Below are 56,531 nucleotides of genomic sequence, written 5' to 3'. Positions count from 1 at the left end.
CGGGAGTCGACCCTGTCGCTCACTCCCGACGCCGCATTCGTGGAGCCCTCCGTGCTCGCCTGCAGCGCCGGTGTCACCAGGCCGTCCGATCAGCTCGCCACGGAGGTCCCCGTCAGGGTCGAACGTCTGGCCGCCGACCGGGCCCGCGAGGTATTCGGCGCGGATTACGCGAACGTGCTCCCGGGCTCCGTCCCCGCAGCGGTGACGGGGGTACTCGACGCGTTCGGCCATGACGTGCGAGCCGCACTGGATCTACGGGAGGCCGTGGGCGCCGGACATGACGCCGGAGTTGCCGGTCACCAGCAGGCGCGTCATCGTGCCGTCGCCGATCTCGTCGATGCGGTTCGTCCTCCCGCGCTACTCTGCGGAGGGCCCTACGCACCCGCGACGATGGACTACGAGCGCCTTCGTGCCATCGCCGACGGTGCGGGCGCGTTGTTGATCGCCGACGTCACCGCCACTGCGGGCGAGATCGCGATCGGTGAGGTGCAGAGTCCCGTCGGCCACGCGCACGTCACGGTGGTCGGAACCGATCGTCGGTTGTTCGGTCCCCGTGGGGCGATCGTGCTCACCTCCTCCCGTGACGGGACGGCCGAGGCATGCGCAGGAACCCTGACGTGGTCGTGGCCGGGATCCGGTGAACTGTCGGCCGTTGCAGGAAAGGCCCGCGCATTGGACCTGGCAACGACGCGGCCGTTCCGGGAGACGACTGTCCGCATCCGTTCGACCGCCGCCGCGTTGTCGGACGAATTGGCGAAGCTGGGTGGCCGAGTGTCTCCTGCGGAATTGGCCGACCACACGATCGTGCTCGAACCACCGGACCGGTTCGAACACGTTGATGCGGTGATCGATGTGTTCGGCAAGGTCGGTGTCTCGGTCGGCGCCGCGCCGAAGGGTGTGGCGGGGAGCGCGGCAGTGGCGCTCGGCAGCACCGCGCTCGCGCAACGAGGGTTCGGGCCGAGCGAGATCCGCGAGATCGCCGAGCTACTCGATGCGGTGATCTCGGCCGCCAGACCCGACGGCAGTCTGGACGAGTCGGTACGCGGGTCCGTTGCTGAGTCCGTGCGCAGACTGCTGTCGCAGTTCCCGATCCCCAGCTATGTGCCTGTGAGTAAATGGGAGGCCTGCTGATGACCGCCGACCGGTTGTCACGACAGCTCGACAGAGTCCGCCGATCGATGCCGGAGACCCCGGTGATGCGGTTGGAGCATGAGAACGTCGATCTGTACGCGAAATTGGAGTTCACCAATCCGAACGGAAGCTCGAAGGATCGTTCCGCGTTCTGGATGCTCAAGCAGGCGGTGGAGCGCGGCGACATCAACGACCGGACCACGGTGGTGGAATCGTCGTCCGGCAACCTCGCCGTCTCGATGGCGTCGCTGTGCCGGTCCCTTGGAGTGCCGTTCGTTCCGGTCATCGATCCGAACTGCAACGCGATCACGGAGGCCTACCTGCGTTCGGTGTGCGATCGTGTCGAGAAGGTCACGGTACGCGACTCGTCCGGTGGCTTCCTCGCGACGAGGCTCGACAAGGTGACCGAGCTCCGCGACGAGATCGCGTCCGTGTACTGGCCGAATCAGTACGCAAACACGGACGCGATCTTCGGTCATTACCGCTTGACCGGGGGCGAACTCGTCCGGGCTTTCCGCAGGATCGACTACGTGTTCGTGGGCACGAGCACCGGCGGAACGATCGGGGGTCTGTCGCTGCGCCTCAAAGAGACGTACCAGGGCATCCGTGTGATCGCGATCGATGCCGAGGGTTCGGCCATCTTCGGCGGTCATCCCAAGAAGCGACGAATTCCCGGGCTCGGTTCGAGTATCACCCCGGAATTGTTCGACCACGCTCTGATCGACGACGTGGTCGTCGTCCCGGAGCGGGACACCGTCGAGGGGTGTCGCCGGTTGCTGCGCGACCACGGAATTTACGCGGGCGGTTCGTCGGGCACGGTGTACACCGCGATCGAGCGCTATTTCGCGGGTTACCGTGGCCGGCGGCCCACTGTCGCATTCCTGTGCGCCGATCGGGGGACCGCGTACGCCGACACCGTCTACAACCCGGCGTGGGCGGCGAGTCTGTCCGAGGACGACACCCCCTCGCTCGAGTTGGAGGTCGTTCACGCATGACATGTCACAGGAACCAGTAGATCGCGGAGGAGCCGGTACTCATGTCTGACCAGTCGTTGCAGGAATCCACGTTCGCGCCGCCGTCCGGTGTGCGCGTGATCGGTGCCGCCGACGTCGTCGAACAGGTCGAAACGCACCGCGAGGGTGCGCTCGATGTGGTACGTGCCGCTTACCTGGCGCATCAGGACGGATCGACGGCGAACCCGCATTCGAGTTTCCTGCGGTTCCCCGACAGGCCGAAGGACCGGATCATCGCGCTGCCGGCTTTTCTCGACGACGCGGGCACACCTCGTTCGGGCATCAAGTGGATCGCCAGCTATCCCGGCAACGTCGACCACGGCTTTCCGCGCGCTTCCGCCGTGATGGTGCTCAACGACTACGACACCGGGTACCCGTACGCGATGCTCGAGGCGTCGGTCATCTCGGCGACACGTACGGCCGCATCGGCTGCGCTCGGTGCGGAGGCCCTGCTCGGCGGCAGGAGCGCGGGCAGGGTCGGATTCGTCGGTACCGGGTTGATCAGCGACCACGTGCGGATGTTCCTGCGTGATCTCGACTGGGCGGTCGACGATTTCGTGCTCTTCGACACCGTGCGGGAGAACGCCGACCGTTTCGCCGCGCAGCTCGTCGAGGACGGGCAGGCCGAACAGGCGACGGTGGCCGACGACGTTGCCGATGTGTTCACCGGCGCCGACCTGGTCGTCGTCGCGACCGTCGCCGGCGAGCCGCACCTGACCGATCCGGCGTTGCTCGCCGACGCACCCGTCGTGTTGCACCTCTCGCTCCGGGACTTCGCCCCGGAACTCGTCCTGGCGGCGACCAACGTGACCGACGACGTCGATCACGCCGTGCGAGAGCAGGCATCGTTGCATCTCGCCGAGCAGCAGGTGGGCCATCGCGACTTCGTCGACGGCACGATCGCCGACGTCGTACGTGGTCGCCTCCGTCGTGAGCAGGGGAAGGCCGTCATCGTCTCGCCGTTCGGTCTCGGTGTCCTCGACCTGGCCGTCGGCGGGTGGGTCTGTGACCGGGTCAGCGCGATCGACGGAGGCCACTTCGTGCCCGACTTCGTCGCGAGTGCACCGGTCGGTCCGGGAAAGGCGGGGAGTTGACGTGGCATCCGAGTCGACATACCTCGTGGTGGTGAACGACGAGGAACAGTATTCCCTGTGGCCGTCCGGCCGGTCGCTTCCCGCGGGCTGGCACTCCTCGGGTCACAGCGGTACGGAAGAGGACTGTCTGGCACACATTGCCGGGGTCTGGACCGAGGTGCTGCCGCGGAGCGCACGACCGGCGTGATCCGGACCGGGTCGGTCCGACGAATCTCTCGCCTGTGAAACCGATTTCACGTCGATTTCATGTGATGCTCCGGATCTGCTTCTGTGGATTTTCTCGGTTGTTCGCCCAGGGCGACAAAACACCTTCACGTCTGTGAACCATGTTCACGTTTTATCCCTGGCGGTCGATACCCTACGTTAGTAGTAATCCACTTGCACGGCGTCCCGTATTCGTTGACTTCTCAATTTGTGGAATGGCGTGACGCCGTCGTTGGCTCGTACTCCCTGGGGCGTGCCCTGACCTGGAGAGATAACATTTCGGATTGCTTACCCTGAACAGATCGCAGAAAGCGGCCTGAGAGTTCCTCAGTCGGTGCTAACGTCGACGTGTCATTCAATCGGGTGACGTCGTCACCGTCGGTCACAACAGGGGGTATTACTCTCGATGAGTCATGCGGTCCAGGGGGTTGATCCGATCGGGGATGGAGTTCAAGGGGATCCGGTCGACCCGAGTGCGGTGATCGAGCGACTGCTCGTCGGTGTGCGAAATGATGTGGTGTTCCTGGTTCCCGAGTACTCGTCGAACGCACTCGAGTTCTCCAGGTCCTTGATCAAGCTCATGCTGCGTAGTGGCGGCAGCGTCCGCTATGTGTTGCAGGACTACCTGTTGGACATTCCCGAAGTGGTCGAGCATGTGGAGTGGCTGGCCGAGCGGAAGGTCGTGACTCGGGTGGCGACGCATGTATCGACTCGCGCGGTGACCATCGACCGCACCGTCGGCATCGTCTTCGACGGGCCGACACATCGACTGATGTACCGGCCGTCGGCGGTCCGGTCACTGTGCCGGTTCGCCGAGTTGTCGTGGCAGCGCGCCAGTCCGGTGGCCGGGACCGGGTCGGGTCGTTCGAAGGCGCGTACGGAACTGATACTCCGCTTGTTGGCGGACGGTATGACCGATGAGGCCGTGGCGCGGAAGATCGGTGTCAGCGTTCGAACCGTACGTAACGACATCGCGGTGGCGATGGGGTCGATCGATGCTCAGAGCAGGTTCCAGGCGGGCGTGCACGCGGCACGGTTCGGCCTGGTCTGAACTGGTCGGGCCGTAACCATGCACCCGGTTCCAGCGGAACCGGCAGGGAGAATTGCTCCCCGGAATCCGGACTGAGTTGTCAGTTCCGGCGTCCGGGGAGCAGTTCAGTGTGGGAGGGGGCTCGTTGCCACTCGGGTTCCTCGGGCCGGTCAGAGCGGGAGCGACCATCGGTGTTCGCTGTCGGGTCGGTCGAGTCGCACCGTGCGCGTACCGTCCGGCTGGGCGGTCAGTCCGTACTCGCGGCGTTCACTGCGGGGGCGTCGATGACCGGCTGTTCGGGGGCGCCATGCTGGCGTTCCGCGTGGCCAACGGGCGCGCAGTGGGGCGAGAGTCCCACCACTGAGCCCACCGGGTAAGCGGGTACGGCGCCGGTCAGTCGAATTCGCCGTCGGTGAAGTCGATGGCGTCGCGCACGGGCGCCTTGTCGTCGGCTGAGGTCATGGGTTTGCCCCCCCCCCTCACGTGTGCTGGAAAGTAAGCGATCCCGGCCCCGCGAAGCACAGGAGCCGGGATCGCGTGAAACTGTGACAGCTTTACTCGGCCGTCTTGACGGCGTTCACGAACGCCGCGAGCGCGTCACGCGAGACGGTGATCGCCCCGCCGTCGACGTTCTTACTGTCGCGAACGCGGCCGAACTCGTCGTTCTGGGCGATCTCGACGCAATCGGGCTGCGTGGAGTTGGAGCGGCTGGACTTCGCCCAGTTTGTCGGCAGCATGTGCTGTACTGTCATTACCGATCCATCTCCTTTAACACTCCGGCGATGAGCCTCTTCGGCTTCTCGGGGATCATCGCCGCCTTCTTTGCAGTGCCCACCATTTGCCATCGTTGCCGATGCTGGCGAATCGGCGTGGTTGTGGCCATGACAGGTCAAGTATTGGCAAAAGTACGGCCTCGACGGGGTGAGCCTGACCGGCGAGCTCGCCAACCTACTCGCTGCTGGAGCCACGCATGAGTGACTGGACATCACGTGCCGCGCGGCTCGTGGATGAGCTGAACGAGGCGGGCAAGGTGCGTTCGCCGCAGTGGCAGGAGGCGTTCCGCGTGGTGCCGCGCCATGTGTTCGTGCCGGAGTATTACCAGCAGGACGGCACCGGCACGTGGGTCACGGTCCGCACCGACAGCCCTGAGGGGCTGGACGCGGTGTATGCCAACCGTGCGCTGTTCACCGCCGTGGACGAGCACGGGCGGGGCGTGTCGTCGTCCTCGATGCCCGGCCTGATGGCGCGGATGCTGGAGCTGCTGGACATCCACCGTGGTGATCGGGTGCTGGAGATCGGCACCGGAACCGGATACAACGCGGCCGTTCTGTGCTCGGTGCTCGGCGACGACAACGTCTACAGCGTCGACATCGATTACGTGGATACCGCTCGGGAACGGCTCGCCTCGCTGGGGTTCGCCCCGACGCTGGCCACGCGCGACGGTGTGCTCGGGCTTCCCGCGGGTGCACCCTACGACCGCATCGAAGCGACGGTGGCCGTGGCGAGCATCCCGTACGCGTGGGTGCAGCAAGTACGCGAGGGCGGGCTGATCCTCGCCGACCTCAAGATCGGTACGGCTGCGGGGAACCTGGTGCTGCTGCAGCGCGACGGCCGCGTCGCCGAGGGTCGGTTCGACGGCGGGTACGCGGCGTTCATGTCGATGCGCCACCCCAGCCGTGTCGAGCCGCCGACGGCCCCGGTGGAGGTGGACACGTCGTCCACGGTCACGGGGGTGACGGGGGTGCCGCCGAAGGCGTGGGAGGAATCGGTGCCGTGGTTCCTCGCCTCGCTGAGCCTGCCGGAGGGAACGACCTACGGATTCGCCCTCGACACGCGGTACACGCCGACGGCGGCGTTGTTCACCGCGCCGGACGGGTCGCGCGCCACGGTGTCGCTGGACGGCGAGGACGGGACTCGGGAATGCGAGCAGTCCGGCCCGCATCGCCTGTGGGACGAGGTGGAGCGGGCGTACGCGCTGTGGGAGGACCTCGGACAGCCGTCCTGGGAACGATTCGGGCTCACCGTGACCGCCGAAGCGCAGACGGTGTGGCTCGACGACCCGGTACGACCGGCATGGTCGTGTCCGCTACCCGAGTAGCAGTGCGGTTCGTTGTCTCCGGCGATCGGCTGATGTTGGTCGACATTTCTCGGCTGAGGTCGTGCTTCCTGACTATCGGCACCTTCCGAATCACGTGAACGTGTCCGGCCGTTTCCGAGAAGAGAGTCGTAGCGGGGAGGTGGAAGCGGGAATCGATCTGTCGTCCGGCTTCTGCGGGCCCCTCCCGGATCGGGACCGGGAGGGGCCCGCAGCGGACGGCCGGACCTGCTCGCGGTCAGGCGTTGTCGGCCTTGAGCATGTCGGAGCACTTCTCGCCGATGGCCATCGTGGTGATGTTCGGGTTCACCGCCACGAGCAGCGGCATGGCCGAGGCGTCCGCCACGCGCAGCCCGTGGACGCCCTTCACCCGCAGCCGCTCGTCCAGCGGCTTGTCGGCCTCGGCGCCCATCGGGACGGACGCCGCGGGGTGGTAGACCGTGTTGTGGGTGCGCCGGATGTAGTCGGCGATCTCGTCGTCGGTGCGTACGTCCGGCCCGGGGAAGAGCTCGGCGCCGGCCCAGTCGCGCATCGCGGGCTGTTCGGCGATCCGGCGCGCCAGCTTGATGCCCTCGGTCATCACGCGCATGTCGTGCGGATGCGTGAAGTACTTCGGGTCGACGGCGGGCTTGTCACGGAAGTCGCGGCTGCGCAGCCGCACCGTGCCGCTCGAACGGGCCCGCGTGACGTTCGGCGTCAGGCAGAACGCGTTCTCCGAGGTCGGGTATCCCTGCCGCACCGTGTGCATGTCGAACGGCACCGAGCCGTAGTGGAACATCAGGTCCGGCCGGTCGAGGTCGTCGGTGGTCCGGGTGAAGATGCCGATCTCCCACCACTGCGTCGAATCCGAGACCATCGGCTGCTTGGCGTCCCAGCTGATCACGCCCTCGGGGTGGTCCTGCAACGTGGCGCCGACGCCGGGGGAGTCGACGAGGACGTCGAGACCGAACTCCCGCAGGTGCTCGGCCGGGCCGATGCCCGACAACATGAGCAGCTTCGGCGTGTCGATCGCACCGGTCGAGAGCACAACCTCGCGGCCTGCGGTGACGGTGCGCGTGTGGATCTGGTCCTCGTCGAGGTACTGCACGCCGGTGGCGCGGGTGCCGTCGAAGATGATCTTCCTGGCCCACGCGCCCGTGCGGATCTGCAGGTTCGGCCGGTTCATGACCGGGTGCAGGTAGGACACAGACGACGAGGACCGCGTCCCGTCCTCACGGGCGTTGATCTGGAACCAGTTCGCCCCGTGGGTCACCGTCGTGCCGGAGTTGAACTCCGTGGTCGGAATGCCCTGCTGCTCGCACGCTTCCAGCATCGCCGCGCCGCACGGGTCGTTCGGCGGGACGCTGCGGATGGTCACCGGACCGCTGCGGCCGTGGTGCTCACCGGGGCCGTCGTTGGTCTCCAGGCGCTGGTACAGCGGGAAGACGTCCTTGGAGCCCCAGCCGGGCAGGCCCATCGACTCCCATTCGTCGAGGTCCTCGGCCGGGGCCCAGAACGCGATGCACGAGTTGTGCGACGAACAGCCGCCCAGCACCCGGGCGCGGGCGTGGCGCATGAAGGAGTTGCCCGATTCCTGCGGCTCGATGAGGTAGTCCCAGTCGTAGCCGGATTCGAGCAGCGCCATCCAGCGCTTGAGCTCGAGGACGTTGCGGTCGCCCACATCGGACGGCCCGGCTTCGAGCAGGCACACCGTGACGTCGGGGTCCTCGGACAGCCGGGACGCGACCGCCGCGCCCGCGCTGCCACCGCCCACCACGACGTAGTCGAACTGATCGGTCATGGGAATTCCCTCCTGGCTCAGGCGAGGCTCGAGGCTTCGCGGTCTGCTGCCGGCTCGGTCGGGTCGTCGTCGGATTCCGGCGTGGCCGAGTCCGACTCGGACGCGTCGGGCGCGGCGTGATCGGCCAGCACGCCGACCTTGTGCCGCTGGACGAACCAGTAGTACGCGAATCCGCCGACGGCCGCGATTCCGACGAACAACAGGGCGCTGTACTGCAGGTACCAGTGGTGCGGCGGTTCGGCGTTGTACACCTCGGTGCGCGGCCACGCCAGGTTGATCGTCATGCCCAGGCCCCACACGACGGCGAGGACGTTGATCGGCAGGCCGAGCTTGCCGAGGCTGAACCGTCCCCCCTCCTTCGTCGGCTTCCACTTCCCGCGCAGGCGCGCGACCAGCATCGGGATCGTGACCAGCAGGTACGAGATGTAGATGAGGATGATCGCCAGTGACGTCACCGCGGTGAAGATCTGCGGCCTGCCGATGTTGACCAGCAGCAGCACCACGGCGAGCACGCCGATGAACACGGCGGGCAGCACCGGCGTCTGGAACCGTGGGCTGACCCGGGCGAGCCGCTTGCCGCCGGGAAGTGCGTTGTCGCGCGCCATCGCGAACATGATGCGGATCGCGGCGGTGTGCACCGCCAGCACGCACACGGTGATCGCCACGAAGATGCCCAGCAGGAACAGCCTGCCGATGAACGGGCCGAGCGCGTCATTGAGCACGAACTGCAGCCCGGAGACGCCGAGTTCGGGGGCGTCGAGGTCGCGGATCGCCATCATGCCGAACAGCAGGATCAGGCCGCCGAGCAGGAACGAGGCGATCAGCGCCCGCAGGATCGCCTTCGGCGCGTTGCGGTGCGGGTCGATCGACTCCTCGCCGAGCGAGGCCGCGGTGTCGAAGCCGTACATCACGTACGACGAGGCGATACCGGCGACGAGGAACGTCGTCAGGTAGCTGCCGCCGTGTGCGGCCTCGGTGCCGCCCGTCTCGAACACGACGGTCGGCGGATTCACCATGACCAGCGCCAGCGCGACGATCAGCGCCACCGCGGCGACCAGTTCGATGAACACGCCCGTGCTGTTGATCCGCGCCATGAGCCGCACGCCGTAGGCGTTGACGAGCGTGGTGAACAGGATCAACGGCATCGCCAGCACGATGCCGTTGACGGCCGCGTCCGTGGAGTTGCTGCCGTCGCCGATGAACTGGAATCCCTCCCAGATCTGCGGCAGCGTGTTCTGGTACGCCAGCGCCGTCGCCGCGATCGACACGATCGAGGCCAGCAGCATCATCCAGCCTGCGAGCCAGCCGACGTGGCGGCCGCCGAGCTTCTTCGCCCAGTTGTAGACCGAACCCGCGATGGGATAGCGCGAGGCCAGCTCGGCGAAACTCAACGCCACCAGCAACTGCCCGACGAACACGATCGGCCAGGACCACCAGTAGGCGGGACCGCCGAGGCCGAGTCCGAAGTAGGACAGTTGGAAGGTGCCGGTGAGCACCGAGATGTAGCTGATCCCGGCGGCGAACGTGTGGAATCCGCCGAGGCTGCGTTTCAGTTTGTTGGTGTAACCGAACTCGTCGAGTCCGGCGTCGTGGTTGGGCGCACTCATGCCCCGAACTCCTTTCCCGGATCATGCGCCCGCCGATGTGCGGGCACACTTCTCCCGGGTGGTCGTTTCCTGCGTAGTGCGAAATGCGCGCGAGAATATCCGCGCCGTGATTCCGGCTTATTCGCCGGAGAACCAGTGCTGCGGGCCGGGCCGCAGATTCTGGTAGACGTGCTTGGCTTCCTGGTACTCGCCCAGGCCGCCGCGGCCGAGCTCGCGGCCGATGCCGGACTGCTTGAACCCGCCCCACTCGGCCTGCGGCAGGTACGGGTGGAAGTCGTTGATCCAGACGGTGCCGTGGCGCAGCCGGTTCGCCACGCGCTGGGCCTTCGCCGCCTCGCCGGTGAACACGGCGCCCGCGAGGCCGTAGTGCGTGTCGTTGGCGATCCGCACGGCGTCGTCCTCGTCGGTGAACCGCTCGACGGTCAGCACCGGCCCGAACGACTCCTCGGTGACGGCATGCGACCCCTGCTGCACCTCGTCGAGCACGGTCGGCAGGTAGAAGTGGCCGGCCGCGTAGCGCTCGCCGTCCGGTCGGGCGCCCCCGGTGCGCAGCACGGCGCCCTCGGCGACCGACGTCGCGACGTACTCCTCGACCTTGTGCAGGTGGCCTGCCGAGATCAGCGGGCCGGTCTCGGCGTCGTCGTCGAACGGACCGCCGATCCGGATCTGCTCGGCCTTGCGCACGATCTCGTCGACGAGCGCGTCGTGCAGTTCGTCCTGCACGATCAGGCGCGCACCCGCGGAGCACACCTGCCCGGAGTGCAGGAAGATGGCGGTCAGTGCGAAATCGACGGCCGTGTCGAAGTTGGCGTCGGCGAACACGACGTTCGGGTTCTTGCCACCGAGTTCGAGCGCGACCTTCTTCACCGTCGGCGCCGCCAGCGCGGAGATCGTGCGGCCCGTGTGGAGCCCGCCGGTGAACGAGACGAGGTCGACGTCCGGGTGCTCGGCCAGCACGCTGCCGACCTCGGCGCCCGTGCCCAGCACCAGGTTTCCGACGCCTGCGGGCAGTCCGGCCTCGGCGAGCGCGCGCATCAGCAGGATCGCCGTGCTCGGCGTCAGTTCGCTGGGCTTGAGCACGAACGTGTCACCGGCGGCGATCGCGGGCGCCACCTTCCACGCCACCTGCAGCAGTGGGAAGTTCCACGGCGTGATCATGCCGCACACCCCGACGGGCTCGTACTGCACGCGGCTGATCGCGTCGGGCGTGCCGGTGTCGACGACGCGTCCGGAATCGGTGCCGGCGAGCTTGCCGAAATACCGGAAGCACGCGGCGATGTCGTCCATGTCGAATTCGCTCTCGACGAGCCGTTTTCCGGTGTCGAGCGATTCCGCGCGGGCGAACTCGGCCTTGTCGCGCACCAGGATGTCGGCGACGCGCAGCAGCAGGTCGCCGCGGTCCCACGCCGAGCTCGACGACCACACGCCGTCGTCGAAGGTGCGGCGTGCGGCGGCAACGGCCTGCTCGGCGTCGGAGCGTCCGGCCTCGGCAACGGTGGTGACCAGCGTCCCGTCGGCGGGGGAGTGGATCTGTCTCGTCTGCCCGCCCGCGGCGGTTCGCCATTCGCCGTCGATGAACAGCGTGGCAGCCGAATTGTCGGCGTGCGGCATGGTCGTCTCGCCCTTTTCTCGTTCGTCGGCGTGTTCGTCGTGGTCTCCGGTTCACGTGTTCCCACGGCCGGTTCCGTGTCTTCTCGCGCGGTTCCTCGGCAGTGTTGCGAGGACCGGCACATCCGGGCTGCGGCGCTGTATTCGTGGCGCAGGTGGCAACCGGAATCGGGTTTCTCGGCGTGTGCGCGGTATCGGAGCGGAGTGTTCCCCGCGTCGACCCGGCGCCGGGAAAGGACACTAACACCAGACCTGTACATCTGTACACTGATGGCGACGGTACGCCGTCGACGGCGGTGGAAAATGTGCCGCCGAGCAGTGCATTCGCGACGTCGGTGAGCTGCGTCGCATCGTGTTCGAGGCTCCGCATGGCAAGGTGAGTGGTCCGAACACGAGACGGCAGTGATGAGGATTCCGAGGCTGTGACCACCCCCGACGCGACCACCCCCGACGCGACCAACCCCGGCGCGGCACCGGCGCGGTCGAACGGTGCGCGCGCGGCCGGGCAGCGCGATCCGGACCGGCGGCAGCGGATCGCTCGCGCCGCCATCGACGTGGTCGCCGAGGTCGGGGTCGAGAAGCTGACGCACCGGCGGGTCGCCGCGGCTGCGGGCGTGCCCCTCGGGTCGACGACCTACTACTTCAAGACACTCGACGACCTGCTGGCCAGCGCGCTCCGGCAGGCCGCGGACGACGACGTCGAGCACCTGCGCACGTGGGCCGCGGGACTGGACGCGGGCGGCGACCTCGCCGAGGCGCTCGCCGAGCTCGTCCTGCACTACCTGGGCCCGGCACGGGCGCAGACGGCCGTCGAACACCAGCTCTACATCGCGGCCCTGCACCGGCCCGCGCTGCAGCACGTCAGCCAGGAATGGGACACCGCGCTGGCCGACCTGTTCGCCGGTTACACCGACGCCGGGACCGGCCGCGCGCTGTCGGTGCTGTTCTGCGGCTGGCAGCTGCAGGGCATCGTGCGCGAACAGCTGCCCGAACGCCGCGAGGTCGAGGCGTCGTTCCGCCGGCAGCTCGGCCGCTGAGACGGCCGGACGTTCACGGCACACCCGGCGGATGTCGGTGGCCGGCGTTAGCGTCGGGCCATGGCGTTATCAGTGGAAGAACGTGAAGAGTTCCTGGCGCAGCCGCACATCGGTGCGCTGTCGGTGGCCGAAACGGCCGAGCGGGGGCCGTTGAACGTGCCGATCTGGTATCAGTACGCCCCCGGCGGCAGTCTGTGGATCCGCACCGGTCCCGACTCGCGCAAGGCGCGTGCGATCCGCGCCGCCGGCCGGTTCAGTCTCATGGTCCAGCGGGTCGAACCGACGATCCGGTACGTCAGCGTCGAAGGCCCCGCCGAGTTCTCCGACGACAACCACGACCTGGCCGTCGAGATGGCCGTTCGGTACCTGTCCGCCGACCGGGCCGAGAAGTTCCTCGAGTTCGAGCGCCAGTACCTCGGGGAGCACACCGTGATCACCATGCGGCCCCAGCACTGGCTGTCGGCCGACATGGGCGCGCTCTGACCCGGCCTGCTCGGCGAGGTGCTCACCCGGCGCGAGCGGTTCGTCCTCGTCGCCAAGTTCACGCTCGGTCGTGACCCCGGCGGCCCCAATGCGGCTGGACAAGGCGACGGGTGAATCCTGCCGCGACAAGTCGGTTGTAGGCGGCATCAACGTCGGCCGGCATTTCTTGTTCAATGGCAAAACCGCGAGCGGCGTACTCAGTAATTCGCTGCGTGTCGCCGACGAGCATATTGATCACACGGTCGACGTCGCCGATAGAAGCGAAGTAGTCGTCCAGAGGCAGAGGGCGCGAGGTGCAGACGACATCGACCTCTGGCCACACCTTTCGGCAGGTTACGTACGCACGCCGCTGCTGATATGGCCGAGAGATCAGCATCACCGAGCCCGGTCGGATGTCGGCTCGTTCCAGGACCTGTCGACTATTCGTCATGTTCTCGCTGGTGTTCGTCGCCTCCGTGTCGACGCTGATCACCTCTGTTGGTACTCCCAGCGCGATGGCGTGTTCCCGGTAGTGGACAGCCTCCCCGCGGGGAAATCGCTCGATCGTTGTCGGCGCGTTCGCGCCCGTGAAGACGATGCGTGGAAACATCCCCTGCTGAAACATCTCGGCTGTGTGGATCGCGACGCCGAGGTCGTGAGACCCGAGGCCGATGCCGACTTCGCAGGGCCTCGGCCGGTGGTGCAGCTCGTGGTAGTTCCACAAGGTCTCGACATCGGCTCGCAGGCTCGAATCGAGTTCATCAGCCCCCATGGGACACCGACTCTACGATTGGCGTGGATCGGTGCCGCGTACGCCCGTCCGGTAGGCGAGTTCGATGGCCTACTCCGGCAGATACACGGTCAGGCGGAGTTCGTCCGTCTCGGGAATCCCCAGCGCCTCGTAGCGCCAGCTGCGCGCGGCGCCGGACGTCGCCCACCGCTCCGTGCCGGTCCAGGAAGGGATCCGCGTCGCTCGTGCGTAACGGGCGGCGAACGTGTCCGGTGCGGCCGCGGCGAGGTCGGCCGCGACTGCCCGCGCAGGCCCGTCGCCCAGGTCGGCCGCGGCGCGCAGCCGCACGCACCATTCGTCGGCGGTCTCGTCCCAGTCGGGAAGAGCCTGGCGGGCACGGGGGTCGGTGAACACGAAGCGCGGCAGGTTGTCGACGTCGGCGGGGCACAGCTCGCCGAACGCCTCGCTGCGCGCGAGGACGTCGCCGGCACGACTGAGCACCACGGCCGGTGTCCCGGCCACGGCGTCCAGCAGGGCGTACACGGCGGGCCGCAGCGTCGGCCGCTGTGCGGTGCACGGGCCGTCGCCGCTCTTGACGAGCCGCAGCAGGTGCACGTGCTCGTCGGCGGCCAGTCCGAGCGCGTCGGCGAGACTCGCGAGCACGTGCGGGGACGGATTGCGGTCGGCGCCGCGTTCGAGGCGCGTGAGGTACTCGACGCTGACCCCGGCCAGCTGGGCCAGTTCGCCGCGGCGCAGTCCCGGGGTGCGGCGGCGGGGACCGTGCGGCAGGCCGAGCGTCTCGGGAGGCACGGACTCGCGACGAGCACGCAGGAACGTTCCCAGCGCGTTGTCGTTCGGCTCGGCATCGTTCGGCTCGGCTCCCGTCACGGATGCAGAGTCTACGGAGGGTGGCCCCGCGGCGGCCTCCCTCCGGCCGGTGCGGCCACGCGAGGGTGGTGCCATGCGATACCGATTGTTCGGACGGACGGGTCTGCGCGTCTCGGAGCTGTTCCTCGGCGCGATGCGGCTGCCCGACGCGCCGGAAGCGCGCCGGATCGTGGACGCCTACGCCGACGCAGGCGGCAACGTGATCGACACCGCGTCGGCCTACGGCGACAGTGAGAGCCTGCTCGGCGAGGTGCTCACCCGGCGCGACCGGTTCGTCCTCGCCACCAAGTTCACGCTCAGTCGTGACCCCGGCGACCCCAACGCGGCCGGGGCGCACCGCAAGAACCTCGTCGCCTCGCTCGACCGCAGTCTTCGGCGTCTGCGCACCGATCATGTCGACATCCTGTGGGTCCACACCTGGGATCCGCACACACCCGTCGAGGAGACCCTGCGCGCGCTCGACGACCTGGTCCGCGCGGGCAAGATCCGCTACGTGGGCATGTCCGACATGCCGGCGTGGACGATCAGCAGGGCCGATGCGATCGCCGAGTGGAAGGGCTGGACCTCTCCCGCGGGCGTGCAGGTTCCGTACAGCCTCGTCAACCGCGACATCGAACGCGAGGTCCTGCCGATGGCCGAGGCGCTCGGACTGACCGTCGCCGCCTGGGGAGTCCTCGACCACGGGGCGCTGACGGGATCGGCCAGCACGGACCGGCTCTCGCCTGCGGGGGAGCGTGCCGCGGCCGCGCTGGCCGACGTCGCGGGAGAGCTCGGAGCGACGCCAGGGCAGGTCGCGATCGCCTGGAGCCGCGCGCAGTCCCCGGCGATCCATCCCCTCGTCGGATTCCGCTCGCACGCGCGGGTGGCCGAGGCCGTGGCGGCACTCGACGTGCGCCTGCCGGACGAGGCGCTGGCGGCACTGGACGCCGCGGCCCCGTTCGACGCGGGACCGTACGCCGACTTCGTGGCCCGCTCCGCCCGCGACCCGCACGTGATGGGGGATGCGGAGATCGTCGGCCGTCGGGCTCCGACGGCGCAGGGCTGACCGGGTCACGCCGGATTCTCGGTCAGGACGGATGCGGTGGGACCGAGGCCTCGGTGTCCTCGGTCGTGTCGGCGGCGGGAGCCGGGCGGACCAGGGCACAGGCGACGCCGATGGCCAGCCAGACGGTGCCCACGAGCGGGATCGCGGCGGGCCCGTAGTTGTCGACGAGGTAGCCGCCGAGTGCGGCGCCGAGTGCGCTGCCGCCGTAGAGGCCGCTGATGCCCAGCGACATGGCGAGCATGGGCTGGTCGTCGGCGACGCTCATGATGCTCGCCTGGATGACCGGGCTCAGCGCCCACGCGAAGACCGACCACACGGCGACGAACAGGAACAGCGTCAGGCCGAAGCCGGCACCGGAGGCGAGATAGGCCGCCAGGGCCCCCAGGGCCAGACAGTGGCCACCGAGCACGATCAGCCGCGCCGGCCGCGGCGACAGCTTGTCGCTGAGTGCGCCGCCGAAGAACACGGCCACGACGCCGACCAGCAGTGCCACCGTGACGTCGCCCGGGCAAGCGGTGTTTCGTGCGGCTACGCAGTGACGAGTTCGAAGACCGGTTCCCCGGCCTGCTGGCCACGACCCTTGCGCTGGCGGCGGACGCAGGCACCGGAGTGGCCGACGTCCGCCTGCACAGCGCAGCTGCCTGAAGCACAGCGCAGCTGCCTGAAGCACAGCGCAGCTCTAGGTACGGCGCAGCGACTTGAGGCACAGCGCAGCGGCAGCGCTGTGCGGATCCGCAGCCGGGCCGTCGCGGCGCGGCTCAGGAGCTGCGGGCGTCCGCGGTCGTCGACTCGCCCGGCAGCACCCGGCCCAGGATGTCGGCGATGGTGATCACTCCCGCGCCGCCGGTGGTGTGCACCACGGCGAGGTGCTGCGCGGTCTCGCGCATCCGGGTCAGCGCCGTGTAGAGGGGCGTGTCCGGCGGCAGTTCGAGCACCGGATGCGCCACCGGCACGACCGGTGCGTCGTCGGCGAGCAGCAAGGTGTCGCGGACGTGGACGACGGATCGCGGGTCGCGCTCGCCCACGAGGATGCGCCGGTGGCCGGACTCGCGGGCGGCGTCGCGGACGTCGGCCGCCCTCGCCCGGGTCGGCACCGTGACCGGAGGCCCTGCCACGACGTCGCGGACCGTCACGCGCTGCAGATCCAGCGCGCCGGACAGCTGCGCCGAGGACAGGTCGTCGAGGGTTCCCGCCTCGACGGAGTGTTTCACCAGCTGTCGCAAGCCTTCCGGGTTCTGCCCCGTCGCGACCTCGTCGGCGGGTGTGACACCGGTCCACCGCACCAGCCGGTTCGCCGCCGTGTTGATGGCCAGCAGCAACGGCCGTGTCGTCGCCACCAGGACGCGCGCGGGCAGGGCGAGCAGGGTCGCGGACCGCTCCGGATGGGCGATCGCCCAGGACTTCGGCGCCATCTCGCCGACCACCAGGTGCAGGAACGTCATCGTGACGAGCGCCAACGTGAACGCCGACGCGTCGGCGACCCAGTACGGCGCGCCGACCGCCTCGATGAGCGGGGTGAGCCAGTGGTGCACGGCGGGTTTGGCGACCGCGCCGAGCGCGAGGGTGGCGCCGGTGATGCCGAGCTGACAGCCGGCCAGCAGCAGGGTCAGTTCGCGGGAACTGCGCAGCGCGGCGCGTGCCGAGCGGCTCGTCGCGGCGGCTTCCTCGAGGCGATGGCGTTTCGCTCCGAGCGTGGCGAACTCGACCGCCACGAAGAACGCGCTGGCCACGATGATCAGTACCGTCGCGGCGATCACGATCCAGGGGTTGCTCATCGTGTCTCCCCGGCAGTCTCGCCGGCCTCGGCAGCGCCGTCGTCGGCGTCGGTCCCGGCGGGTTCCTCCGTATCGGTGGGCTGCAGCGTGAGCCGGAGCCGCGACGGCACGTGACGGTCGACATCGAGCACGTCCACCCGTAGCGCCTGCGGGGCAGGCGGTTGCGGCTCGGCGAGCTCGGCCCCGGACTGCGGCAGGTCGACCAGCACGGTCGCGCCTGTCGGCGGGAGCGCGCCGTGCGCCGCGATGGTCAGGCCCGCGACCGTTTCGACGTCCCCGGACGGGAGGTCGTGGCCGACTGCGCGCTCCACCTCGTCGACGTGCACGTCACCGGTGACCAGCCAGGTGCCGTCGTCCTGCTCCGCCACCGGGGCAGGTTCCGGGCTGTCGTGTTCGTCCTGCAGCTCGCCGACCAGTTCCTCGGCGAGGTCCTCGATCGTGAGGATGCCGGCGAATCCGCCGTACTCGTCGAGGACGCAGGCGAGTTCGTTGCGGGACGCGGTCAACCTGGCGTAGGCGTCCGGCAGGGACATCGTGGTCGGCAGTAACAGGGGCGATCGGCACAGCTGGGACACCGGCGCCTCGTCGTCGGCAGGCCGGGCCAGCACGGCCGCCAACTCGGCCACGCCGAGCACATCGCCCGCCTCGTCGATCACGGGGTAACGCGTGTGGCCGCCGGCCATGAGCTCGCGCACCCGGGAGACCGGAGTGTCGCCGGTCACGACGTCGACCCGCGCCCTCGGGTTCATCGCGTGCTCGACGTCCTGATCGGGGAAGTCCAGCACCCGGTCGAGCAGCATCGACAGCTCTGCGGGCAGGTCACCCGTGGCGCGGGAGTCGGCGACGATGTGCTCGAGGTCGCGCGCCGTCGCCGAATGCTCGACGTCGTGCACCGGTTCGATACGCAGCAGTCGCAACAGGGCGTTCGACGCGGCATCGAAGATCCGGATGAGCCACCCGAACAGCGTCAGGTACAGGGTCGTCGAACCGGCCAGCCACAGCGCGAACCGCTCCGGAGCGGCGATCGCCAGGTTCTTGGGGAACAGTTCGCCGACGAGCATCTGCACCAGCGTCGACAGCACCAGCGTCGCCACGGTGCCGACGGCGATGCCGACCGCCGTCGGGACACCGACACCGCCCAGCGCCGTCCCCAGTGCGTTGCCGACCAGCGGTTCGGCCACGTAACCGACGAGCAGGCCCGTCACGGTGATGCCGAGCTGCGCCCCGGACAGCATGAACGAGGTGCGGCGCGTGATCGCCAGTGCGCGCTTCGCCGACCGGTTCCCGGATTCGGCCAGTGCGGCCAGCCGGGAACGGTCGACGGCCATGTAGGCGAACTCTTGGGCCACGAAGTAGCCGTTCGCGGCGATCACGGCCAGGATGACGACGACGCCGAGCAGGAGGCTGAGGGCCCAGATCATGTGCGGCACCTCGCGGTGCGTTCGCTCACGGTCCGGGTGCCGGTACTACAACTGTCGTCCATTGCCCTTCCTGGCAGGTGCCTGTACTGACCGTCCCGACCAGGAGGTTCCCCGGCCGGAGCATCCCGATTCAGCCGTCGGCACCGCTGCTCGGGCGTGGTTCGCCGACGCCCGAGCGTGCAGCTGACGGGATGATGCCGGAGATCCTACCGGAACGTGCGATCCTCGGCCCCCGTCCACGCAGGCCGGAAGGCGGCCCGGGGCGGTGTTCCGGATCACCGCCCCGGGCCGCTCGTGACGCGGAGCCCGCTCCGGGCCCCGCGCTACCGGTCCGTCACAGCGCGCCCCGCTCCCAGGGCCCGGTGACGGCGTACGTGATGCCCGGCGACTGGACGTTGAAGAACAGCGTCTTCCCGTCCGGGGAGAACGTGGCGCCCGCGAGTTCACTGGTGTTCGACGAGTTCAGCTCGGCGAAATCGAAGATCTCGCCACGGCTCGTCACGCCGCGCAGCAGGTCCTTCCCGCTGCCGTCCTCGCACAGCACCAGCCCGCCCGAGTTGGGCGAGACGCAGATGTTGTCCGGGCTCTCGAGCAGGTCCGGGTCCGTCGACTCGTACACCAGCACGAGCTGGCCGCCCGAGTTTCCACGAGCCCGGTATTCCCACACCTGACCGATGCCTGCGTCGCCACCGCTGGTCGAGTTCAGGTAGATCGACCCGGCGCCGAACCAGGCACCTTCCAGCCGCGCGAACACGGCAGCGCCCTTGTCCCAGCCCTGCCGGGCGACGGCGAGCGTGTCGTCGCTGTCGGGATCCGGGTCGTCGATGTCGACCCACTCGACCGGCAGCGTCCGGTTCGGCTTCTGGCCGATCCGCGTGTCGAAGTTCGGCTTGTCCTTGACGGCCAGCATCTGCAGCTGACCGCCCGCGGCCAGGTCACCCGGCTTGTTCGGCACGAACCGGTAGAAGCCTGCGCTGCCGCGGTCCTCGGTCTGGTAGACGACGCCGGTGGCCTCGTCGATCGCGACGGCCTCGTGCACGAACCGGCCCATTTCCTTGTACGGCACCGGGTCCACCGGACCGTCGGCGCCGGCCGGAACCTCGAACACGTACCCGTGCGGGGTGTCGACGTCGAGGCCGGTGAACGTCTCCTCGCAGGAGAGCCACGAGCCCCACGGCGTCGGCCCGCCCGCGCAGTTGCGGATCGTGCCGGTGAGGCTGGGGAACGTGTCCAGCAGTTCCTGCTTCTCCGGGTCGTACACCATCGTCGTGGTGCCGCCCGCGGCGCCCGGGTCGTACGACGGCGAGGCGAATGCCGCGCCCCCGCTGTTCTCGTGGTTGCGCACCAGGCGGATGCGCCCGTCCTCACCAGCGAATGCGGCCATGCCGTCGTGCATGCCCGGAGTGGGATTGCCGTCGCTCATGGGGGTTCCCGTGTGTCCGAACGCGACATACGAGAAGCCGGCGGGCAGCAGCAGCTCGCCACCGGGGGCGGGCCGAAGCGGGCCGTACCCGCCGTTGTTGTCGGCCTGCGGCGGGCCGTGGCCGTGGCCATGACCGTGACCGTGGCCGTGGCCCGGCGTGGCGGACGCGGTGCCGTTCATCATGCCCAGCAGCGCCGACGTGGCGCCGACGGCCGCTCCGCTGCGGAGGAAACCGCGGCGGGACAGGCCGGACGGGGTGGTGGGTCGTTGGACCATGACTGACGCTCCTTGGAAGTCCGGGAAGGTCGGATTCACCCCACACGTCCGACATGTCCCGCCACGCAGGTCGCGATGAACGACCTTTGAACGCCCGTCGATCGGCGAGTGCGCGGAGAAACCAGACTGCGCCGAACGGCGCACATCCATGGTCCGTTCGGCCGAATTCGCCGGTCGATGTTCGCCACCGCGGGGAACCGGCCGAGGTCCCGTTCATGCCGGCGGTGGCAGGCCGCCGACCCGGGTGGTGAGTTCGCCGGCCGCGCGGCGGACCCGGCCTGCGAGGTCGGGCCAGGTGCCGCCGCATTCGGTATCGGCGACCGGGGCGTCCGCGCCCGTGCCGCCCGTGCTCCCCGTGCCGTCTGCGTCGCCTGTGTCGGCGCAGCGGTGGCGGAAGGTCAGGCTGATGGCGGCCAGCGGGCGGCCGCCGTGGTCGAACGCCGGGTATGCGACCGAGGCGAACTCCGCGGTCACGTGGCCGTCCTCGACCGCCCAGCCGAGCCGGTGGTGGGCGGCGAGTGCCGCCCGCAGCTCCGCCAGACTCCGCGGGCCCCGGCCGGTGCGGCGCACGAAGACCGACGCCGTCGGAAACAGTGCTCTGACCTGCGGATTCGGCAGGTGCGTCAGCATCGCTCTGCCGGAGGCCGTCAGCTGTGCGGGCAACCGCACGCCCACGTCGGTCACGACCGTCTGCGGCTGCGGCGGGCGTTCCTTGATGAGGTAGACGAGCTCGTTGCCGTGCAGTACCCCGAGGTGGGCCGTGTGACCGGTCTCGTCGACGAGCCGCCGCAGGATCGGCCCGGCCAGCCGTTCGAGCGGATCGTGGCGCAGGTACGACGAGCCGAGCTCGAACGCGGCGATCCCGAGCGCATACCGCCGCTCGGCGGGCAGGTGGACGACGAATCCGGCGGCCTGCAGTTCGGCCAGCAGGTGGTACGTGGACGAGCGGGGCAGGCCCGCCTCGCGGGCCAGCGTCGCGGCCGTGACCGGCCCGGCGTGCCGCGCGAGCACGCCGAGCAGTGCGAGCCCGCGCCGCAGCGCAGGCACGTTCCCGGGCCCGTGCCGTTGGGGAAGATCGTCAGGCGGCTTGTCCTGCGCCATCATCCCTCCTGTCTGAGATCCGAGACGGAAATCGTAACGCTGCCGCTGATGAGCAGGCCGCTCACGCGGTGCAATGAGGGCATGCCGAACGAGCCGAACGAGGTAGTGATCGGATCCGCTCCGCTGAACCGCGGCGACGTCGTCACGGTCGCCCGTGACCGCGCTCCGGTGACGGTCGACGCCGTGGCGAGGAAGAATGTCGCCGCCGCCCGCGGGCACGTCGAGGCCCTGGCCGACGCGACGACCCCGTCCTACGGCGTGTCGACCGGTTTCGGCGCACTGGCCGTGCGCAGCATCCCGCCGGAACGCCGGGCCGACCTGCAACGCTCACTGATCCGCTCGCACGCCGCCGGGGCGGGGCCCGCCGTGGAGACCGAGGTCGTGCGCGCACTCATGCTGCTGCGCCTGCGCACTCTGGCGACCGGGCACACGGGGGTGCGGACCTCGACCGTCGACACCCTGGCAGCGCTGGTCAACGCCGGAATCACTCCGGTCGTGCCCGAGCACGGCTCGCTGGGATGCTCGGGGGACCTCGCTCCGCTGTCGGCGGTGGCGCTGGCGATGATGGGGGAGGGCGAGGTCGTCACCCCCGACGGCGTCACCGCGCCCGCAGCCGATGCGCTGCGCGAGGCCGGCATCACGCCGGTCACGCTGGCGGAGAAGGAAGGCCTCGCGCTCACCAACGGCACCGACGGCATGCTCGGCATGCTCACGCTGGCCGCCCACGACCTCGCCCGGCTGCTCGACGTCGCCGACATCACCGCGGCGATGAGCGTCGAGGCGCAGCTCGGCACCGACCGCGTGTTCGCCGACGACCTGCAGGCGCTGCGCCCGCATCCGGGACAGGCGGTCTCGGCGCGGCGGATGGCCGAGGCGCTCGCAGGCTCGGAGATCGTCGCCAGCCACCGCGGTCCCGACTGCACCCGGGTGCAGGACGCCTACTCGCTGCGCTGCGCTCCACAGGTGCACGGCGCCGCGCGGGACACGCTGGCCCACGCCGAGGCGGTCGCCGACCGTGAACTCGTGTCCGCCGTGGACAATCCGGTCGTGCTCGCCGACGGGCGCGTGGAGTCCAACGGCAACTTCCACGGCGCGCCGCTCGGCTACGTGCTCGACTTCCTCGCGATCCCGGTCGCCGACGTCGCCTCGATCGCCGAACGCCGCACCGACCGGATGCTCGATGCCGCCCGTTCGCACGGACTGCCCGCGTTCCTCGCCGCGGACCCGGGCGTCGACTCCGGCCACATGATCGCCCAGTACACCCAGGCCGGCATCGTCAGCGAACTCAAGCGCCTGGCCACGCCGTCGTCCGTGGATTCCATCCCGAGCAGCGCGATGCAGGAGGACCACGTGTCCATGGGCTGGTCGGCGGCACGCAAGCTCCGCCGCGGGGTGGACGGCCTGCGCACCGTACTGGCCGTCGAACTGCTCACCGCCGCGCGAGCGCTCGACCTGCGTGCGCCGCTGCAGCCCGCGCCGGTGACGGGCGCGGTCCGCGATCTGCTGCGCACCCGCGTCGGCGGCCCCGGCCCCGACCGTCACCTCGCCCCCGAGATCGCCGCGGCCGAGGAGCTCATCGCCTCCGGCGCCGTGCAGAACTGTGTGGAGGAAGCATGAGCCTGAGCACCACGAACTGGCAGACCGAGGCCGCGCTGCGGATGCTGCGCAACAACCTTCACCCCGAGGTCGCCGAGCGGCCCGGGGACCTCGTCGTCTACGGCGGCACCGGCAAGGCCGCCCGTGACCGGGCCAGCTACGACGCCATTGCCGCCACGCTGTCCACCGTGGCCGAGGACGAGACGCTGCTCGTGCAGTCCGGCAAACCCGTCGGCGTGCTCCGCACGCACGAGTGGGCGCCGCGCGTGCTCATCGCCAACTCCAACCTCGTCGGTGATTGGGCGAACTGGCCGGAGTTCCGCAGGCTGGAGAACCTGGGCCTGACGATGTACGGCCAGATGACCGCCGGGTCGTGGATCTACATCGGCACCCAGGGAATCCTGCAGGGCACGTACGAGACGTTCGCGGCCGTGGCGGAGAAACGCTTCGGCGGCACGCTCGCCGGGACGCTGACGGTCACCGCGGGCCTCGGCGGCATGGGCGGTGCGCAACCGCTTGCGGTGACGATGAACGACGGCGCGGCGCTGGTGATCGAATGCGATCCGCACCGCGCGCAGCGTCGCCTCGACACCGCCTACCTCGACGAGCTGGCCTCCGACCTCGACGACGCGATCGCCCGGGTGACGGCGGCGAAGGCGGACCGGCGCGCGCTCTCGGTCGGCGTGATCGGCAACGCCGCCGAGATCCTGCCCGAACTGCTGCGCCGCGACGTCGACGTCGACATCGTCACCGACCAGACGTCGGCACACGATCCGCTGGCCTACCTGCCGTCCGGGATGGACGTCGGCGACTGGCACGACTACGCCGCCGCCAAGCCCGACGAGTTCACCGACCGGGCGCGGGAGTCGATGGCCGAGCACGTGGCCGCGATGGTCGGGTTCTCCGACCGCGGCGCCGAGGTGTTCGACTACGGCAACTCGCTGCGCAGCGAGGCCCAGACCGCCGGCTACGAGCGGGCGTTCGACTTCCCGGGCTTCGTGCCCGCCTACATCCGCCCGCTGTTCTGCGAGGGCAAGGGCCCGTTCCGGTGGGCGGCGCTGTCCGGCGACCCTGCCGACATCGCGGCCACCGACCGGGCGGTGCTGGACCTGTTTCCCGAGAACGAATCCCTCGCGCGCTGGATCCGCATGGCGGGCGAGCGGGTGTCGTTCCAGGGTCTGCCCGCGCGGATCTGCTGGCTCGGCCACGGCGAGCGGCACCTCGCGGGCCTGCGGTTCAACGAGATGGTCGCCTCCGGGGAGCTGAGCGCGCCGGTCGTGATCGGCCGCGATCACCTCGACTCGGGCAGCGTCGCTTCGCCCTACCGGGAGACCGAGTCCATGATGGACGGTTCGGACGCGATCGCGGACTGGCCGCTGCTGAACGCGCTCGTCAACACGGCCTCGGGCGCCACCTGGGTGTCCATCCACCACGGCGGCGGTGTCGGGATGGGCCGGTCGATCCACGCGGGTCAGGTCACGGTGGCCGACGGAACGGAGCTGGCGGCGCGGAAGCTCGAACGCGTGCTCAGCAACGATCCGGCCACCGGCGTGCTGCGGCACGTCGACGCCGGATACGAGCGTGCGGCCGAGGCCGCCACGGCCGGTGGCCTGACCGTCCCGATGCGGCGGTGACCATGGCGGACGTGACCATGGCGGACGTGACCGGAACACCGGAGACGAGCGCGAGCGGGCTGCTCGCCGACCTCGCCGACGTGGGGCGTGACCGCAGTCGCGGCGGATACTCCCGGCACGTGTTCGACACCGCCGAGATCGACCTGCGCGAGTGGTTCGCCGACCAGGCGCGGCGGCGCGGGCTCGATGTCGAACACGATCGCAACGGCAACCTGTGGGCGTGGTGGGGCGCGCCGGGGCCGGACGCGGTCGTCACCGGCAGTCACCTGGACTCGGTTCCCGGTGGCGGTGCGTTCGACGGTCCGCTCGGTGTCGTGAGTGCACTGTCCGCAGTGGACATTCTCAGGGAGCGGGGCGCGGCCCCGGCGAAGCCGCTGGCCGTCGTCGTGTTCGGTGAGGAGGAGGGCGGCCGCTTCGGCGTGCCGTGCCTGGGATCGCGGTTGCTGACCGGATCGCTGCCCGCGGAGAAGGCGCTCCGGTTGCGCGACCCGGAGGGCATCACGTTCGCCGATGCCGCACGGCGCGGTGGGCTCGATCCGGAGCGCATCGGTGCCGATCCCGAGCTCGTGGGACGCATCGGCCGTTTCGTCGAACTGCACGTCGAACAGGGTCGCGGACTGATCGACCTGGGCGGCCCCGTCGCCGTCGGCAGCACCGTGATCGCGCACGGCCGGTGGCGGCTGACGTTCGCGGGCCAGGGCAACCATGCCGGGGCCACCCCGATGGACGACCGGCGGGACCCGATGCTGCCCGCCGCCGAGACCGTCGCCGCGGTGCGCCGCATCGCCAGCTCCGTCCCCGGCACGCGCGCCACGGTCGGCAGGATCACGCCCAATCCCGGCGGCACCAACGTCATCGCCTCCACCGTGGACGTGTGGCTCGACGCCCGTGGGCCGGACACGGCATCGGTGGTGGCCGACGTCGAGGCTGCGGCCCGGGCGGCGGCCGAGGCCGAGGGCTGCACCGTCGACCTGCGCGAGGAGTCGTGGAGCGACGAGGTGGTGTTCGACGCGGCGCTGCGTGACGCGGTGTCGGCCGAGCTCGGCGGCGTACCTGCCCTGCCCACCGGAGCGGGGCACGACGCGGCCGTGCTGGCGGCGCACGCGCCCGCGGCGATGCTGTACGTGCGCAACCCGACCGGCGTCAGCCACGCGCCCGAGGAGTACGCCGAGGACTCCGATGTGGACGCCGGCGCAGAGGCGCTGGCCACCGTGCTGGCGAGGCTGAGCGAAGGAGCGGACTGGGGAGCGGGCCGGTGAGTGGGCCGCGGAGCGTGGCGGGCGGTGAGCCGGTGAGCGGCGCGGAGAACGGCGGCGGGCCGGCGAACGGCGCGGTGACCGAGTACTGGTGCGAGCACGCCTGGCTGCCCGGTGGGGTGGCCGAGGGAGTGGGCGTCGACGTGTCCGGCGGGGTGATCGTCGCGGTCGAACCCGGGCGGCCACGGCGCGGGCGGACGCTGCCGGGCCTGACGCTGCCCGGCATGGCCAATGCGCATTCGCACGCGTTCCACCGCGCGTTGCGCGGGCGCACGCACGGCGACCGCGGCACGTTCTGGACGTGGCGCGAGCAGATGTACCGCCTCGCGGAGCGGCTCGACCCGGACTCCTACTACCGCCTGGCGCGGGCCGTCTACGCGGAAATGGTGCTGGCCGGCTACACGAGCGTCGGCGAGTTCCACTACCTGCACCACGGTCCTGGCGGGCAGCGCTACGACGATCCGAACGCGATGAGCGCCGCGCTCGTCGCGGCGGCCGCGGACGCCGGGATCCGGATCTGCCTGCTGGACACGTGCTATCTGGCAGGCGGGCAGGACACGCCTCTCGACGGTGTTCAGCTGCGGTTCGGCGACGGTGACGCCGACGGCTGGGCGTCGCGCGCCGGTGAGTTCCGGCCTGCCGGTGAGCACGTCGTCGTCGGCGCGGCGGCGCATTCGGTGCGCGCGGTGCCCGCCGCGCAGCTGCCGGCCGTGGCCGAATGGGCGGCGGGCAGGCCGCTGCACATCCACCTGTCCGAGCAGCGTGCCGAGAACGACGACTGCCTGCGCGTGCACGGCGTGACGCCGACGGCGCTGCTGGCACGCCACGGCGTGCTGACCGAGCGCACCACGGCCGTCCACGCCACGCACCTCACCGACGACGACATGTCGACATTGGGAGTCTCGGGGACGCGCGCGTGCTTCTGCCCGACGACCGAACGCGACCTCGGCGACGGCATCGGGCCCGCCTCGGCCCTGACGGCCGCCGGGGTGCGACTGTGCCTCGGCAGCGACAGCCACGCCGTCGTCGACGCCTTCGAGGAGGCACGCGCCCTCGAACTGAACGAACGCCTGGCCGCGGAGGCGCGCGGCCGGTTCGACGTCGCCGAGCTGCTCGCCGCGGCGACCGACCACGGCGCGATCGGCTTCGACGACGTCGGCCGCATCGAGCCCGGCGGGCAGGCCGACCTCGTGACCGTGCGGCTCGACTCGGTCCGCACCGCGGGCGCGGCACCCGACGGCGTACTGCTCGCCGCGACGGGCGCCGACCTCACCGACGTGCTCGTCGCCGGGCGGCCCGTGGTATCCGACGGGGTGCACACTCGCGTCGAACGTCCCGCCGCCGAGCTGGCGGCCGAGATCGGAAAGCTGCTATGAGCCCGAACCCGCGCCCCGCCGCCCTGCTGCCTTCGTCCACTGTGCACCCGACGTCCACTGTGGTCACGGGTATCGGCGAGCTGACGACGAACGACCCCGGCCTGGGCATCCTGCACGACGCCGCGGTCGTGCTGGAGGCCGACCGCGTCGCCTGGGTGGGCGAGTCGGCCGTCGCTCCCGCCGCCGACGTCGCCGTGGATGTCGGCGGGCGTGCCGTGCTGCCCGGCTGGGTGGACAGCCACACGCACCTCGTCTTCGCGGGCGACCGCACCGCCGAGTTCGAGGCGCGCATGGCGGGTGAGCCGTACCGGGCCGGCGGCATCGCCACGACCGTCGCCCGCACCCGCGCGGCGAGCGACGAGGACCTCGAGGCGAACCTGACGGCCCACCTCGACGAGGCGGTGCGGCAGGGAACGACGTGCCTGGAGACGAAGACCGGCTACGGCCTGACCGTCGAGGACGAGACCCGGTCGGCCCGCATCGCCGCGCGGCACGCCGACGAGGTGACGTATCTCGGCGCGCACCTCGTACCACCCGGCGCCGATGCCGAGTCCTATGTGGATCTCGTGTGCGGCGACATGCTCGAGGCGGTCGCCCCCTACGCCGGGTGGGCCGACGTGTTCTGTGAGGACGGAGCGTTCGACGAGGTGCAGTCGGAGCGCATCGCGGCAGCGGCGGCGGCGCGCGGCCTCGGCGTCCGGGTGCACGGCAACCAGCTCGGCGCGGGTCCCGGGGTGCGGTTGGCGGTGCGAGGCGGCGCGGCGAGCGTCGACCACTGCACGTACCTGACCGGCGAGGACGTCGACGCGCTCGCGTCGTCGGCCACCGTCGCGACGCTGCTGCCCGCGTGCGACCTGTCCACCCGTCAGCCGCTCGCACCGGCGCGGAGACTGTGGGACGCGGGCGCGACCGTCGCACTGGCCAGCAACGCCAACCCGGGCAGCTCGTACACGACGTCGATGGCGTTCTGCGTCGCGACGGCCGTGCTGCAGATGGGCCTGACGGTGCGCGAGGCCGTGTGGGCTGCGACCGCGGGCGGGGCGCGGGCCCTGCGCCGCGACACCGGGGACGGCGCCGTCGGCACGGTGCGCGCCGGTGCGCGCGCCGACCTGCACGTGCTCGATGCCCCGTCGGCCACCCACCTCGCCTACCGTCCCGGCGTCCCGCTCACGTGGGCCGTCTGGCGCAGTGGCGAACGCGAGCGCTGACCCCTCGCGTGTCCCGCACTCGGCACCGCGTGTTCTGCGCTCAGCACTGCGTGTTCTGCACTCGGACGCGGGTGTTCTGCGCCCGCCCGTCGCCCGGCTGCGCCCGCCCGTCGCCCGGCCACCGCCCCTCGAGGACGCGCCGGGGCGCGGCTGCATCGTCGCGCGTGCCCCGCGACAGCGACGGCGCGGGCGGGCACCGTCAGCTCAGCAGGGATTCGACGCCGAGCTCCGCGGCGCGTTCGTGGGCGCGGGCGCGCAGCTCCGGGTCCTCGGCGAGGCCTGCGGTCACGACCCGTGTCCGCAGGGTGTCGTCGAGGTGGGCGAACAGGTCGAACAGCGCATGCCACAGGTCGTACTCGTCGGCGGCGCGGGCGTAGGCGGCGCACCGCGCGGTCGACTGCCGTTCGACCAGTGCGCTCAGTGAGGACTTGTCGTCGACGACGAACGCGACCTCGAGGACCTGCCGTTCGTTCAGTTCGGCCAGGCCGGCCTCGGCGATCTCGGCGGGCACGCCGCCGACGAACCGACCGAGGGTGATCCAGTCCTCGCGCCTGCGGAGTTCCCTGCTGACGTCGGTGACGGTGGCCGTCGGCAGTGCGGAGAGGATGTGGCCTGCCCTGCGCGGATCGAGGTCGGCCGCGACGTCGGCCAGGAACGGAGCGGGCAACTTCAGCGCGACGGCCACGCCGCGGTCGCCGTCGAGCAGTCCGGCCAGGCGTGCGCTGAGCAGGGGACCGAACGCCTTCTGCGCCAGCGTCACCAGTACCGGAACCGGGATGATCCCGCTGGCCGACACGAGTTTGCGCAGCACCGGTTGGTGCGCGGTGTGCAGGGTTTCGGTCGCCTGGTCGCGCAGGGTGCGGATGTCGGCGGCCGGCACGTCCTGGAGGAACTCGAACCGCTCCTCGGATGCACCGAGCACCCGTGCGAGCTTGACGATCTCGGCCCGTGCGGCGAGCCGGTCCAAGGCTTGGGTCACAGCCCTACCGCCTTGCGCACCGCGGGCCGGATGAAGAAGGGGATGTGCGACAGCGCGCTGTCGGCCGATTCCTGCAGCGCCGCGGCCTGCCTTCGGCGTGCCTGTCGCAGCGCGTCGGCCAGCACCTGTTTGTGCTCGTCGGACAGCGCGTCGATGCCGGCGGGCAAGCCGTCGAAACGGGGCCCGTCGAGCTGCTCGGCAAGCGTGCGGTTCGTCGTCATCGATCCCCTCCGCAGGAGGCTGCGGCTGTGAGAGATAGTTTCGCACCTATGGCACACGAGATCGACACCTCGATGGTGAGCGTCGGCGGCCTGGGTGCGTATCTGGCGCGGCCCGTGGAGTCGACGGGCGCCGGGATGCTGTTGCTGCCGATGATCACTGGCATCGGGCGGCGTGTCCGCGAGTTCGCCGACGAGCTCGCCGCGGCCGGCGTGACGACGCTGAGCTGGGACCCGTTCGACGGCGTGAGCATGGACGAGCACGACCGCGACACGATGGTCGAGCTGATGCAGGGACTCGACGACGAGACGTGCCTGGCCGAGATGCAGCGGCTGCTGGATTACCTGTTCGACGAGCTCGGGCTGGCGAAGGTCGGCGTGATCGGCTACTGCCTGGGCGGGCGGTTCGCGTTGCTGCTGGGCGCGCGGGACGAGCGGCCGGCGAACATCGTGGCCTACCACCCCACGGTGCCCGTCACGCCCGCGGACAACCACACGATCGACCCGTTCGAGCAGACCCCGCGGATCGCCGCGCCGGTGATGATGCTCTACCCGGGGCAGGACGCGATCGTGCCCCGCGAGGCGTTCACCAGGCTGCAGGACGGGCTGCAATCGCGCAGCGGTGCCGCCACCATCGTGCACCTGTATCCCGAGGCCCACCACGGCTTCAGCGACACGCGCAGTCACGGCGCCGAGGTCAACGAGGCCGCCTACGCCGTGTCACAACCCCAGGTGCTGTCGTTCGTCCGGGCGACGACCATCTGAGGTTCGGGTCGGTGGGTGGGTGCCCCGAAGGGCACCTTCGGGGCACTCAACGCCCCCAAGGTGCCCTTCGGGGCACAAAGCTCGGCTGCGGAGGGTGATGGCTGTGTTGCCACGCGTGTGAGCCGTTCACTCCGCTCGTCGTCGCTGCCGTGTCCGGTGGTGTCCGGCTGCGTCACCTGGCGTGCCACCGCACAGTGTCCGGTACCCACGTGCCGGGAACCACGGCCGGGTTCAGAAGCGGCGTGATGAAGTGATCAGCGAGGCTGTGGACACCATCGATTGTCCGGTACTGCTCGGGTAGATCGGTGGCTCGGACGGCCTGCCGGCGATAACCCGGGCGCCACGTCGACAGGTCGGGTACCGTGAACTGCGCGGGCAGGTGCAACGGGACGCCGGCCGAATGCCGCCGCTGCACTTCGGCATGCAGTGCGCCATGAGTGGCCGGCCCGTCCAGCCGCGACGCGAGCGCGATCAGGGCCACGTCGACGAGGTCCTTGTATCGGCTCGATACGGCGTCTCCGGCATGGCGTTCGTACATGGCTGCGACCTTGTCTGCGACGTGGTCCTCCAGTGGCCACATGCGTACCTGCGGCCACGGCGCCGACAGGTCGATATCAACAGGAGGGCGCAGGGCTTCCTCCGCGGGTTCCCCGTACGGCGATCCCTTGCTCACCACCACATCGACACTGACCGTCGCCAGCTCCTTCACTCCCAGGTAGACGGCAAAGCGCACCTTGCACGCGGGTCTGTCGGCCTGCTCGCGCTTGGTGTCGCGGAACTCGTACCTCAGCGGATCGCCCAAGTCCGTTCCGGCGGCTGCTTGCAGGTCACGCACAGCCTCGGACATGTCGTCGTCGGTGTGCAGCAGGTCGATATCACGTGAATGGCGTGCGCGTGGCCACCGCACGAGCAATGCCTGCCCGACCTTGAGGATCCAGTCGTCACCGCTCCGGTGGAAAACACGGGCGAGTAGGCATTGATGGAAGAACCGTTGCAACAGATCGTTCTGTGCGACACCGCTTCGCGCTGCTTCGGCCTTCGTCTTGGCCATGAGCGCACTCTGGAATGCTCGCGGAGTTCGGTAACCGGCGGTGCTCATGTGTTCTCGCGTCCCGTCGTTGACCAGTCCGAACCCGGTTGCTCGTCGTCGATTTGCGGGGCTGATGCCGGAGGCGGATGCTCACCCGACCTCGGCCGAAGGCGGGCAAGTACTTCTTCGATGAGTTGATCCCGTGCGATGGCGTCGCGGGTGGTTGACGTGGTCCTCCCTGTCAAGGTGGCGAGCGAACTACCGATGTGGCCCAACAGGTAGTCAACCAGGCGCTCCCCGTCGCGATTGCCGATGTCATAGCGGCGCGCGTAGGCGCCGACATTCGCCACGAGGCCCCCGGGTTCCAGCACGCCGGTCTGCACGCCCTGGCGAATGATGGTCGCCAGGTGGCTGCCGTCGCTGTGGTCGTCGAGCAGATCCTGCACCGTCCGCAGTGGCGTCGTGGTCGGGAGGCCATCGATCAGCGTCACATCCTGCTCGGTGAGCTGCCTGCGGCGGACCTGGACCGATGGGTCACGCAGGCTGCGCCGGCGCGGCACGGTCACGGTGACCACCTCTGCGGTCAGATCACCGAGCCCGTGCAGGCGTGCGGCCGACCCATGTGAGAGCACGCCGCCGTCCCGGTCGAGCTTCGAGCGCTGCCAGGCCGGAACCGACGGGTTCAGAGCCAGCCACACCGCGCGCTCATCCTGGAACTGCGCATCTGGTGCAGCGGTGGCCGCGTAGACACCGCGACGGATCGGGGCGAGAAACCCGGCATCCTTGAGGCGATACAGAGTCACCGAGTCGACACCGGCGGCCGACGCCTGCGCGGCGGTGACCAGCCCCCACTGCTCAGCGGTGTACTCACCGAGTATTGCAAGTGCCGCCCGGGTCTCCATGCTTCATATGCTACAGGTTGATACGTCAAAACCTACTCTCTATATGTAGTAAATGACGTACTGGATGAGGTTGGGTCTGCACAACGGCTGCTCCGTGCACGCACGAGGAAGCTGGTCAACGAGGCCGCCTACGCCGTGTCACAACCCCAGGTGCTGTCGTTCGTCCGGGCGACGACGACCTGAGGTTCGGGTCGGTGGGTGGGTGCCCCGAAGGGCACCTTCGGGGCACTCAACGCCCCCAAGGTGCCCTTCGGGGCACAAAGCCCGGCTGCGGAGGGTGATGGCTGTGTTGCCACGCGTGTGAGTGATCACGCCTGGCACAATGTGCGGCCATGACCACCGGAACGCCGCAGGCCGGGCGCCGGCCGAGCCTCGTCGACCTGGCGATGCTCGTGCTCGCCGTCGGCTCGGTGGCGCTGCTGTGCTACCTGCTGTTCGTCGACGTCTCCGCCGAGACGGCGCACACGATCTTCATCATCGACACCGCCATCTGCGGCGTGTTCCTCGTCGAGTTCCTGTGGCGCTGGCACAAGGCGGGCTGGGACAAGATGTTCCCGGTCCGGGGGTGGTACGAGATCCTCGGCATGATCCCGATCGCCCACCCGGCGCTGCGCGGGTTCCGGCTGCTGCGCATCGTCGTGGTGGTCGTCCGGCTGGCGCGCACCGCGGATCGCGCCTTCGGGGAACGGTTCACGAAGAAGCTCGTCGAACGCTATTCGACGACGATCGTGCAGGCCATCAAGAAACCCATCACCGTCGTCGTGCTCGACGAGGTGGTGAAGGTCCTCGAGACCGGCAACTATCCGGAGAACCTCGCGCGCTCGCTGTCGCAGAACCAGGACATGCTGCGCGAGATCGTCACCGAGAAGCTCAGGAACGACCCGCAGGCGGGCAGGCTGTCCCGGCTGCCGTTCCACGACGAGATCGTCCACTCGGTGACCGACACGGTGATCCGCATCGTGCTCGAGGTCCTCGCCGACGACCGGATCGACCACTTCTTCGCCGAGGTCGTGCGCGAGAACCGGCAGCAGATCCGCGAGGCCGTCACGCTCGGCCTGCACCAGAAGGACGACCCGGAACTCGCCGAGCAGCTGCCCACTCGGCCGGAGCGGTCGCTCTACAGCTGAGATCCGCCCACCACGGTCACGTCCTGCGCTTCGTCCCGCGTGTCGGCGTGGCGGCGCGCGGGTCGTCGGGCCACGGGTGTTTCGGATACCGCCCGCGCAGTTCGGCGCGCACCGACGCGTAGCCGGTGTCCCAGAACGAGTCCACATCGGACGTCACTGCCGCGGGCCTGCCTGCGGGGGAGAGCAGGTGCAGCACGACGGGCACCGTGCCGCCCGCGATCCGCGGTGTGGCACGCCAGCCGAACGTCTCCTGAAGTTTCACCGCGAGCACGGGGTCGTCACCGGAGTAGTCGACCCGGATGCTGGACCCGGACGGCACCTCGATCCGCTCCGGAGCGAGTGCGTCGAGCCTGCGCGCCTCCTGCCACGGCACCAGCCTGCGCAGCGCCGACGCCGTGTCGATGCGCGCCAGATCGGCCCTGCTGCGCGCGGCCGACAGCTCCGGTTCGAGCCAGTCGCCGGCGCGGGCGAGCAGCGCGCCGACGCCGACGTCCGGCCACGGTTCGCCCAGCCGCGCGTGCAGGAACGCCAGCCGCTGCCGGAGGCGCACGGCGCCGTCGGACCACGTGAGCACGGCGAGCTCCTCCTCGCGCAGCCCGTCGAGCAGCGCCGCGCGGACGCGCCGCGGATCGGGATCGGGCAGCCGGCGTTCGGCGAGCGTGATCGCCCCGAGAGCACGCACCGACCGCGCGGTCACGTCCCCGCCCGTCCACGTGACCTCGTCGGATTCGGTCAGCAGGGTCGCCGCGACGCGGGTGGCCAGCTCCTCGTCGGCGCGCGCCGCCAGCCGCACGACGCCGTGGGCACGGCCGGGCTCCCGGGTGGCGTCGGCGACGGCCAGCCACTCCGCATCGGCCAGTCCGCTCCCGGACGGCAGTTCCACCGCGGTGCCGCCCGCCATGAGATACACCTGCGACGAGGCGTCCCGCCTGCGCGCGAGCCGCTCCGGGTACGCGAGGGCCACGATCGCGGCGGCGTCCCCCGAGGAGCCCCGTCCGGAACCGCCCGGTGCCGCACCGCTCCGCCCGGAACCGCCCGGTGCCGCTCCGTCCCGGCCGCCAGCCGACCCTGCCAGTCCGGCGAGCCGGCGGGCCTCCCGGCGCAGCCGGGACGCGTCGGCCGAGCGGGACCGCCGCAGTTCCCGGAGCGCCTCGTCGACGTCGACGGCACCCGCCGCCCCGGCGTCGAGCAGCGCCACGACCTCGGCGACCGGATCGGCCCCCGCAGCATCGGCACCCGTCTCGCCGGCACTCGCCGCGCCGATACCCGCCTCGTCGGCCCCGGTTTCGTCGACCCCGTCCAGCAGGGCCCGCGCCAGCCGGGGATGCAGCCCCACACCGGCGAGCCGCGTCCCGCGCGCCGTCACGGTGCCGTCGCCGGTGATCGCCCCGAGGGTGCGCAGCAGTTCGGCGCCCGCGGCCAGAGGCCCGTCCGGCGGCGGATCCCACCACGACAGCGCGCGTCCGTCCGGCGTCGACCAGCACGCCAGCTCCAGGGCGAGGCGCGACAGCTCGGCGGTGCGGATCTCGGGTTCGGGGTAGGCGGGCAGACTCGCCGTCTCGTACTCGGGCCAGCAGCGATACGCGACGCCGGGGCCCTGCCTGCCTGCGCGGCCCGCCCGTTGCTCGGCGATCGCGACCGGGGCGCGCACGGTGACGAGCCCGGACAGTCCGCGGCGGTGGTCGACCCGCGGCACCCGCGACAGCCCGGAGTCGACGACGGCACGCACGCCCGGCACGGTCAGGCTCGACTCGGCGACCGCGGTCGCCAGCACGACGCGCCGCCGCGGCCCCTCGGTGAGCGCGGCGTCCTGGCGGGCCGCCGAGAGCCTGCCGTGCAGGGCAAGGACGTCGACGTCGGGCAGGTCGAGCGCCCGCGTGACCCGGCCGATCTCCGCCGCGCCCGGCAGGAACGCCAGCACGTCGCCGTCGGTCTCGGCCAGCGCCGTGGTGATCGTCCGTGCGACGCAGGCGTCGGGGCGTTCGCCGCGTACGGGCGGGGAGTGGCGCACATCCACCGGGTACGCCCGCGCGTCGGCGGTGATCACGGGGCAGTCGCCGAGCAGTGCGGCGAGCCGGTCGGAGGCGACGGTCGCCGACGTGGCCAGCAGGTGCAGGTCGTCGCGCAGACCGGCGCGTACGTCGAGCAGCAGCGCGAGCAACAGGTCGGCGTCGAGGTGGCGTTCGTGGCATTCGTCGAGCATCACCGCGGCGACGCCGGGCAGCTCCGGATCGTGCTGCACGCGGCGCACCAGCAGCCCCGTCGTGACGACCTCGATACGCGTGCGCGCCGACGTCCTCCGGTCGCCGCGTACGGCGTACCCGACGGTCTCGCCGACCGGTTCGCCCAGCAGCTCGGCCATCCGTGCCGCCGCGGCGCGTGCGGCCAGCCTGCGGGGTTCGGCGACGACGATCCGCCCGCCGCGCCCCTGCTCGTCGAACGCCTGAGCCAGCGCGAGCGGCACCAGCGTCGTCTTGCCCGTGCCGGGTGGTGCGACGAGCACCGCGGCACCGTCGGCCGCCAGCGCGGTGCAGACGTCGCCTGCGACCGCGCCCGCGGGCAGCTCCGGCACCTGCATGCAACGCCTCCCTGGACAGGGGTTTTACCCGGTTTACGTAGCCTAGAAGGGGACGAAACGCGAGGAAGGACCCCAGTGGGCGGAGCGGAGCGCACGGCGCGCAAGCGGCGGCAGCAGCAACAACAGCAGCAGGGAAAGAACGTCGTGGCCCAGGCGCGGGGCACGGCGGGGATGGCCGGCGGCAAGCGCGTCGGCCTGATCGTCGGCGTCGTCGTGCTGGTCGCCGCCGTGGTCGTCGGCGGTGTGCTGTGGACGAACGCGTCGAAGAACGAGACCGAGGGGGAGCAGATTCCGGCGGCGCAGACCCAGTCCGATGCCCCGGAGAACCGCGACGGCGTCGTCGTCGAGACCGGTGATCCCGACGCTCCCACGACCATCGATGTCTACGCCGACTTCCTCTGCCCGGCCTGCGGGTCGTTCTACGAGCAGTTCGGGGAGCCGATCCAGGAGAAGGTCGACGACGGGTCGCTGCTGGTGCGGACGCACCCGGTGCCGATGCTCGTCGAGGCGTCGGACCCGCCCGGGTACTCGCTGGACGCCGCGAACGCCTCGCTGCTGGCGGCCGACGAGGGCGAGTTCACGGCCTTCCACGACAGCCTGTTCCAGAACCAGCCCGCCGAGGGCGGCCGCGGGTACAGCGACGACCAGCTCATCCAGCTCGGCCGGGACCTCGGGATCGAGAGCGACGCGTTCGCCCAGGGCATCCGGAACGGTGAGTACGACGACCAGCTGACGTCCGAGTTCGAGAAGACGGCGAGCAACCCCGACCTCATGCAGGAAGGGCCGCGGGGCAAGGGCTTCAGCACGCCGACCGTCACGCACGAAGGCGAGATCGTGCAGCTGACCGACAACTGGCTGGAGCAGCTGACCTCCGGAAGTGGCAGCTGACGCCGGGCCACGGCTGACGCGCGGCGGCAGCTCACGCCGGCTGCGAACAACGACCTCGCACGACGGGAGCCGGGGCGGAGCCGATTCCGCCCCGGCTCGTCACCTCACGCGCGAGCCGGGTCGACGCCGTACTGTTCGGCGAGGTCGTCGAGCATGGCGTGCGCGCCCTGCAGGCTCACCGAGACGTACCAGGTTTCGTCGTCGACGTCGGTGAGCTCGCCGGAGAGCCGGTCCCACAGCGGGTTCGACTCGAACTTCTCGCGCGGGTCGGCGGCCTGCTGGGTCGGGTCGGTGTAGGACGAGACGAACACCCGGTCGGCGTCGAGTTCGCCGATGTCCTCCTGGCTGACGTCGACCATGATCGCGTCCTTGGTGTCCGGCTGGCCTTCGGGGCGCTGGAGCCCGACGTCGTTCAGGACGATCGCGGGGAACGAATCGCTCGCGTACAGCCGCACGGTCTGTTCACCCTCGATAAACCGCACGAGCGAGTAGGTGGGCGTCTCGCCCTCCTGCGCCTCGATCGCCTCGCCGATCGCCGTCGCGCGCTTCTCGTAGGCGCCGATCTTCTGCTCGGCCAGGTCCTCCTTGCCGAGGGCTTCGGCCAGCAGCCGGATGTTCTCCTTCCAGGTGGCGCCGGTCGACTCGCTGAACACGGTCGGGGCCACATTGGACAGTTTGGAGTGGATCTGCTCGTGGCGGATCTTCGCCGACACGATCAGGTCCGGCGCGATGTCGTACAGCGCTTCGACGTCCGGCGAGGTCAGCTCGCCGACCTGCTCGCCGCCTTCGAGATAGCGGCTGTCGTCGCCGAGATAGTCGGGCACGCCGTCCGACGACGGGTACTGCGTGTAGGCCACGACATCGGTCTCGAGTGCGGCCGCGGCGTCGGCGAAGCTCGAGTCGAGCGCCGCGACGTTCTGCGGCTTGCTCTCGATGGTGGCCTCGCCCATGGCGTCGGAGACGGTGCGGGGGAACCCTGACTGCCCCTGGTCGTTCGACGGTGTGCTTTCCTCCGACGCGCAGGCGCCCAGTCCGAGGGACGCCGCGAGTCCGAGGGCCGCGGCGGCGACGGCCGTGCGCCGCCGATGAGACAAGAACATCATTGCCTACCCTTCTGTTTCGGTTAGGCTTCCCTAACAGGTGTCGAGACCATAAACGAGCGATGCCCCGGGTGGAAGGGGTGTCGCGACGAATCCAGGAGCGGACGAGATGAACGCCACGCTCGCGGCGGACCCGGTCCAGCCGGGCAGGCGTGCGCTGCACCGGCGGCGCACCCGGCGACTGCTGAGCCTGGCCGCGCTGGTGGCGGCGCTGCTCGTCGCCGCGGCGGCGAGCCTGGCCTACGGCGCGCACCCGGTGCCGCTGGATGCGGTGTGGCAGGCGCTGGTCGCACCCACCGGTGGTGAGGACGACATCATCGTGCGGTCGCTGCGTGTTCCCCGCACCGTCGTGGGCATCCTCGCGGGACTCGCACTCGGTGCGGGCGGCGCGCTGATGCAGGGCCACACCCGCAATCCGCTCGCCGACCCGGGACTGCTCGGGGTCAACCAGGGCGCGGCACTCGGGGTCGTCACCGCCGTGGTCGTGTTCGACGTCACCGCGCTCGGCTCCTACATCTGGTTCGGCTTCGCCGGTGCGCTGATGGCCGCGGTGCTGGTGTTCGTGCTCGGCACGGTCCGCGGCGGTGCGACACCGGTCACGCTCGCGCTGGCCGGTGCCGCCGTCAGCGCGCTGCTGTACGGGCTGATCTCGGCCATCGTGCTCGGCGACCGGCAGGGTATGGAGACCTACCGGTTCTGGCACGTCGGGTCGATCGCGGGCCGGGAACTGGCCGTGGCGGGGCAGTTGGCTCCGTTCCTGATCGCCGGTTTCGTACTGGCGTTGGCGAACACGCCGGGGCTCAACAGCCTCGCGCTCGGCGAGGACGTGTCGACCGCGCTCGGCCGCAACGTGCGCCGCACCCGGCTGCTCGGCATCCTGGCGATCACGCTGCTCGTCGGCGCCGCGGTGTCGGCGTGCGGGCCGATCGCGTTCGTCGGGCTGCTCGTGCCGCACATCGCGCGGGCACTCACCGGTCCCGACTACCGCTGGCTCGTTCCGGGCGCGGCACTGCTCGGCGCCGTGCTGGTGCTCGCCGCGGATGTGCTGGGCCGGCTCATCTCGGGCGACAGCCTGGAGGTCGGCGTGCTGCTGGCCGCCGTCGGTGCGCCCGGGTTCATCCATCTCGTCCGGCGGAGGGGGCTGAGCAGGATATGAGGGCGGTGCGCGACAGCGAGGCCGTTCCCGGCCGCAAGCACGTGCGCGTGGGCAGGCTGGCGGCCTCCTTCCGGCCGCGGTCGGTGCTCGTGCCGGTGGTGTGCCTGGCGCTGCTCGTGCTGGTGGCCGCGCTGAACATCGGGCGCGGCAGCGCGGACATCGCGGTGCTCGACGTGCTGCGGACCCTCGCAGGCGGGGGAGATCACGCCGAGACGGGCATCGTCTTCGACCTGCGCCTGCCCCGCACCCTGGCCGGTGTGCTCGTCGGCGCGGCGTTCGGGCTGGCGGGGGCGCTGTTCCAGACGGTCGCGCGCAACCCGTTGGCCAGCCCGGACATCCTCGGCATCACGTGGGGTGCGGGCGTCGGGGCCGTGTCGGTGATCGTGCTCGGCGGTTCGGCTGGACAGGTGAGCGGCGCCGTCGCGGAACTGGGCGTGCCGCTGGCGGGCCTGGCGGGCGGACTGGTCACGGGGCTGCTGCTGTACGCGCTGGCCTGGCGGCGGGGCCTGGACAGCTACCGGATGGTGCTGGTGGGGATCGGCCTGGCAGCGATCGGCAACAACGTCGTGTACTGGCTGCTGACGGTCGGCGACGTCGACGACGCCACGCGCGCGACCACCTGGATCGTCGGCAACCTGGCCGGTGTCGGCTGGGAGGCGATCGGGCCGCTGGCGCTGGCTCTGGCGCTGCTGGTGCCCGTGACGATCGCGGGCGTGCACACGCTCGGTGGCCTGCAGTTCGGTGACGACACGGCGCGGGGGATCGGCATCCGGGTCGATGCGGCACGGGGGACGCTGCTGCTCCTGGCCGCGGCGCTGGCCGCCCTGGCCACGGCGGTGGCGGGCCCGATCACGTTCGTCGCGCTGGCCACGCCGCAGATCGCGTTGCGGCTCGTCCGCTGTCCGCAGCCGCCCATCGCGGGCTCGATGGTCCTCGGTGCGCTGCTGACCGTGGGCGCCGACCTCGCCGTGCGGACCGTGGCACCCGGCCTGCCGGTCGGCGTGCTCACGGCGATTCTCGGCGCCCCGTATCTGATCTTCCTGTTCCTGCGAACGCGCAAGGAGGCCCGCACGTGACCCGAACCCGACTGCAGGCCGAGAACGTCCGGCTCGGCTACGACGAGCGGATCGTCGTCGACGGACTCGACCTCGACGTCGCCGACGAGTCCGTCACCGTGATCATCGGACCCAACGGCTGCGGCAAATCGACGCTGCTGCGCGGCATGGGACGGCTGCTGCGGCCGCGGGCCGGATCGGTGCTGCTCGACGGGAAGCGCATCGACAAGCTGCCGACCCGGGAGGTGGCCAGGACCGTCGGGCTGCTGCCGCAGACCCCGAGCGCGCCGGCAGGGCTGACCGTCGGCGACCTCGTCGCCAGGGGCAGGCAGCCGCATCAGCACTGGTACCGGCAGTGGTCGGCGGGCGACGAGGAGGCCGTCGCGTACGCGCTGTCGGCCACCGGGATGAGCTCGTTCGCCGACCGGGCCGTCGACGAGCTCTCCGGCGGCCAGCGGCAGCGCGCGTGGATCTCGATGACGCTCGCGCAGGAGACGTCGCTGCTGCTGCTCGACGAGCCCATCACCTACCTCGACCTGGCACACCAGGTGGACGTGCTCGACCTGGTGCACCGGCTGCACACCGAACGCGGCACGACGGTGGTGATGGTGCTGCACGACCTCAACCTCGCCGCCCGCTACGCCGACACACTCGTGGCGATGCACGACGGCCGGATCGTGTCGCAGGGCACACCCGACGAAGTCCTCACCGGGCAGCTGCTGTCCGACGTCTTCGGCCTCGACGCGAAGGTGGTGTCCGACCCGGTCGCCGGCACCCCGCTCGTGCTCCCGATCAGCGCCCACCTGCGGGACGAGGGCTGACGGCGGCCGGCGTGGGCGGACCGGGGCTCGGTGTGGACCCCCTGTGTGGAGGCCTGCCGGCGATGGGGTACATTATTTCGCACAGGCAGCGGTTGAGAGCCGTGAACACACTGAACCGAATACACACGGGGCTATGGCGCAGTTGGTAGCGCGTCTCACTGGCAGTGAGAAGGTCAGGGGTTCGAATCCCCTTAGCTCCACCCTAGGGTTGTTATGGGAACCCGTCCCGGGTGAACGCACCTCAGTAGGAGGGCGACACCGGAAGTCGAAAGGCCATCCGCAGAGCGGGTGGCCTTTTTGCTGCGCGTGCTTGGCAGCTGGCCGTGGTCTGCCGTTGCGGTGCTCTGGGTGTGGTCGCGCTGCACGGCGTGGCGCTGGCCGAAAAGGTCTTGGAGGTTCGCGGGCGACGTCGCCGTCGATCAGGCGTCGCTCCGCGCGGGGCGGGGTACGGGTGGGGCGGGTACTGCGGACAGCGCCGAGTCGAGTTCGCGTCCGACGGCCGTGCGCAGCTCCGCGCGTGCAGCGGTGAGCGCGTCCGGGTCGACTCCGGTGTCGATGCCGTCGTGGTGGAACAGGTTCACCAGGTCGTCGGTGGCGATGTTGCCGGCGGCGCCGGGGGCGAAGGGGCAGCCGCCGATCCCGCCGAGCGCGGCGTCGAACCTGCGGATGCCGCGGCGGTGGCCTTCGCGGGCGCTGGCCAGCGCCATGCCGTAGGTGTTGTGCAGGTGCAGGCCCAGCTCCAGCTCCGGGTGGGCGTCCTGCACGGTGCCGATCGTGCGGCAGACCTGGGCCGGATGCGCGGCGCCGATGGTGTCGGCCAAGTGGATCCGCTCGGCTCCCAGTTGCCTGAGGCTGCCGGCCAGGTGTGCCACGCGCGCGGGATCGGTATCGCCGTCGAACGGGCACACGAACGCGGTCGCGACGGCCGCCTCCACCCGGATTCCGGAATCGGCGAGTGTCCCCGCGCACCGCTCCAGCCGGGCCATCGCCCGCGCGGTGTCGGCGCCGGCGTTGGCCCGGCTGTGCCCGTCACTGGCCGACACCGTGATCCGCACGGTGTCGATTCCGCACGCCACCGCACGATCGGCGCCCGCCGAGTTGAAGGCCAGTGCCTGCAACGTCACGCCGGGCACTGCGCCGAGTGCGGTGACGAGCTCGTCGGTGTCGGCCATCGACGGGACTCGGTCGGGGCGCACGAAGGCACCGATTTCGAGCGAGGTGAATCCGGCGGCCACCAGCATCCGGGTGAGCCGGACCTTGGTGGCGGTCGGGACGATTCCGGGTTCGTTCTGCAACCCGTCGCGCATGGCCGTTTCGGTGATCAGTACGTCGGCCACGTCAGATCACTCCCGCAGCACGGAGCTCGTCCTGTTCGGACTCCCCGATACCGATGCCGGTCAGGACTTCGGTGGTGTCCCGGCCGAGTTCGGGGCCGAGCCATCGCGTGCTGCCGGGTGTCTCCGAGAGTTTCGGCACGACACCAGGGACCGAGATCTCGCTGCTGTGGCCGTCGTTGATGGGAACGGTGTGCTGTTCGTGCATGCCCCGCACCGCGTAATGGGGGTCGTTCACGATCTCCTGTGCCGTGTAGATGGCTCCACAAGGGACGGAAGCGGAGCGAAGCTCGGCGAGCGCGCCGGCCAGGTCGCGCTGCGCGGTCCATTCCCCGATGGCGTGGTCGACCTCGTCGACGTGGGCGACGCGTCCCCGGTTGTCCTGCAACCGCGGGTCGCCGGCCAGGTCCGGCCGCTCGATCAGCTGCATGAGGCGGTGGAAGATGCCGTCGTTGTTGCCGCCGATCACGATGTGCTTGCCGTCGGCGCACAGATAGCTATTCGACGGCACCACTCCGGGAATTGTGCTGCCGGACGGGCCCCGTTCCACTCCGAATGCCTCGTACTCCGGTACCAGCGATTCGGTCAGGCTGTACACGGCCTCGTAGAGTGCCACGTCGACGACTTCCGCACCGGATCGTCCGCGGCTTCGCCGCAACAGCGTCATCAAGGTGCCGATCACGGCGTAGAGCCCGGCGACGCTGTCGGCCAGGCTCACCCCCACCCGTACCGGCGGCATCCCGGGATAACCGGTGAGGTTGCGCAGGCCGCCCACGGCCTCGGCGACTCCGCCGAATCCGGGTTGATCGCGGTACGGGCCGGTCTGGCCGTACCCCGACACCCGGGTCACCACCAGCTCCGGATTGACCTCGTGCAGCCGGTCGGGGCCCAGTCCCCACTGTTCCAGCGTCCCGGGGCGGAAGTTCTCCAGCAGCACGTCGGCCTGCCGGACCAGCTGCAGCGCGATCTCGCGGCCCTGTTCGGTACGCAGGTCGAGCGTCATGGACTTCTTGTTCCTGCCCAGCACCCGGAACAGCAGAGAGGTGTCCGCGCCGTACTGGCGCCAGTTGCGCAGTTCGTCGCCGGTGCCCGGCCGTTCGATCTTGATCACGTCGGCACCGAAATCGGCGAGCAATCGTCCCGCCGACGGGGCGGCGATGAAGTTGCCCATCTCCAGCACGGTGATACCGGCCAGTGGACCCGAGCGGGAATCGGATTGCGAAGTTGCGGAGTCGTCCATCAGACCAACCTCCTGGGCGGGTCGCTCACGATGTGGGTTCCGAAATTAGAATGCAGTGCGCTCGTGCGTGTCAATGGATACGAACTGGATACGAACTGGATACGAACTGGACGCGAACTGGATGCGACCCAGGGGCGCCGTCCGCTGCCGGAATCCCACATTGCGATACGCTCGCGCCGGTACCGTACGAAGAGGAGCACCCGTGGCCGACGTCGCGAACACGCCCGAGGACTCCGGCGGAACGGAGACGTCCGGCAGCTCGGCGCGCCCGATTCTGGTGCTGCAGAAGATTCGGCGGATCTTCGAATGCTTCACGCTCGAGGATCCCGAACTCGGACTCCGGGAGATCGTCGGTCGCACCGGACTGCCTGCGAGTACGTGCCAGCGGCTGGTCCAGAACCTGGTCAGCGAGGGCTTTCTGAGTAGGGACGGCGACGTCTACCGGATCGGGCTCGGCATGGTGCGCTGGGCCGCACCCGGCACGTACGGGATGGACCTCGTCAAGCTCGCCCGTCCCGTACTGGACGAACTGCGTGATGTCGCAGGCGAGACCTCGTTTCTCCAGGTGCGCGACGGCCCGCACCGTACGATCGTGTCGTTGTCCGAGGTCCGGAACGTGGTGATCCAGCGGTTCACGGTCGGGATGGTCATGCCACTGCACGTCGGCTCTGCGGGCAAGGTGTTTCTCGCGTACGACCCGGATGCCTGGCGCGACGCCATCGAGAACGGCCTCCGGACCCGCGGGGACAACCGGGCCGTCTCCCTCGACGACCTGCAGCGCGAAGTGGCCGGGGTCCGCGAGGCCGGCTACTCGGCGACGTTCGAGGAGCGCGCTGTCGGTGCCGGCTCACTGAGTGCCCCGGTCTTCGACATGGACCGCAGCGTGGCGGCGGCGATCGGCGTCGGGGCACCGATCCAGCGGTTCACCGAGGCCGACGCCGAGCGGATCGCACCGCGCGTGGTCAGCGCTGCGAAGCAGCTGTCCGCGAGCATCGGCTATCGCGAATGATCCCACGTTCTGGACGTAGCCGTCGACGTTTCGGGACGGTTACGTCTTGACGAACCGAGTCGATCGCCGCATGCTAGCTACCTACATCATGGAGTGCTAGCTCACATCTTGGGCTAGCTGTTGTCGACAGCAACGCGGTGGCGTCGTTTTCGAGGTCACGTCCGACGCTCCGCGCGACCCCGTAGTGCAGGACTGTGATGGATCCGCCCGCCGGACAGCGTCAGTCCGCGCAGGAGAGGAGTCCTTAGTGTCTGAATCGGCCCCACCGCGCCGACGGGAGCCGATCCGCAATCCATGGATCTGGATCGGCCTCGTCGCGATCGTCCTGGTGGGTATCCCGTGGTACCTGCCGCCGGGGACGCTGCATCCGCTCGTGTTCGGACTGCCCGCGTGGACGCTGGTGGCAGTGGCGTCGTCGATCGGGGTGTGCGGCTTCTTGCATTGGGCCCTGTCCCGGCACTGGAACCTGGTCGAGGACCTCGAGGAGGCCCAGGACCCGGCAGCACCGACAGGCGGGAGCGACTCGTGGAGAACCTGACTTTCGGCGGCTGGGCGGGAATCGGTGTCCTGCTGGGATTCGCCGTGCTGATGCTGCTCATCGGCTATTTCTCCGGCCGGGGCCAGCCGAACATGCGCCACAGCATGAAGAGCTATTACCTCGCCGGCGGAAATCTCGGCGTCGTGGTGTTGTTCTTCACCCTCTACGCCACGCAGTACAGCGGAAACACCGTCATCGGTTACGCCCCTCAGGCCTATCGGGAAGGATTCCCGTGGTGGCAGTCGGTCACCTTCTTCACCGTCGTGATGGCCGGGTACATGCTGTTCGCGCCGCGCTTGTACGCGGTGGCGAAAAAGCATTCCTTCATCACGCCGACCGACTGGGTGCGCCACCGGTTCACGTCGCCTGCGGTCTCGCTGCTCGCCACCGTTCTCATGCTGTGGGGGCTGGCCAGCTACTTGCTCGAACAGCTCATCGCCATGGGACAGGCGATCTCCGGACTGACCGGTGAGACCGTACCGTACCAGGTCGGCGTCCTGGTGTTCGTCTTCGTGATGCTGATCTACTCGTGGATGGGCGGGATGCGAGCGGTGGCACTGACCGACGTGATGCAGGGCATCGCGCTGCTGGTCGGTATCGTCGCGCTGCTGATCGGCGGATTCATGCTCGCGGGCGGATCCTGGTCCGAGACCACGCAGTATTTGGTGGAGCAGGATCCGGAGTCGGTCGCCGTGCCACCGCTGGAAGAATCGGTGAACTGGTTCTCGATGATTCTGCTGGTGGCGATCGGGATCGCGATGTATCCGCACGCGATTCAGCGGATCTACTCGGCGCGCAGCGAGCGGACCCTCAAACGCTCGCTGAAACGAATGGTGTGGATGCCGCTGATCACCGCGGGTGCGGTCTTCTGCGTCGGAATGGTGTCCAAACAGATCTTCCCCGGGCTGTCCGAGGGTGATTCGGAACAACTGGTCGGCATGCTGGCCAACGCGGTGGCGGGCATCAACCCCGTGTTCTATGCCGTGATGCTGGTGTTCGTCGGCGGCATCGTCGCGGCCATTGTGTCGACCTCCGACTCGGCGTTGCTGAGCTTCTCCTCGCTCGTTTCGAAGGATCTCTACGCCCGGTATTCGCGACGGGAGATCGGCGAGCACCGGCAGGTGATGATCGGCAAGGGCATCGGGGTCGTGGTGGTGTTCGCTCTCCTCCTGTTGGCATGGAACCCGCCCGCCACACTCGTGGAGATCTTCGTGCTCAAGATCGAGCTGCTTGTCCAGCTGGCTCCCGCGTTCATCCTGGGCCTGTACTGGCAGCGGCTCGCCTCCGGTCCGGTGTTCTGGGGGATGGCCGCCGGAGCCGTCCTCTCGAGCACGATGACGCTCACCGGGATGTCCACGGTGTACGGCGTGCACGGCGGGCTCATCGGGCTCGGGCTGAACCTGGTGATCTGCGTGGTCGGCAGCCTGCTCGTCCGGCAGTCTCCCGCCGAGGCGAAGGCGGGCGAGTCCGTGACCGAAATGGTGTAGGCGACCCGGTCGACGAGGGCGGCGCGGCCCGGTGCCGCGCCGCCCTGTTCGGCGAGCTACGAGGTTGCCGGAGTGGACGGGGTGACGCGGACGCGGACGTTCTTCATCAGCGGCTGATCACTTTGGGTGCTGTAGTCGGCGGCGCCGATGAGCCCGTTCATCTCGGGCATGTACCCCGCGGCGCTGCCGCGCGGCAGGTCGTAGGCGATGGCGCGGTATTCGTGCAGCGAGCGCTGCGATCCGTCCTTGGAGGTGGCGGTGATGTCGACCGGGGACCCCTCGTCGATGCCGCGCGCATGCATGTCGTCGGCGTTCATGAAGATCAGCTCGCGCAGGTTGCGCACCCCGCGGTATCGGTCGTTGTTCGAGTAGATCGTGGTGTTCCACTGATCGTGCGAGCGCATCGTCTGCAGCACGAGCACGTCGGCCGATTCCGGGATGACGTCCGGCAGCTGCGCGTGACAGAACTCGGCCGCGCCGGAGCGGGTGTGGAAGGTGCGCTCGCGGGCCGGCTGCGGGATCCGGAATCCCGAGGGCCGGCGCACGCGCGTGTTGAAGTCCTCGAAGCCGGGCAGTACGCGTGCCATGACGTCGCGGATGCGGTCGTAGTCCTCGACGTACCACTCCCACGGTGTCGCACTGGCGGGCAGCGTCGCCCGTGCCATGCCGGCGATGATCGCCGGTTCGGACAGCAGGTGCGGCGAGGCAGGCCGCTTCGTACCGGTCGAGAGGTGGACCATGCTCATCGCGTCCTCGACGCTCGTGCTCTGGCTGCCGCCGCGTTGTTCGTCCAGCTCGGTACGGCCCAGGCACGGCAGGATCAACGCCTTCTTGCCGTGGACCAGGTGACTGCGGTTCAGTTTGGTGCTGACCTGCACGGTCAGCTCGCACCGTCGCAGGCCCTCGGCGGTGTAGGCAGTGTCCGGGGCGGCGCGCACGAAGTTGCCGCCCATGCCGACGAACACCTTGAGCTCGCCGGTATGCATCGCGTCGATCGAACGGACGGTGTCGAGGCCGTGCGCGCGGGGCGGATCGATCCGGCACACCTCGGCCAGCCGGTCCAGGAACTCGGCGCCCGGCCGGTGGTCGATGCCGCAGGTGCGGTTGCCCTGCACGTTGCTGTGCCCGCGCACCGGTGACGGGCCGGTGCCCTCACGTCCGATGTTCCCGCGCAGCAACAGCAGGTTCACGATCTCCCGGACGGTGTCCACACCGTGTTCGTGCTGGCTGACACCGAGGCACCAGCTGATCAGTGCGCGTTCGGAACGCAGGTAGACATCGGCGGCGCGCCGGATGTCGGTCTCGCCGAGGCCGGACTGGACCGCCAGCTCGTTCCAGCTCGTGGCCTCGACCAGCTCGCGGTACTCCTCGAAGCCGGACGTCGACGATTCGAGGAAATCGCGGTCGAGGACGTCGGGGTTCTCGTGTGCCCGCTCGAGCACCACCTTGGCGATGCCGCGCATCAGGGCCAGGTCGCCTCCGGGCCGGACCTGCAGGTTCAGCGTGCTGGTCGGGGTCGACTTGAACCGCGCCATGTCGGCGAACTCGTGCGGCACGATCGTGCGGGTGGAGCCCGCCTCGACGAGCGGGTTGACGTGGACGACCTCGGCGCCGCGGTCGTAGGCCTCGGCCAGCGCCGTCAGCATCCGCGGCGCGTTCGACGCGGCGTTGACCCCGAGCACGAACAACGCGTCGGACTTCTCCCAGTCGTGCAGGTCGACGGTGCCCTTGCCCGTCCCCAGCGAGGCCCGCAGCGCCCGGCCGGAGGCCTCGTGGCACATGTTGGAACAGTCCGGAAGGTTGTTCGTGCCGTACTCGCGGACCATCAGCTGGTAGAGGAACGTCGCCTCGTTGCCGAGCCTGCCCGAGGTGTAGAACGCCGCCTGATCGGGGGTCTCCAGTGCGCGCAGCTGCCCGCCGACGAGCTCGAACGCGTCCTCCCAGCTGATCGGCACGTAGCGGTCGGTGGCGGCGTCGTAGACCATCGGCTCGGTGAGCCGTCCCTGATTCTCGAGGTCGAAATCGGTCCACTCGGCCAGTTCGGACACCGAGTGTGCGGCGAAGAACTCCCGATCGACCCGCTTGCGGGTCATCTCCCAGGTGACGTGCTTGATGCCGTTCTCGCAGATGTCGAGTTTGAGGCCCTTGGCGTCATCGGGCCAGGCACATCCGGGGCAGTCGTAACTCCGCCCCTCGTGGTTCATGTCGAACATCGCGCGGGTTCCCTGCACCGGTGCACGCTCGCGAGCCAGCACCCGCATGACCGACGCCGCCGCGCCCCATCCGGCAGCGGGGTGGTGGTACGGCCGTTGCGACCAGCGGCCGTCGGTCGCCGGACCCGTTCCGCCCTGCCGCGGCGTGTCCGGCATCAGCCCCGTGGCCGGCGATCGCTCCGACGTCGGGTCACCCGGCGCGGCCGGGGCCTCCGGACTCGGCCCGGCTGCCGGATCGTGCTCGGGGACCGGGCCGGTCTTCTCCACCGTGTCGTCGCTGTCCATTCCGGCTCCTGTTTCGTCGAGATCGTCGCTGTGGTGCCGTGGTCGTGAGCGCGCGGAAGGGTCGGCGGGGCCGACGGTACTGTTGCCGTGGTTGTCGGCGCAGACAAAGCTCGTTGTGGCGCAGGACGTCGGTACGGGTGCCGTCCGATGTGACAATCTCCTGCAGACGACCTCCTACGACGACCTCCTGCGACGACGCCGGGCCGGAAGCGAAGCGATGATCGATGAACCACGGTGAGGGCGCCTTCCCGGAGCCGGCCGAGCTGGCGAACGCCCGGTTGGCCGAGCTGGCCGACGGCGTCGTCGCCGACTGCGTCGACCGGATGGACGTGTACCGCACGGTCGTGCCGCGCGACGACCTGCGCCGTTCCATCGAGCACAACCTGCGCTACATCGTCGCCGCTCTCCGCGAACCCGGCAACGCGCGCGATCTCGGTGCGCCCCGGGAGACGGGACGGCGCCGCGCCTACCAGGGCGCGCCGCTGCCCGAGGTGCTGCGCGCCTATCGGCTGACGTTCACCGCCGTGTGGGACGTGCTCGTCCGGCACGCGCGCGACGATCACGGGCCCACCCGCAGCACGCTGCTCGGCGCGGCCACCTTCCTCTGGCAGCTCGCGGACGAACACGCCTTCGAGCTCACCGAGGCCTACCGGGCCGCCACCGCGGAACTGCTCGCCGAACAACACCAGCGCCGCGCTGCCCTCCTGGAGGCGTTGTTCACCGGTCAGACCGGCCCCGACGCGAGCCCGTGGGAGATCGCCAAGCTCCTCGAGCTGCAGCCGAACGCGGACCTGGTCGTGGTCGCCGCCGAGAACAGCGCGCTCGCCGACGCTGGCCTTCCCCGCATCGAACAACGGCTCGCCGAGCGCGGCATCGTCTCCGCGTGGCGCCTCACGCCCACGTTGCACACCGGCGTCGTGTCGCTGCGTTCCGGTCAACGCGAGGAGTTGCTCACCGTCCTGCGCGACGTCGTGACCACCCGTACGGGTCTGAGCCCGCCGTACCAATCCCTCCGGGACACCCCGAGGGCGCTGCATCTCGCCGGGGTTGCACTCGCGGGGATCCCGGCGGGGCGCCCGGAGGTCCGCGCGTTCGGCACGAGCCCGCTCGCCGCGCTCGTCGCCTGCGAGGCGGACGAGAGCGAGCGCGTCGCCCACCAGGTCCTGGGTGCGGTGCTCGAACTCCCTGCCGAGGACCGCACCAGCCTGCTGGACACCCTGCATGCCTGGTTCGACCACGCGGGTTCGGCCGAGCAGGCCGCCACGCAGCTCCACTGCCACCCGAACACCGTTCGCTACCGGTTGCGCCGCATCACCGAGCTCACGGGCCGGTCGCCTGCCCAACCGTTCGATGTCGCCGAGCTCGTCACCGCGCTGCGCGCCCTCGAACTCGGCAAGGACCCGACCCCGGGCCGTAACGAGCAGCCCCGGCGCTGACGGACGCTGCAGGGATACCGAGGCCGCCGGGATACTGAGTTCGCAGTGATGCCGAGGCCGCAGTGATGCCGAGGCCGCAGGGATTTCGCAGGGATGCCGAGTTCGCAGTGATACCGAGGAGGGAGCCTGCCATGCTCGTGGCGGAACCGCGTACCGGCCGATGCGTGCCCCTGCCGCAACCACGGCACGGCCGCCGGTGCCTGCGCTCATGATGCGGCTCAGGGCGCTGTGCGCAGCGCACGACAGCGCCGCGGTGATCGACCTGCTGCGCACCGAGCCGGGAGTGGTCCACCTCGCGGTCGCGGAGGGCGAAGGCAGGCAACCGGCAGGCGATGTGATCGAGGCGGTCGTGGCTCGCGAGGTCGCGGAAGAAGTCCTGCACCGGTTGCGGGAACTCGGCATCGACCGGCGTGGTGAGGTCAGTCTTCATTCGGTCGAGACCATGCTGTCGGAGACCGCGGACGCCGCGGAACGTGCCTTGCCGGGCCATGACGCGGATGCGGTCATCTGGGACGAACTCGTCACGACCACGGGCGAGGAGAGCAAGCTCAACCCCGTGTTCCTCGGGTTCCTGACCATCGCCTGTCTACTGGCGGCCGTCGGCGTGCTCACCAATTCCCCGATCACCATCGTGGGCGCCATGGTGGTGAGCCCGGACTTCGGACCGGTCGCCGCGCTCGCGGTCGCCGCCGTCGGCAGGCGGCGCGATCTCGCCGCACGTGCCGCCGTCGCGCTCGGTGTCGGCTTCCCGTTCGTCATCGCGGTGACCGTCGGATTCGCACTGCTGGCGTGGAGCGTCGGCCTGTTCGATCCGGACCGGCTCGCCGACCTGCGGCAGGCGGCGTTCATTTATCAGGTCGGTCCCTACTCCGTGATCGTCGCGCTGCTCGCGGGCGCCGCGGGCATGCTCGCGCTCACCTCGGAGAAGTCGGGTGCGCTGATCGGCGTGTTCATCTCCGCGACCACGGTTCCCGCAGCCGGGTTCGCGGCGCTCGCGGCGGTCGCGGGTGACTGGACCCGGTGCGGTGAGGCGATCATCCAGCTGGGCATCAACCTGTCCGGGCTCACCGTCGCCGGCACGCTCATGCTCGCGGTGCGGCGCCGGCACGTCGTCCCCGGTACCGCACCGGCCACCCGCCTGCTGCGGCGTGCCCGGCCACGGCGATCGCTGTAGAACATCACCAGAAGGGAGTCACGCGATGTCCACTTCGTCCTCCGGCCACACCAGCGGGACCGGGGTCAACGTGATCCACATCGGACATCACGAGCTGGTAATCCGGCAGCGCTACGAGGTCATCAGCATCGTGAACGATCTACTGATCGGCACGTGGTTCCTGATCGGCAGCGTCTTTTTCTTCTATCCGGGGCTGACTTTTGCCGGAACCTGGCTGTTCGTCGCGGGAAGCGTGGAGATGCTGATCCGCCCGAGCATCCGCTTCGTACGCCGGGTGCACCTGAAGCGGTTCAACCCGGACCGCCCCGGCACCGCCGACGCCGCACACGACTTCTGACGGCGCGACGGCGGCCGGGACGGCGGTGGTGACGGCCGGCTGATGCCCGTCGGTCACGTCGAACGGTCGAGGACCCTCGTGGCGCTCGCCTCCGGGGCGAGTTCGAGCCGGCGCAGCAGCTGGGCGTTGAGAGCGACGACGACCGTGGAGACGGACATGAGGATCGCACCGACGCTCATCGGCAGCACGAACCCGACGGGCGCGAGAACGCCCGCGGCCAGCGGCACCGAGACCAGGTTGTAGCCGGCCGCCCACCACAGGTTCTGTTTCATCTTTCGGAAGGTCGCCCGGGACAGTTCGATCACCGACAGCACCGAACGCGGATCGGAACTCGCGAGGATCACGCCCGCCGAGCCGATCGCCACATCGGTGCCCGCGCCGATGGCGATGCCCACGTCGGCCTGGGCGAGTGCAGGGGCGTCGTTGACCCCGTCGCCGACCATGGCGACCCGGTAGTTCTCGTCCTGGAGCTGCGCGACCTTGGCGGCTTTGTCCTCCGGCCGGACGCCGGCGAACACCCGGTCGATGCCGAGTTCGGCCGCGACCGTGTCGGCCACGGCCCGTGCATCGCCGGTGATCATCACGGCCTCGGTGCCCGCGGCGTGCAGGGCGTCGACAGCCTCGCGCGATTCGGGCCTGATCTCGTCGGCGAGGCGCAGCGCACCGATGACCTCGCCGTCGGCGAGAACGTGGAGGATGATCGCCCCTTCACCGCGCCACCGGTCGGCGATCGCCAGTTCTCCGGCCCCGCGCTGTTCGAGCAGGTACGGACCGCCGACCTCGATCACCGCACCGTCCACGGTCGCCCGCACCCCGACCGCGGGTGACGAGGAGAAGTCCGACGCGGTGGGAACGCTCAGCTCCCGGGCACGCGCGGCGCCCACCACGGCCCGGGCCAGCGGGTGTTCGCTGTCGGCCTCGGCAGCGGCGGCCGGGGCCAGCACGTCGCCGTCGGCACGGTCACCCGCCGGTTCGACCGCGGTGACGGCGGGCTCGCCCTTGGTCAGGGTTCCGGTCTTGTCGAACAGCACCGCGTCTACCGTGCGCATCGATTCGAGTGCCAGCCGGTCCTTGATCAGCACTCCGCCGCGGGCGGCGCGTTCGGTCGCGATGGAGACGACCAGCGGGATCGCCAGCCCCAGCGCGTGAGGGCAGGCGATGACCAGCACGGTGATCGTGCGGACCACGGCGTCGTCGGGCAGCCCGGTCAGCGACCAGACGATCGCGGTGAGCACCGCCGAGCCGAGGGCGAACCAGAACAGCCAGGCCGCGGCGGTGTCGGCGACGCGCTGCGCGCGGGACGAGGAGGCCTGTGCGTCGGCGACGAGCTTGCGGATGCCGGCCAGGGCCGTGTCGTCGCCGGTCGCCGTGATCTCGACGCGCAGCCCGGAATCGGTGGCGACGGTGCCGGCGACGACCTGCTCGCCGTTTCCGCGCCGCACGGGCTTCGACTCGCCGGTCACCATCGACTCGTCCATCGAGGCCGAACCGTCGACGATCGTCCCGTCCGCCGGTACCGACGAGCCCGGGCGAACGACGACGACGTCGCCGACGGTCAGCTCGGTGGGAGCGACCGTCACCACCCGGTCGCCGTCGACCTTTCCGGCCTCGTCGGGCAGCAGCGTGGCCAGGGAATCGAGTGCCGACGTCGTCCGGGCCAGCGAGCGCATCTCCAGCCAGTGCCCCAGCAGCATGATGACCACCAGGAGCGCGAGCTCCCACCAGAAGTTCAGCTCGTGGTCGAGGATCCGCAGGCTGGCGCCCCAGGACGCGATGAAGGCCACCGTGATCGCCAGGGCGATGAGCAGCATCATTCCGGGAGTGCGGGTGCGGATCTCACTCAGGCCGCCCGTGAGGAAGGGTCGTCCGCCCCAGACGTAGACGACGGTGCCCAGTACGGGCGAGACCCACCAGACCCACGCGGAGTCGGGCAGCCGGTAGCCGATGAGGTCGGCGAACATGTCGTTGAACCCGACCACGGGTACGGCCAGCACGAGCATGATCCAGAACAGCTGCCGGAACTGGCTCACGTGGTCGCCGTGGTCGCCATGACCGGAGTGACCGCCATGGCTGCCGTGACCACCGTGGTCGCTGTGATCCCCGTGGCTGCCGTGGCTGCTGGCGTCGTGGCCGGTGCCGGTGCCGGTGCCGGTGCCGGTGCCGGTGCCGTGATCGTGGTCGCCCGGCGCGTCGCTGTGGTCCTGGTGGTGGGCGTGCTGTCCGGGCTCGTCGTGGTGCCCGTGGCCGGGTGCCGCGGGTGACCGCGTCGAAGGATCGTGGTCCATGGTCGTCCCCTTCGAGGTGCTCGTGCCCCGTTCCGGCGCAATCTCTGGGTACTGTATACCCCTAGAGGGTATACGCGCACAAGGCGCCGGTAGTCGGAGAGTGTGCGGTCACGCCGACGCGGATGGGGCCGCGCCGGCGCAGCCCACCGGAGACCGGAGCCGGACGGCTCTCGGTCGCCACCCTCTAATCTGTCCACGGACCTGGTGTCTCGCATCCGAGTCGGGGCATCGATCGAGGAGTTCGTCGAGGATTACGCCATGACCCATCCCATCGTTCCGCGACGGCGGGATCTGCTCATCGCTGTCGCTTCGGTGCTCGTCGCCGGGCTCGCCCTGGCCGGCTGTTCCGCCCCTGCGCCCGAGTCCGCGCCTTCCGGGTTCGCATCGGCTCCGGACAGCGGCCGATCGGCCGGCGACGAGTTCCTGGCCGAGTACGACCTGGCAGGCCTGGACACCGCCGGGGTCATCGAGCGGCTGGACACGATGCCCGTCGACGATCGCCCCGCCGACCTGCTCGCGTCCGTCCGGCCCGACGCTCTCGTCCTCACCGACGATCAGGAGCGCGAGGCGGAGCTGCCGATGCCCGATGACGAGGTCTACATCTCCGTCGCGCCCTATCGGGAGCAGACGCACGACTGTCATTTCCACAGTCTGACCACGTGTCTGGGTGAACTCGGCAACGCGGACGTCCGGGTCACGCTCACCGGCGCCGACGGCGACGTGCTCGTCGACGAGACCCGGGAGACGTTCGACAACGGCTTCATCGGGTTGTGGGTGCCCCGGGGTGTCGAGGCAACCCTGACGGTCGAACACGAGGGCCGGGCCGGGACCGCGACCATCGCGACACGCAACGAGGACGACCCGACCTGCATCACGGATCTGCGGCTGACCTGAGCGAGGCCGCTGCGGATCGCCGGTCCGCCCGGGTGTCGTCCGGACAGTGTCCCCATGGGCCCACCCGCCATTCGCGATCGCCGGTGTTGCCGTCCGCCGCGGGATGGGTAATAGTCATGGATAAGATTAGTCAGAAATTTGACTATGGTCCGTGCGGCGAACACCGACCGGGGAGGATGCGCGATGGCCTTGCGGCATGCGGTGCTGGCGGCACTGCTGGAGGGCGAACACAGCGGATATCAACTGGCCAAGTCGTTCGACGTCGGGATGGCGAACTTCTGGCACGCACTGCCGCAGCAGCTCTACGCCGAGCTGGCGAAACTGGAGGCCGACGGCCTGGTGGCAGGCCGTGAGGTCGTCCAGGAGGCGCGGCCGAACAAGCGGCTGTTCACCGTCACCGATGCGGGTCTGACCGAGTTGCGCCGATTCGCGTGCGCCCCGTCGAAGCCGTCGTTCATCCGCGACGACCTGCTCGTCAAGGTTGCGGCCGCGGACGCGGTCGATCCGGCGGAGCTGATCGCCCAGCTCGAGGAACGCGCCGCGATCGCGAGCGGGAAGGTCGAGCTCTTCGACAAGCTCATGCACAAGATGCGGGGCGAGCTCGACGAAACCGAATACCTGGCACGCGGCGCGCAGGTCGGCCCCTACCTGACGTGCCTGCGAGGGCGGCGATTCGAGAGCGAGAACCGCGAGTGGTGCACCGAGACGGCCTCGGTGCTGCGGGCGCGGGCAGGCGTCGATGTCCAGCGGTGAGAGCACCGGACCTGCCGGCGGTCACCGGCGGTTCGTCGCGCTCGGCGACAGTCAGACCGAAGGACTCAACGACGGTGACGAGTTGCGCGGCTTCCGGGGCTGGGCCGATCGTCTCGCCGAGCAGCTCGCCGCCGCCC

51 protein-coding genes and 1 tRNA gene (2 of these 52 only partly in view) are annotated in these 56,531 nt (G+C 70.0%); 31 read left to right on the top strand and 21 right to left on the bottom strand.

The annotated features are described in order from the left end of the window. The 5 genes from LY41_RS05715 to LY41_RS23825 all read left to right on the top strand — a co-directional run. Nucleotides 1-1,131, top strand: the 3' portion of a protein-coding gene (locus LY41_RS05715) for a PLP-dependent aminotransferase family protein (RefSeq protein WP_253862728.1). Its footprint begins 69 nt before the window's first position; only the last 1,131 of its 1,200 coding nucleotides appear in the window; its start codon lies beyond the left edge, outside the window; its stop codon occupies nt 1,129-1,131. After that, entirely contained in the window at nt 1,116-2,126 is a 1,011-nt protein-coding gene (sbnA, locus tag LY41_RS05710; RefSeq protein WP_308292208.1) for a 2,3-diaminopropionate biosynthesis protein SbnA, read from the top strand. The genes LY41_RS05715 and sbnA overlap by 16 nt, the downstream gene beginning before the upstream one ends. A gap of 41 nt (nt 2,127-2,167) precedes the next feature. Continuing rightward, nucleotides 2,168-3,238 carry a 2,3-diaminopropionate biosynthesis protein SbnB gene (gene sbnB, locus LY41_RS05705; RefSeq protein ID WP_253862726.1) on the top strand — a complete coding sequence of 357 codons (1,071 nt, stop codon included), beginning with the start codon at nt 2,168-2,170 and terminating at the stop codon, nt 3,236-3,238. 1 nt (nt 3,239) lies between these two features. Next, on the top strand, nt 3,240-3,425 hold the full coding sequence (locus tag LY41_RS05700; protein WP_253862725.1) for an MbtH family protein: 186 nt from the start codon (nt 3,240-3,242) through the stop codon (nt 3,423-3,425). 495 nt (nt 3,426-3,920) lie between these two features. Next, nucleotides 3,921-4,493, top strand: a complete 573-nt coding sequence (locus LY41_RS23825) for a helix-turn-helix domain-containing protein (RefSeq protein WP_253862724.1) — start codon at nt 3,921-3,923, stop codon at nt 4,491-4,493. A 533-nt stretch (nt 4,494-5,026) separates the two neighbouring features. On the opposite strand, the gene LY41_RS05690 is transcribed toward LY41_RS23825, so the two are convergent. After that, nucleotides 5,027-5,224 carry a DUF397 domain-containing protein gene (locus LY41_RS05690; protein ID WP_253862723.1) on the bottom strand — a complete coding sequence of 66 codons (198 nt, stop codon included), beginning with the start codon at nt 5,222-5,224 and terminating at the stop codon, nt 5,027-5,029. Between the two features lie 218 nt (nt 5,225-5,442). On the opposite strand from LY41_RS05690, the gene LY41_RS05685 reads away from it, so the two are divergent. Then, on the top strand, nt 5,443-6,570 hold the full coding sequence (locus LY41_RS05685; protein ID WP_253862722.1) for a methyltransferase domain-containing protein: 1,128 nt from the start codon (nt 5,443-5,445) through the stop codon (nt 6,568-6,570). A 235-nt stretch (nt 6,571-6,805) separates the two neighbouring features. On the opposite strand, the gene LY41_RS05680 is transcribed toward LY41_RS05685, so the two are convergent. From LY41_RS05680 to LY41_RS05670, 3 genes are all read right to left on the bottom strand, one after another. Next, nucleotides 6,806-8,347 carry a GMC family oxidoreductase gene (locus tag LY41_RS05680; RefSeq protein WP_253862721.1) on the bottom strand — a complete coding sequence of 514 codons (1,542 nt, stop codon included), beginning with the start codon at nt 8,345-8,347 and terminating at the stop codon, nt 6,806-6,808. A 17-nt stretch (nt 8,348-8,364) separates the two neighbouring features. Continuing rightward, nucleotides 8,365-9,954 (bottom strand): APC family permease, encoded by a 1,590-nt coding sequence (locus LY41_RS05675; protein WP_253862720.1) that lies wholly within the window; start codon nt 9,952-9,954, stop codon nt 8,365-8,367. A gap of 117 nt (nt 9,955-10,071) precedes the next feature. Next, entirely contained in the window at nt 10,072-11,565 is a 1,494-nt protein-coding gene (locus LY41_RS05670) for an aldehyde dehydrogenase family protein (RefSeq protein WP_253862719.1), read from the bottom strand. Nucleotides 11,566-12,095: 530 nt separating this feature from the next. Here LY41_RS05670 and LY41_RS05665 point away from each other — a divergent pair. Together LY41_RS05665 and LY41_RS05660 are read left to right on the top strand one after the other, a co-directional pair. Then, complete coding sequence (locus tag LY41_RS05665) at nt 12,096-12,599, top strand: TetR/AcrR family transcriptional regulator (protein ID WP_253862918.1); 504 nt, start codon at nt 12,096-12,098, stop codon at nt 12,597-12,599. 60 nt (nt 12,600-12,659) lie between these two features. Next, nucleotides 12,660-13,082, top strand: coding sequence for a pyridoxamine 5'-phosphate oxidase family protein (locus tag LY41_RS05660; RefSeq protein ID WP_253862718.1), 423 nt, complete (start codon nt 12,660-12,662; stop codon nt 13,080-13,082). A gap of 58 nt (nt 13,083-13,140) precedes the next feature. Here the strand turns inward: LY41_RS05660 and LY41_RS05655 are convergent, their stop codons facing one another. Then, entirely contained in the window at nt 13,141-13,833 is a 693-nt protein-coding gene (locus LY41_RS05655) for a YdcF family protein (RefSeq protein WP_253862717.1), read from the bottom strand. Nucleotides 13,834-13,902: 69 nt separating this feature from the next. Further along, nucleotides 13,903-14,679 (bottom strand): helix-turn-helix domain-containing protein, encoded by a 777-nt coding sequence (locus LY41_RS05650; RefSeq protein ID WP_253862716.1) that lies wholly within the window; start codon nt 14,677-14,679, stop codon nt 13,903-13,905. Nucleotides 14,680-14,752: 73 nt separating this feature from the next. On the opposite strand from LY41_RS05650, the gene LY41_RS05645 reads away from it, so the two are divergent. Then, on the top strand, nt 14,753-15,724 hold the full coding sequence (locus LY41_RS05645) for an aldo/keto reductase (protein ID WP_253862715.1): 972 nt from the start codon (nt 14,753-14,755) through the stop codon (nt 15,722-15,724). Nucleotides 15,725-15,746: 22 nt separating this feature from the next. Here the strand turns inward: LY41_RS05645 and LY41_RS05640 are convergent, their stop codons facing one another. Then, nucleotides 15,747-16,217, bottom strand: coding sequence for an MFS transporter (locus tag LY41_RS05640; protein WP_253862714.1), 471 nt, complete (start codon nt 16,215-16,217; stop codon nt 15,747-15,749). A 29-nt stretch (nt 16,218-16,246) separates the two neighbouring features. Here LY41_RS05640 and LY41_RS23555 point away from each other — a divergent pair, with 29 nt between their 5' ends. Further along, nucleotides 16,247-16,369 (top strand): hypothetical protein, encoded by a 123-nt coding sequence (locus tag LY41_RS23555; RefSeq protein WP_301296502.1) that lies wholly within the window; start codon nt 16,247-16,249, stop codon nt 16,367-16,369. Between the two features lie 113 nt (nt 16,370-16,482). On the opposite strand, the gene LY41_RS05635 is transcribed toward LY41_RS23555, so the two are convergent. From LY41_RS05635 to LY41_RS05620, 4 genes are all read right to left on the bottom strand, one after another. Next, nucleotides 16,483-17,499: a CNNM domain-containing protein gene (locus LY41_RS05635; RefSeq protein ID WP_253862713.1), complete on the bottom strand. Its 1,017-nt coding sequence runs from the start codon at nt 17,497-17,499 to the stop codon at nt 16,483-16,485. Next, nucleotides 17,496-18,920, bottom strand: a complete 1,425-nt coding sequence (locus tag LY41_RS05630; protein ID WP_253862712.1) for a hemolysin family protein — start codon at nt 18,918-18,920, stop codon at nt 17,496-17,498. Before LY41_RS05630 ends, LY41_RS05635 begins: the two co-directional genes overlap by 4 nt. 334 nt (nt 18,921-19,254) lie before the next feature. After that, on the bottom strand, nt 19,255-20,619 hold the full coding sequence (locus LY41_RS05625; RefSeq protein WP_253862711.1) for an alkaline phosphatase PhoX: 1,365 nt from the start codon (nt 20,617-20,619) through the stop codon (nt 19,255-19,257). Nucleotides 20,620-20,832: 213 nt separating this feature from the next. Further along, nucleotides 20,833-21,720, bottom strand: a complete 888-nt coding sequence (locus LY41_RS05620; protein WP_253862710.1) for an IclR family transcriptional regulator — start codon at nt 21,718-21,720, stop codon at nt 20,833-20,835. 81 nt (nt 21,721-21,801) lie between these two features. Between LY41_RS05620 and hutH the strand changes: the two genes are divergently transcribed. From hutH to hutI, 5 genes are all read left to right on the top strand, one after another. Next, entirely contained in the window at nt 21,802-23,337 is a 1,536-nt protein-coding gene (gene hutH / locus LY41_RS05615) for a histidine ammonia-lyase (protein ID WP_253862709.1), read from the top strand. Continuing rightward, nucleotides 23,334-24,950, top strand: a complete 1,617-nt coding sequence (gene hutU, locus LY41_RS05610; protein ID WP_253862708.1) for a urocanate hydratase — start codon at nt 23,334-23,336, stop codon at nt 24,948-24,950. Before hutH ends, hutU begins: the two co-directional genes overlap by 4 nt. A 17-nt stretch (nt 24,951-24,967) precedes the next feature. Next, nucleotides 24,968-26,209: an allantoate amidohydrolase gene (locus LY41_RS05605; protein ID WP_253862917.1), complete on the top strand. Its 1,242-nt coding sequence runs from the start codon at nt 24,968-24,970 to the stop codon at nt 26,207-26,209. A 74-nt stretch (nt 26,210-26,283) separates the two neighbouring features. Beyond that, nucleotides 26,284-27,582 (top strand): formimidoylglutamate deiminase, encoded by a 1,299-nt coding sequence (locus LY41_RS05600; RefSeq protein WP_253862916.1) that lies wholly within the window; start codon nt 26,284-26,286, stop codon nt 27,580-27,582. Beyond that, on the top strand, nt 27,579-28,790 hold the full coding sequence (gene hutI / locus LY41_RS05595; RefSeq protein ID WP_253862707.1) for an imidazolonepropionase: 1,212 nt from the start codon (nt 27,579-27,581) through the stop codon (nt 28,788-28,790). Before LY41_RS05600 ends, hutI begins: the two co-directional genes overlap by 4 nt. Before the next feature lie 199 nt (nt 28,791-28,989). On the opposite strand, the gene LY41_RS05590 is transcribed toward hutI, so the two are convergent. After that, entirely contained in the window at nt 28,990-29,769 is a 780-nt protein-coding gene (locus LY41_RS05590) for a hypothetical protein (protein WP_253862706.1), read from the bottom strand. Further along, the gene (locus LY41_RS05585) at nt 29,766-29,990 is read right to left on the bottom strand and encodes a hypothetical protein (protein ID WP_253862705.1); all 225 of its coding nucleotides are present in this window, start codon (nt 29,988-29,990) and stop codon (nt 29,766-29,768) included. Before LY41_RS05585 ends, LY41_RS05590 begins: the two co-directional genes overlap by 4 nt. A 48-nt stretch (nt 29,991-30,038) precedes the next feature. On the opposite strand from LY41_RS05585, the gene LY41_RS05580 reads away from it, so the two are divergent. Continuing rightward, the gene (locus tag LY41_RS05580) at nt 30,039-30,752 is read left to right on the top strand and encodes a dienelactone hydrolase family protein (RefSeq protein ID WP_253862704.1); all 714 of its coding nucleotides are present in this window, start codon (nt 30,039-30,041) and stop codon (nt 30,750-30,752) included. A gap of 172 nt (nt 30,753-30,924) precedes the next feature. Here the strand turns inward: LY41_RS05580 and LY41_RS05575 are convergent, their stop codons facing one another. Together LY41_RS05575 and LY41_RS05570 are read right to left on the bottom strand one after the other, a co-directional pair. Continuing rightward, nucleotides 30,925-31,803, bottom strand: coding sequence for a nucleotidyl transferase AbiEii/AbiGii toxin family protein (locus LY41_RS05575; protein ID WP_253862703.1), 879 nt, complete (start codon nt 31,801-31,803; stop codon nt 30,925-30,927). A 44-nt stretch (nt 31,804-31,847) separates the two neighbouring features. Continuing rightward, nucleotides 31,848-32,684 (bottom strand): type IV toxin-antitoxin system AbiEi family antitoxin domain-containing protein, encoded by an 837-nt coding sequence (locus LY41_RS05570; protein ID WP_253862702.1) that lies wholly within the window; start codon nt 32,682-32,684, stop codon nt 31,848-31,850. A gap of 332 nt (nt 32,685-33,016) precedes the next feature. On the opposite strand from LY41_RS05570, the gene LY41_RS05565 reads away from it, so the two are divergent. Continuing rightward, on the top strand, nt 33,017-33,811 hold the full coding sequence (locus LY41_RS05565) for an ion transporter (RefSeq protein ID WP_253862701.1): 795 nt from the start codon (nt 33,017-33,019) through the stop codon (nt 33,809-33,811). A gap of 16 nt (nt 33,812-33,827) precedes the next feature. Here the strand turns inward: LY41_RS05565 and hrpB are convergent, their stop codons facing one another. Continuing rightward, complete coding sequence (gene hrpB / locus LY41_RS05560) at nt 33,828-36,389, bottom strand: ATP-dependent helicase HrpB (protein WP_253862700.1); 2,562 nt, start codon at nt 36,387-36,389, stop codon at nt 33,828-33,830. A gap of 75 nt (nt 36,390-36,464) precedes the next feature. Here hrpB and LY41_RS05555 point away from each other — a divergent pair, with 75 nt between their 5' ends. Further along, nucleotides 36,465-37,277, top strand: coding sequence for a DsbA family protein (locus LY41_RS05555; protein ID WP_253862699.1), 813 nt, complete (start codon nt 36,465-36,467; stop codon nt 37,275-37,277). 104 nt (nt 37,278-37,381) lie between these two features. On the opposite strand, the gene LY41_RS05550 is transcribed toward LY41_RS05555, so the two are convergent. Then, entirely contained in the window at nt 37,382-38,380 is a 999-nt protein-coding gene (locus LY41_RS05550) for an ABC transporter substrate-binding protein (RefSeq protein WP_253862698.1), read from the bottom strand. A gap of 106 nt (nt 38,381-38,486) precedes the next feature. On the opposite strand from LY41_RS05550, the gene LY41_RS05545 reads away from it, so the two are divergent. From LY41_RS05545 to LY41_RS05530, 4 genes are all read left to right on the top strand, one after another. Then, nucleotides 38,487-39,533: a FecCD family ABC transporter permease gene (locus tag LY41_RS05545; protein ID WP_253862697.1), complete on the top strand. Its 1,047-nt coding sequence runs from the start codon at nt 38,487-38,489 to the stop codon at nt 39,531-39,533. Next, nucleotides 39,530-40,609, top strand: coding sequence for a FecCD family ABC transporter permease (locus LY41_RS05540; protein ID WP_253862696.1), 1,080 nt, complete (start codon nt 39,530-39,532; stop codon nt 40,607-40,609). Before LY41_RS05545 ends, LY41_RS05540 begins: the two co-directional genes overlap by 4 nt. After that, complete coding sequence (locus LY41_RS05535) at nt 40,606-41,409, top strand: ABC transporter ATP-binding protein (protein WP_253862695.1); 804 nt, start codon at nt 40,606-40,608, stop codon at nt 41,407-41,409. Before LY41_RS05540 ends, LY41_RS05535 begins: the two co-directional genes overlap by 4 nt. Nucleotides 41,410-41,536: 127 nt before the next feature. Then, a tRNA-Ala gene (locus LY41_RS05530) sits at nt 41,537-41,609 on the top strand. Between the two features lie 219 nt (nt 41,610-41,828). Here LY41_RS05530 and LY41_RS05525 read toward each other — a convergent pair. Together LY41_RS05525 and LY41_RS05520 are read right to left on the bottom strand one after the other, a co-directional pair. Next, a complete protein-coding gene (locus LY41_RS05525) occupies nt 41,829-42,746 on the bottom strand; it encodes a hydroxymethylglutaryl-CoA lyase (RefSeq protein WP_253862694.1) in 918 nt (305 codons plus the stop codon). Between the two features lies 1 nt (nt 42,747). Beyond that, nucleotides 42,748-43,983, bottom strand: a complete 1,236-nt coding sequence (locus LY41_RS05520; RefSeq protein WP_253862693.1) for a CaiB/BaiF CoA transferase family protein — start codon at nt 43,981-43,983, stop codon at nt 42,748-42,750. Between the two features lie 202 nt (nt 43,984-44,185). On the opposite strand from LY41_RS05520, the gene LY41_RS05515 reads away from it, so the two are divergent. From LY41_RS05515 to LY41_RS05505, 3 genes are all read left to right on the top strand, one after another. Further along, nucleotides 44,186-44,992: an IclR family transcriptional regulator gene (locus LY41_RS05515; RefSeq protein ID WP_253862692.1), complete on the top strand. Its 807-nt coding sequence runs from the start codon at nt 44,186-44,188 to the stop codon at nt 44,990-44,992. Nucleotides 44,993-45,239: 247 nt separating this feature from the next. Further along, entirely contained in the window at nt 45,240-45,530 is a 291-nt protein-coding gene (locus LY41_RS05510; RefSeq protein ID WP_253862691.1) for a hypothetical protein, read from the top strand. After that, entirely contained in the window at nt 45,518-47,017 is a 1,500-nt protein-coding gene (locus tag LY41_RS05505) for a sodium:solute symporter family protein (protein WP_253862690.1), read from the top strand. The genes LY41_RS05510 and LY41_RS05505 overlap by 13 nt, the downstream gene beginning before the upstream one ends. A 56-nt stretch (nt 47,018-47,073) precedes the next feature. On the opposite strand, the gene LY41_RS05500 is transcribed toward LY41_RS05505, so the two are convergent. After that, a complete protein-coding gene (locus tag LY41_RS05500; RefSeq protein WP_253862689.1) occupies nt 47,074-49,515 on the bottom strand; it encodes an FdhF/YdeP family oxidoreductase in 2,442 nt (813 codons plus the stop codon). A 224-nt stretch (nt 49,516-49,739) separates the two neighbouring features. Here LY41_RS05500 and LY41_RS05495 point away from each other — a divergent pair, with 224 nt between their 5' ends. The 3 genes from LY41_RS05495 to LY41_RS05485 all read left to right on the top strand — a co-directional run bounded on the left by LY41_RS05495 (nt 49,740) and on the right by LY41_RS05485 (nt 52,462). Continuing rightward, entirely contained in the window at nt 49,740-50,951 is a 1,212-nt protein-coding gene (locus LY41_RS05495) for a PucR family transcriptional regulator (RefSeq protein WP_253862688.1), read from the top strand. Between the two features lie 208 nt (nt 50,952-51,159). Then, a complete protein-coding gene (locus tag LY41_RS05490; RefSeq protein WP_253862687.1) occupies nt 51,160-52,125 on the top strand; it encodes a DUF389 domain-containing protein in 966 nt (321 codons plus the stop codon). 25 nt (nt 52,126-52,150) lie between these two features. Further along, nucleotides 52,151-52,462 carry a YrhK family protein gene (locus LY41_RS05485; RefSeq protein ID WP_253862686.1) on the top strand — a complete coding sequence of 104 codons (312 nt, stop codon included), beginning with the start codon at nt 52,151-52,153 and terminating at the stop codon, nt 52,460-52,462. 53 nt (nt 52,463-52,515) lie between these two features. Here LY41_RS05485 and LY41_RS05480 read toward each other — a convergent pair whose 3' ends face one another. Continuing rightward, on the bottom strand, nt 52,516-54,747 hold the full coding sequence (locus LY41_RS05480; protein WP_253862685.1) for a heavy metal translocating P-type ATPase: 2,232 nt from the start codon (nt 54,745-54,747) through the stop codon (nt 52,516-52,518). 258 nt (nt 54,748-55,005) lie between these two features. On the opposite strand from LY41_RS05480, the gene LY41_RS05475 reads away from it, so the two are divergent. From LY41_RS05475 to LY41_RS05465, 3 genes are all read left to right on the top strand, one after another. Next, nucleotides 55,006-55,641 (top strand): CueP family metal-binding protein, encoded by a 636-nt coding sequence (locus tag LY41_RS05475; RefSeq protein WP_253862684.1) that lies wholly within the window; start codon nt 55,006-55,008, stop codon nt 55,639-55,641. 183 nt (nt 55,642-55,824) lie between these two features. Beyond that, entirely contained in the window at nt 55,825-56,394 is a 570-nt protein-coding gene (locus tag LY41_RS05470) for a PadR family transcriptional regulator (protein WP_253862683.1), read from the top strand. Next, nucleotides 56,381-56,531, top strand: partial view of an SGNH/GDSL hydrolase family protein gene (locus tag LY41_RS05465; protein ID WP_253862682.1) — the 5' end (the start) only. 692 nt of this gene lie beyond the right edge of the window; 151 of the gene's 843 nt are visible here — the first part of the coding sequence; the start codon lies at nt 56,381-56,383; the stop codon falls past the right edge of the window. The genes LY41_RS05470 and LY41_RS05465 overlap by 14 nt, the downstream gene beginning before the upstream one ends.

Source organism: Prauserella halophila, from assembly GCF_024171895.1.
GTDB classification, from domain to species: Bacteria; Actinomycetota; Actinomycetes; order Mycobacteriales; family Pseudonocardiaceae; genus Prauserella; species Prauserella halophila.
This window is presented reverse-complemented; position numbering and strand designations above follow the sequence as displayed.

What these genes read in the sequence shown, in the direction of transcription:
- LY41_RS05550 (WP_253862698.1), bottom strand. Translation starts at nt 38,380, where the DNA reads ATGATGTTCTTGTCTCATCGGCGGCGCACGGCCGTCGCCGCCGCGGCC.
- LY41_RS05495 (WP_253862688.1), top strand. Translation starts at nt 49,740, where the DNA reads ATGAACCACGGTGAGGGCGCCTTCCCGGAGCCGGCCGAGCTGGCGAAC.
- hutH (WP_253862709.1), top strand. Translation starts at nt 21,802, where the DNA reads ATGCCGAACGAGCCGAACGAGGTAGTGATCGGATCCGCTCCGCTGAAC.
- LY41_RS05545 (WP_253862697.1), top strand. Translation starts at nt 38,487, where the DNA reads ATGAACGCCACGCTCGCGGCGGACCCGGTCCAGCCGGGCAGGCGTGCG.
- LY41_RS05485 (WP_253862686.1), top strand. Translation starts at nt 52,151, where the DNA reads ATGTCCACTTCGTCCTCCGGCCACACCAGCGGGACCGGGGTCAACGTG.
- sbnA (WP_308292208.1), top strand. Translation starts at nt 1,116, where the DNA reads ATGGGAGGCCTGCTGATGACCGCCGACCGGTTGTCACGACAGCTCGAC.
- LY41_RS05520 (WP_253862693.1), bottom strand. Translation starts at nt 43,983, where the DNA reads ATGGACGACTCCGCAACTTCGCAATCCGATTCCCGCTCGGGTCCACTG.
- LY41_RS05475 (WP_253862684.1), top strand. Translation starts at nt 55,006, where the DNA reads ATGACCCATCCCATCGTTCCGCGACGGCGGGATCTGCTCATCGCTGTC.
- LY41_RS05680 (WP_253862721.1), bottom strand. Translation starts at nt 8,347, where the DNA reads ATGACCGATCAGTTCGACTACGTCGTGGTGGGCGGTGGCAGCGCGGGC.
- LY41_RS05540 (WP_253862696.1), top strand. Translation starts at nt 39,530, where the DNA reads ATGAGGGCGGTGCGCGACAGCGAGGCCGTTCCCGGCCGCAAGCACGTG.
- LY41_RS05565 (WP_253862701.1), top strand. Translation starts at nt 33,017, where the DNA reads ATGACCACCGGAACGCCGCAGGCCGGGCGCCGGCCGAGCCTCGTCGAC.
- LY41_RS05470 (WP_253862683.1), top strand. Translation starts at nt 55,825, where the DNA reads ATGGCCTTGCGGCATGCGGTGCTGGCGGCACTGCTGGAGGGCGAACAC.
- LY41_RS05620 (WP_253862710.1), bottom strand. Translation starts at nt 21,720, where the DNA reads ATGGCGCAGGACAAGCCGCCTGACGATCTTCCCCAACGGCACGGGCCC.
- LY41_RS05580 (WP_253862704.1), top strand. Translation starts at nt 30,039, where the DNA reads ATGGCACACGAGATCGACACCTCGATGGTGAGCGTCGGCGGCCTGGGT.
- LY41_RS05655 (WP_253862717.1), bottom strand. Translation starts at nt 13,833, where the DNA reads ATGGGGGCTGATGAACTCGATTCGAGCCTGCGAGCCGATGTCGAGACC.
- LY41_RS05635 (WP_253862713.1), bottom strand. Translation starts at nt 17,499, where the DNA reads ATGAGCAACCCCTGGATCGTGATCGCCGCGACGGTACTGATCATCGTG.
- hutU (WP_253862708.1), top strand. Translation starts at nt 23,334, where the DNA reads ATGAGCCTGAGCACCACGAACTGGCAGACCGAGGCCGCGCTGCGGATG.
- LY41_RS05480 (WP_253862685.1), bottom strand. Translation starts at nt 54,747, where the DNA reads ATGGACCACGATCCTTCGACGCGGTCACCCGCGGCACCCGGCCACGGG.
- LY41_RS05575 (WP_253862703.1), bottom strand. Translation starts at nt 31,803, where the DNA reads ATGGCCAAGACGAAGGCCGAAGCAGCGCGAAGCGGTGTCGCACAGAAC.
- LY41_RS05660 (WP_253862718.1), top strand. Translation starts at nt 12,660, where the DNA reads ATGGCGTTATCAGTGGAAGAACGTGAAGAGTTCCTGGCGCAGCCGCAC.
- LY41_RS05625 (WP_253862711.1), bottom strand. Translation starts at nt 20,619, where the DNA reads ATGGTCCAACGACCCACCACCCCGTCCGGCCTGTCCCGCCGCGGTTTC.
- LY41_RS05500 (WP_253862689.1), bottom strand. Translation starts at nt 49,515, where the DNA reads ATGGACAGCGACGACACGGTGGAGAAGACCGGCCCGGTCCCCGAGCAC.
- LY41_RS05690 (WP_253862723.1), bottom strand. Translation starts at nt 5,224, where the DNA reads ATGACAGTACAGCACATGCTGCCGACAAACTGGGCGAAGTCCAGCCGC.
- sbnB (WP_253862726.1), top strand. Translation starts at nt 2,168, where the DNA reads ATGTCTGACCAGTCGTTGCAGGAATCCACGTTCGCGCCGCCGTCCGGT.
- LY41_RS05605 (WP_253862917.1), top strand. Translation starts at nt 24,968, where the DNA reads ATGGCGGACGTGACCGGAACACCGGAGACGAGCGCGAGCGGGCTGCTC.
- LY41_RS05685 (WP_253862722.1), top strand. Translation starts at nt 5,443, where the DNA reads ATGAGTGACTGGACATCACGTGCCGCGCGGCTCGTGGATGAGCTGAAC.
- LY41_RS05630 (WP_253862712.1), bottom strand. Translation starts at nt 18,920, where the DNA reads ATGATCTGGGCCCTCAGCCTCCTGCTCGGCGTCGTCGTCATCCTGGCC.
- LY41_RS05675 (WP_253862720.1), bottom strand. Translation starts at nt 9,954, where the DNA reads ATGAGTGCGCCCAACCACGACGCCGGACTCGACGAGTTCGGTTACACC.
- LY41_RS05490 (WP_253862687.1), top strand. Translation starts at nt 51,160, where the DNA reads ATGATGCGGCTCAGGGCGCTGTGCGCAGCGCACGACAGCGCCGCGGTG.
- LY41_RS05670 (WP_253862719.1), bottom strand. Translation starts at nt 11,565, where the DNA reads ATGCCGCACGCCGACAATTCGGCTGCCACGCTGTTCATCGACGGCGAA.
- hutI (WP_253862707.1), top strand. Translation starts at nt 27,579, where the DNA reads ATGAGCCCGAACCCGCGCCCCGCCGCCCTGCTGCCTTCGTCCACTGTG.
- hrpB (WP_253862700.1), bottom strand. Translation starts at nt 36,389, where the DNA reads ATGCAGGTGCCGGAGCTGCCCGCGGGCGCGGTCGCAGGCGACGTCTGC.
- LY41_RS05585 (WP_253862705.1), bottom strand. Translation starts at nt 29,990, where the DNA reads ATGACGACGAACCGCACGCTTGCCGAGCAGCTCGACGGGCCCCGTTTC.
- LY41_RS05645 (WP_253862715.1), top strand. Translation starts at nt 14,753, where the DNA reads ATGCGATACCGATTGTTCGGACGGACGGGTCTGCGCGTCTCGGAGCTG.
- LY41_RS05570 (WP_253862702.1), bottom strand. Translation starts at nt 32,684, where the DNA reads ATGGAGACCCGGGCGGCACTTGCAATACTCGGTGAGTACACCGCTGAG.